We start from the raw sequence: 54499 nt of genomic DNA on the forward strand, positions 1-54499 counted from the left end.
CATGGCATTGAGGTCATGCGCGTGGTCAAGCAGCCGGATCGCGCCCTGGCCGTCCCAGTGCTTCAATGCGTCTGCTTCAAAACGGCATTCCCGATCTGGAAATTGCAGTTTCAGGACCGCGTCGGCTCCTTGGTGTTTAACGGGCAGAACGTAAGACACATTGCCACCTGAAAACGGATCCCCAACCTGCTCCAGCTGAAACCTGTCGCGACACTGCGCAAGCAGATCCGGCAGGCATCTCAGCCAATCGCGGCCGTCTTCCCGCTTTTCCAGCCATGACAGGGACGCCGGGTACACAAAGGAATTCATTTCACCGGGCTGTGTCATGCCTGAAGATCTTTTCGATGCTCAGAGCATGGATGGCAGGACGCGGTCCGGCGGACGGTGTCCGTCCATGAAGGTCTTGATGTTGATGATGACTTTCTCGCCCATCTCGATACGGCCCTCGATGGTGGCAGAGCCCATATGCGGCAGCAGCACCACGTTCTCCAGCTTGACCAGCTTTGGGTTGACCGCAGGCTCGTGTTCGAACACGTCGAGACCGGCTCCCGCCAGCTCCCCGCCTTCGATCATCCGGATGAGTGCGTTTTCGTCCATGACCTCGCCGCGGGCCGTGTTGACCACATAGGCATCCTGTTTCAGGAGCTTCAGGCGGCGGGCGGACAGGAGATGGAACGTGCCCGGCGTGTGCGGGCAGTGGATTGATACCACGTCCATGCGCGCCAGCATCTGGTCGAGGCTCTCCCAATAGGTCGCTTCCAGGTCTTCCTCGACACCTTCCGGCAGGCGGCGGCGGTTGTGATAATGGATCGACATGCCGAAAGCCTTGGCGCGGCGGGCAACGGCCTGTCCGATGCGGCCCATGCCGATGATGCCGAGGCGTTTGCCCCAGATCCGGTGGCCCAGCATCCAGGTTGGCGACCAGCCGGCCCAATCGCCGGATTCAAGTGCCTTGATGCCTGTGGCAAGACGCCGCGGCACGGCCAGGATCAGCGCCATGGTCATGTCGGCGGTGTCCTCGGTCAGGACACCCGGCGTGTTGGTGACATTGATGCCGCGGTTGTTGGCGCTGACAACGTCGATATTGTCGACACCATTGCCGAAATTGGCGATCAGCTTGAGATTCTCGCCGGCCTGGGACAGGACAGACGAATCGATCCGGTCGGTCACCGTTGGCACCAGCACATCGGCCGTTCGCACGGCTTCGACCAGTTCGGCCTGGCTGAAGGGCCTGTCATTTTCATTGAGTCGCGTTTCGAAAAGTTCGCGCATCCGCGTTTCGACCACTTCCGGAAGTTTCCGGGTGACAACAACGACAGGCTTCTTTTTCGCCATACCAAACTGCCTTTCGCGCTTCGTTAAGGTTCTGTTAACCTCAGCGGGACCACTTTGACGCCGCGCGTGACGCGAGCGGAAGAGACCATACCCTTTTCCTTACCAGATGGTCCGGCAGAAACAAGGGATCGGTTTCATTCGCCGCGCTTTCCCAGCCGAAGGAATTGCCAACGCTGGTTTTCACGCAAATTATTCGCTACAGCTTTGCCTCAGAACAGCGATCAATAACAATTGGACAACCGGACATAATGGCTTCTACGTACGCAGCGACCCGGCTCTTTCTGTGTCTCTTGGCATTTGTGGTCGGGCTTGCCGCCGTGCCGGCTTCCGCGTGGGCGCAGGGAAACGGAACCCGGGCCACCGATTTGCCGTTGCCGCGCTTTGTCAGCCTCAAATCCGACCGGGTGAACGTGCGTATCGGCCCGTCCCGGGAACACAAGATTGCCTGGACATTCGTCCAGTCCGGTTTGCCGGTCGAAATCATCCAGGAATTCGAAAACTGGCGCCAGATCCGTGACTGGGAAGGCAAGACAGGCTGGGTCTTTCACTCGCTCCTGTCGGGCCGGCGGACCGCTTTGATCACGCCCTGGGAAAAGTCCAATCTGACACCCCTGCGTGCCCGGTCCCGGTCCGATGCCAATATTGTCGCCGAACTGGAACCCTTTGTCCTGACATCCATCACCGAATGCGCCGGTGGCTGGTGTCGGGTGAATGGCGACAATTACGACGGCTGGCTCGACCAGACGCGTCTCTTCGGCGTTTATCCCGACGAGACCCTGGAGGACTGATCGGGAAAGCAGTGGCTTTCTCGAGCCTGTGAATTGGCTGTTTGAGCATCTTCCTTTCCTTGACATCCCGGTTCGGCGTTAGCCGGGACCGGGACCCGGTATTTTTCTGAGAGATTATCGTCCTCAAGCAGGCAACACGGGATACTGGATCCCGGTCTTGCCGCACGCGCACCAAACCGGGAGGACAAACCAGGAGCGCGACAAACAAAAAGGCGGCCACTCGGCCGCCTTGTTCATGTCAGGAGAAGTTGGCAGTTTCAGTCCGCCTTGACTTCCTGAGCCTTCAGCTCTTCAAGGCGCGGCATCGACATGATGTTGTAGCCGCTGTCGACAAAATGCACTTCGCCGGTGACACCGCCGGACAGGTCCGACAGCAGGTAAAGCCCGGTTCCACCGATTTCGTCGAGGGAAACCGTCCGGCACAGCGGTGAATTGCGCTTCTGGAAATTGAACATCAGCCGGGCGTCAGAGACGCCGGAACCTGCGAGCGTCCGGACCGGGCCTGCGGAAATCGCATTCACGCGAATGTTCTGCTCGCCATAGTCCACGGCCAGGTAGCGAACGGAGGATTCCAGAGCCGCTTTGGCAACACCCATGACGTTGTAGTTCGGCATGACCTTGGTCGAGCCGCCATAGGTCAGCGTGACCAGTGACCCGCCATTCGGCATGATGGCTGCTGCGCGCTTGGCGATCTCGGTGAAGGAGAAGCAGGAGATCATCATGGTGCGGGTGAAGTTTTCCCGCGTGGTGTCGGCATATTTGCCGCGCAGCTCCGACTTGTCGGAAAAGGCGACGGCGTGCACCAGGAAGTCGATGCTGCCCCAGTCTTCCTTCAACCGGTCGAAGACGGCATCGACCGAGGCAACGTCTTCCACATCGCACGGGACGAGGATGTTCGAGCCGACGGAGTCGGCGAGCGGCTTGGCGCGTTTGCCGAAGGCTTCACCCTGATAGGTGAAGGCAAGTTCGGCGCCATGATCGGCAAGGGTCTTGGCGATCCCCCAGGCAATGGAGTGATCGTTGGCAACGCCCATGATCAGGCCGCGTTTGCCCTTCATCAGTTCAGACATTCAAAGCTCCTCAACCGTGATAGCGCGACAGCGCAAGCGAGGCGTTGGTGCCGCCGAAGCCGAAGCTGTTGGAAAGGACCGTGTCGAGGCCGGCATTGTCGACCCGCTCAGTGACGATTTCCTCCGGCTTCAGGGCCGGATCGAGTTCGTTCACATTGGCCGAGGCCGTGATGAAATCGTTCTGCAGCATCAGGAGGCAATAGATCGCTTCCTGGACACCGGTCGCGCCCAGGCTGTGGCCGGTGAGCGATTTGGTGGAGGACGCCGGCGGCTGGTTTTCGCCGAAGACCCGGCGGATCGCCTCGATCTCGCCGACATCGCCGACCGGGGTCGAGGTGCCGTGCGTGTTGATGTAGTCGACCTTGCGATCGTCAAGGGTTTCGATGGCAAGACGCATGCAGCGCTCGCCGCCTTCCCCGGACGGGGCCACCATGTCGTAGCCGTCGGAATTGGCGGCATAGCCGGTGACTTCGGCATAGATTTTCGCGCCGCGGGCCTTGGCGTGTTCCAGTTCCTCCAGAACGACAACACCACCACCACCGGCAATGACAAAACCGTCGCGGGTTGCGTCATAGGCACGGGCAGCTGTTTCCGGGGTGTCGTTATATTTGGAAGACATGGCGCCCATGGCGTCGAACAGGCAGGACAGGGTCCAGTCGAGTTCCTCGCCGCCACCAGCAAACATCACGTCCTGCTTGCCGAACTGGATCTGTTCGGTGGCTGCCCCAATGCAGTGCGCGGAGGTCGAGCAGGCCGAGGTGATGGAATAGTTGATGCCCTTGATCTTGAACGGTGTTGCCAGGCAGGCAGAGTTGGTCGAGCTCATGCCGCGGGTCACCATGAACGGGCCCATGCGCTTGGGTGCGCCCTTTTCCAGAACGATCTGGTGCGCCTGGAACAGGTTCTTGGTGGACGGCCCACCGGAGCCCATGATCAGGCCGGTGCGGGTGTTGGAGATATCGCTCTCCTCAAGCCCGGAATCGGCGATCGCCTGCTCCATGGAGATGTAGTTATAGGCGGCACCATCGCCCATGAACCGCAGCTGACGCTTGTCGATCAGCGAGGGAATATCGACATTCGGCATGCCGTGCACCTGGCTGCGGAAGCCGTGTTCGGCGTAATCCGGGGCAAAGCTGATGCCCGATTTGCCTTCCCTGAGGCTGGCCAGCACTTCCTGTGCGTTTGATCCGATGGAAGATACGATTCCCAGACCGGTGACGACAACGCGTCTCATTGCGGACTCCTATGGTCTTTTCCGGCACGGCATGGCTTCAAGGAGTTCAGCAGCCTGCCGGCCTGTATGTAATATGCAAACCGGCGCTTCCAATCAGAAAGAAGCGCCGGCGAAACTGTCGATCTTGCGTACGGGTGTCAGACTTTTGACAGGCCCACGCGCAGGTCGGTTGCCTTGTAGATCTGTTCACCGTCGGCTTTCAGCCAGCCATCGGCAATGCCCAGCACCAGACGGCCCTTCATGACCCGCTTGAAGTCGATGCCGTATTCAACCAGCTTGACGTCCGGCGTGACCATGCCCTTGAACTTGATTTCGCCGGTCGAGAGCGCCATGCCCTTGCCTTCCAGACCCTGCCAGCCAAGGTGAAAGCCGGTCAGCTGCCAAAGCGCGTCCAGTCCGAGACAGCCCGGCATGATCGGATTGCCCTGGAAGTGACACGGGAAGAACCACAGGTCCGGCTTGATGTCGAACTCGGCGCGGGCATATCCCTTGTCATACTCACCGCCGGTTTCCGAGATATCGGTGATCCGGTCGAACATCAGCATCGGCGGCAGCGGCAATTGTGCGTTGCCCGGGCCAAACAGCTCGCCGCGGCCGCAGGCGAGCAGGTCTTCATAATCGTAGCTGGAGCGGCGCTCGGTCATTCAGGATCCGTTTTTTGTGTCCCGCCCGCGTTCAGACAAGGGCCGGATTGGTTTGTTTTCGGTTCGATTGCGGCGCCTTCCTACCACAGGGGAACCATGACCGAAAGATGTCACTTGCGCGAAGTTGCTGGGTTTTTCCGGTCTTTTACTCGATTTCAGCATTATCCGTGACGTTGTCCGGCCTCCCTTGCCGGATCGGACCTGTCGTTTAAAACTTGCATCTTGGGTGCAAGAAATGGCAGATATAGGCCCATGATCGTGGAAACGCGGCCGGAAAACAAGCTTGCCGCGCGCTGATTGCGCCCACAAACCCGTGTTTGAAGACCTGGATCGGAACGGAATGACAACACACATGGCATCAGAAATTGCCGGCAAGGATGTGACCGGCATGCTGCGGACAGCGGGTCTGCGGCCGACACGCCAACGTGTATCCCTGGCGGAACTGCTCTACTCGAAGGGCGACCGTCATATCTCCGCCGAGCTGTTGCATGAGGAAGCCGTGGCCGCCAACGTGCCGGTCTCGCTGGCAACCGTCTACAACACGCTGCACCAGTTCACCGAAGTCGGGCTTCTGCGTGAAGTCGCGATCGACGGCAACAAGACCTATTTCGACACCAACACCTCTGATCACCACCACTTCTTCATTGAAGGCGAAAACCGGGTGATCGACATTCCGGGCGAAGGTGTTGGCATCGGCAGCCTGCCGGAAGCACCGGAAGGCATGGAAGTCGTGCGTGTCGATGTGGTTGTCCGGGTGCGCGAAAAGCGCTGACCGTCAGCCGAGACCGGCTTCGACGTAGCGCAGTTTCCAGACATAGTAGTTCGCGGTAGAGCCGATCTCCTCCAAATGGCGCTGTCCGCTTGGCTCAAACCCCAGTTTGAGCAGCAGGTTGGCGGAGCGGTCATTGTCCGGATGGGTAATCGCGCAAAGAGTGCGCAAGTTCAGTTCACCAGCGGAAAAATCCAGAACAGCCTGGCCGGCTTCCCGTCCATATCCCTTGCCGCGGTGACCGGACAGAAAGGCAAACCCGAGATCCGGGTATTTCAGCTCCTTGCGCACCACCAGGCCGCAGACGCCGATCGGTTCACCCGTCTCCTTCAATTCCACCAGCCACAGTCCGACGCCCTGGGCGGCAAACCGGACCAGAGACTTTGACTTGATGTAGGTGGCCGCGTCTTCCGGGCTGTCAATTCCGTAGTCATGGATGAACCGCTTGTAGTCGGGTTCACTCATCAGCGTCTGGTAAAAAACAGCATCATTTGGAGACGGCAGGCGGAAACGCAGGCGTTCGCTGGTCGGAAAAGGTCCAAGCGGAAAGGTCACGCAGCGCTCTCCTTGTCGATCTGGGCTTTGGTGCGAAGGGCGATCTCCGGAACGGCGTCGAAAGGCTCCTTTTCCGGGCTGCGGCAGAGATCGTAGATGACGCAGCGCCGGCATTCCGGTTTGCGCGCCTTGCAGATGTAGCGCCCATGCAGGATCAGCCAGTGGTGGGCGTGCAGGGAAAACTCCTTGGGCACCGCCTTTTCCATCGCTTTTTCGACATCCAGTGGCGTCTTGCCCGGCGCGATGCCGATACGGTTACCGAGGCGGAATAGGTGGGTGTCGACGGCAATGGTCGGATGCCCGAAAAAGATGTTCAGCACCACATTGGCGGTCTTGCGGCCAACGCCGGGCAGTTTTTCCAGCGCTTCGCGGTCTTCGGGAACCTCGCCGCCATGATCTCTGATCAGCTGTTCGGACAGAAGAATGACGTTCTTGGCCTTGGTCTTGAAAAGACCGATGGTGCGGATTTCCTCGCGGACCTTGTCCTCGCCCAGCGCGACCATCTTCTGCGGTGTATCGGCAATCTCGAACAGATGCTTGGTTGCCCGGTTGACACCGACATCGGTTGCCTGTGCCGACAGGACCACGGCGACCAGCAGCGTGTAGGCATTGACATAGTCAAGTTCGCCTTCCGGTTCCGGATTGTCGGCATGAAAGCGCTGGAAAATGGCATAGGTCTCGGCCTTGGAATAGCGAGACCGTTTCAGGACCCTGCCCGGATTGTCCACGGAAGGCGCTTTCCGTTTTGGCTTGGCTTTCGGGGCGGGGCGTTTGGATGCCTTGGCGGCGGCGGGGCTCTTTGCTTGCGTCATCTTCTCTCTATAATCAGACCTCATGAGCGAGAACAATCCGAAACCCGAGCCAGAGGACGATTTTGAGCGGCGCAACCGGCCGTTTTTTACCGCCGTGTTGACGCCACACCGGTCTCTTGGCCCGAATGGTTTCCTGATCCTGATGATCTGCTTCGGCCTGATCTGTTTTGTCTCCGGGATCGTTTTCCTGAGCATTGGCGCCTGGCCGGTCTTCGGCTTCTTCGGGCTCGATATCGCTCTTCTGTGGTTTGCCTTCCGACTGAACTACCGGTCCGCACAGGCGTTTGAGGAAGTCTCCGTGTCCCGCACGGAGATTGTCATCCGCAAGGTGGGACCCGGAAAACGCTTCCAGGAATATTCCTTCAATCCCGTCTGGGTCCGGCTGAAAATCGACCGGTTGGAGGATGAAGGCGTGGTTGCCGTGTCGCTGACCAGCCGCGGGGAAAGCATTGATTTGGGCAATTTCTTGAATCCGGACGATCGCACCAGTTTTGCCGGCGCCATTGCCAACGCGCTTGCGGTTGCCAAGGCAGGCGGCGTCTAGGGTCCTGACCCTAAGGTTCCTGTTTCGCTGATTGCGGCTGAACGCGCAGCGTCGCAAGCAGAACGACAAGAGCTGTCACGGAACTTGCGGCGGCGACCAGCAGAACCGTTCTGAAATCCGCGGCCGTGGCGATGAAGCCCATCGAAACACTGCCGATGAGCCCGCCCAGGAACAGGCTGTTCATGTAGACGGCCGTTGCGCGGCCGGGACGGTCTGGTGCGAAGCTCTGGACGAAGCTGATGGCAACGCCGGCAAAAAGCCCATAATAAGTTCCCTCCAGCATGGAAACGGCGATGACCTGCCACATCTGGGTGACCTCAGAGAAGAGAAGCATGCTGGTGGCGGCCAGGACGGCGGCCAGCATCAGCACCTGACGGATGCCGATGCGCTCCGCCAGCCGGACAGAACCAAAAATGACGAACACTTCGAGAAGGCACTTCACGGACAGGGACAGGCCAGGTGTTTGCCCGGGCAGGCCGACTTCCTGCACGAAATAAAGGGGCATCGCGGAGACAAACAGCGAATTGGTGATCACGAATCCAAGGCAAATCAGCCCCGCCACCATCAGGCCCCAGTTGATCGGATCTTTGCCGCGATCCGATTTCGGGCGCGGCTCGGCTTTGAATTGAGCCGGCACCACGATTTGCCAGAGGGCGGCATAGGCCAGACCGATCCCGAAGGCCACGGCAAACGCCGAAGTGAAACCGAATGCAGCCACCAGCGAGAAGGAAAGGGCCGGACCGATCATCCAGGCAAGAGACACGGTCATGCGCAGCCAGGAATTGACCCGGGTGATATCCAGTCCCTCTCGTTCCGCAAATAGCCGGCCGAAGGTGAAGATGATGCCTGATCCGGTGTTGGAGATGCTGGTCAGAGGGGCCACCAGCAACAAGAGCATCCAGAGATTGCTAGCCTGTGTGAGCAGGGCCGAAACGGTGAGGAAGGCGACAACGGAGAAGCGCAGGAGGCGTCGGACCGCATAACCATGGTCGAGCCTCTCCCCGGCCCAGCGATTAGCAACAAGCGTCAGCGGCAGAACGATGCCGGTATAAAGACCGATCTGCCAGGGCGCAGCGCCAAGGCCTTCGACGATGAAGAAGCTCATCAACGGTATCAGGGCGGAGACGCCCAGCGACTGCGAAAACTGAAGAAAAAGGATTAGCACCACCTGCCGGGGGAGCTGAAACGACATGAACACGGAGAAACCTGGAGACCGGAGGAAATAGGGTCACAAGCCTAGGCCGGAACCGTTCTTCTGTCACCAGATCAGTTGTCTGAAACGCAATTGCCACCGCACACGCTTGCCGCAGTCGATTTGATCTTCCCCGCCCGGCGTTGAAAACCTGAACGTCTATTGAGCGCCTTGCTCATCTCCCGTTCAGATTCGGGTGGCTAAGAAGCATCATCTTTTTGATTCTCAATTCGAAAATCATGTGATCCCGGGCAGGGAACCGGATTTCGAACAATCGGATTTGCAGGTATGTGGAAGACACTTTTGGGAAGCGGCCTTCTGGCTGCAGGGCTTTTTGCGCTGGGCGGGTGTGCGGCTGTCACCAAGGAACAATGCGTGGCCGGAGACTGGGCGGATCTTGGCAAGGCCCATGCATCGGTTGGCAAGCCAACCAGTCATCTGGACGAAGTGGTCAAGAGCTGTGGCAAGCACGGGATCACGCCGGACACGAATGCCTATCTGTCCGGCTGGCATCGCGGCGTTCAGAATTACTGCACACCGCTCAATGGCTTCACGCTCGGAAAACAATACAAGACCAAGTCGCCGATCTGCCCACCTGCCCTCGCTTCCCGCTTCGAGCATGCCTATCAGCTGGGGTTTGTGATCTGGACCGCCGAAAACAGGGTTGATGACGCACGATCGGAAGTCAGGTCCCTGGAAGATCGGCTGGACCGCCTGGAAGACGACCTGACCGATCTGGACTGCAAATCGAAAACCAAGAAAGACGATCGCAAGGAGTGTCGCAAGAAGCGCAAGCGTCTGCGCGGCAAGGTCAGGGATACGGAATATGATCTGAGGGCTGCCCGCGACGAACTGGAAGACACCCGCATCGAGGCGGAAATTGTGACGGCCCGGATCAATGCGGAGGCCGGCCGGCAATTTGGCTGGTAGGTGCGAAACGCGCTTGTGGCCGATCCTTCTAGACGCCGCTTAAGCGGCTCCTGAGGATCTGGACCAAAAGTGATGGCCGCGGCGAATGCTTCAGTCACATTTGTCATTCCCGCGAAAGCGGGAAACCAGGACTCCGTGAGGTTAGATTTAATTTATAGCGCCGATTCATGAGGTTACTGGGTCCCCGCTTTCGCGGGGAAGACAACCGAGAGGGGGCGAGTTCGTGCCAGGAACGATGAAAGCTCCGTCCTAGATCACTTTCGGGCCAGACACTCAGGATGAGGCCTATATGGGGGTGAAAAAGACTTCACCCCATTTTCTGCGTCATCCTGAGGAGGGCCAAAGGCCCGTCTCGAAGGATCGGCCAAAGGCACCAGATCCACTCTTTTTCTCAGCCGTCCCGCTCAACCTGCAGCTTCTTCAGCTGGTAGAGCGCCTCCAGCGCCTCGCGCGGGGTCATGTCGTCCGGGTTGATTTCGTCCAGAGCGTCCGCAAACGGGTCAGGCTCCGCAAAACCGGTGGCGCTGGGCGGCGGTGGGGCGATGCTGGCGAAAAGCGGCAGCTCATCGATCAGGTTTTCGGCCGGAGAGCGCCGGTCCTGTTCCTCCAGCTGGCCAAGCACCTGTTTGGATCGCTCCACAACAGTCGCGGGAAGACCGGCCAGCTTGGCGACCTGAATGCCGTAGGAGCGGTCGGCGGCGCCCGGCACGATCTCGTGCAGGAAGATCACCTCGCCGTTCCACTCCTTCACCGACACGGTCGCGTTTGAAAGACGTTCGAGCTTGGCCGAAAGGGCGGTCAGCTCATGGTAATGGGTGGCAAAGAGGGCCCGTGAACGGTTGACCTCATGCAGATGTTCGATGGTTGCCCAGGCGATCGACAGACCGTCAAACGTCGCGGTGCCGCGACCGATTTCATCGAGGATCACCAGCGACCGGTCGCCCGCCTGATTGAGAATTGCGGCGGTCTCGACCATTTCCACCATGAAGGTGGAGCGCCCGCGGGCAAGATCATCCGCCGCACCCACACGGGAAAACAGCCGGTCGACCACACCGATATGGGCCGAGGCTGCCGGGACGAAGGCGCCCATCTGGGCCAGCACGGCAATGAGCGCATTCTGGCGCAGGAAGGTCGACTTACCGGCCATGTTCGGACCGGTGATCAGCCAGATGTGACCGATATCCTCATCGGCTTCAGGACCGAGATCGGCGTCATTGGCGACAAAACTGTCGCCACCGGCTTTCTTCAGGGCCCGTTCGACCACCGGATGGCGACCGCCCTTGATGTCGAAAGCGCGGCTGTCATCCACGGTCGGGCGAACATATCCCTCTTCCTGGGCCAGTTTTGCCAGGGCTGCGGACACATCGAGGATACCAAGGCCCTGGGCGGCGGATTTGATCGCTTCGCCCGCGTCGATGATCGCCTGGGCCAGCCGGTCGAAAATCTCCAGTTCAATCGCAAGGGACCGTTCGCCGGCGCTGGCAATCTTGGATTCCAGATCGGCCAGTTCGGTGGTGGTGAAGCGCATGGCGCCCGCCATGGTCTGACGGTGAATGAACCGGCTCGGATCGGCCGTCAGTTTCTCCGTCTGGGCCGTCGGCGCCTCGATGAACCAGCCCAGCACGTTGTTGTGCTTGATCTTCAGGGATCTGACACCGAGCTCTTCGGAATAGTCGGCCTGAAGCTTGGCGATCACCTTGCGGCTTTCATCGCGCAAGGCACGCAGTTTGTCGAGGTCTGCGTTGAAGTCGGAGGAAATGAAGCCGCCGTCCCGTTTCAGAAGCGGCGGTTCCTCCTTGATCGCGGCCACCAGCTCGGCGCCCAGTTCATGAGGCGCCTGCTCCAGGCTGGCGCGGGCCGCAGCGATTTCGGCCGGAATCTCGACAGGACTGGAGGCCGTCTGGTCCAGCACGCTTCGGGCGGCTTCCAGCCCCTGAGCAATCGACAGGATATCCCGGGGGCCGCCGCGATTGAGCGCAATGCGTGACAGGGCGCGGGCCATGTCCGGTGCGCCTTTCAGCGTCTGACGCAGGCTTTCGCGCATGATCTCGTTGTCGAGAAAGAAGGCAACGGAATCGTGCCGGTGCTGAATGGCGCCGACATTGATGAGCGGCCCGGCCAGGCGGCTGGCCAGAAGCCGGGATCCACCACCGGTCACGGTCCGGTCGATGGTCGCCAGCAGAGAGCCCTGCTTTTCGCCGGACAGTGTTCGGGAAAGCTCGAGATTGGCGCGTGTCGCCGGATCGATCAGCATGCGCCCGGCACCGGCCTCGCGCACGGGCGGGTCGAGCGGCGGCCGTTCGCCGAGCTGTGTCTTTTCGATATAGGACAGGATGCCGGCAGCGGCGGAGAGTTCCGCCCGGCTGAACGTGCCGAAGCCGTCGAGCGTTTTCACACCGAAGTAATGCGCAAGCCGGTCGGTCGCGGTGGAACTGTCGAAAAAGGCGCGTGGCACCGGCGACAGGGCCCCGCCGGCCTGTTCGGCCAGCAGCCGTACTTCGCTTTCCTGCAACAGGTTGTCCGCCAGAATCAGCTCCTGCGGGCTGACCTGGGCAAGATCCGCGGCAAGGCGCTGGTGATCGGTTTCGGCAACCTGGAACGTGCCGGTGGACATGTCGATCCAGGCAAGGCCATACACTGCATCGCCCTGCAGAGAACCACCCTTTAGCCGGGTGAGCGCCATCAGGTAGTTGTTGCTGGAGGCATCCAGCAACCGCTCTTCGGTCAGGGTACCCGGCGTGACAAGGCGGATCACTTCGCGGCGAACGACGGATTTCGAACCGCGTTTCTTGGCCTCGGCCGGATCTTCGGTCTGTTCGCAGACCGAGACCCTGTGACCTTTGGCGATCAGCTTCTGCAGATAGTCATCTGCGGCATGGACGGGCACTCCGCACATCGGAATGTCGTCGCCCTGGTGTTTGCCGCGTTTGGTCAGCGTGATGCCGAGCGCCGCGGAGGCTATCTCCGCATCCTCGAAGAACAACTCGTAAAAGTCGCCCATCCGGTAAAACAGCAGACTGTCCGGATTGGCGGCCTTGATCTCGAGGAATTGGGCCATCATCGGCGTGACTTTGGCATCCGCCGGGGCCAGTTTCTGTGCGCTCTGTCCACTCATAGGAGAGTACTAGCAAACTGCGCGCGCCATTCCACCAAGGGGCTAGGCCATCTTGGCTTGAGGCTTCATTTTGCAGGGGATAAGGTCAGTCTCCCGCCCAAGGGTCACCTTCGACCGGACCCTTAGAAAAGAGCGACCAAAAGGAAACGCCTGCGTCATGCCCTCCGATAAATCCGCCAAGTCAAATATCAGCTTCACAGATCAGGAAGCCCTGCAGTTTCACCAGGAAGGCCGTCCCGGCAAACTGGAAATTGCACCGACCAAGCCGATGGCGACCCAGCGTGACCTGTCGCTGGCCTATTCGCCGGGCGTGGCCGTGCCGGTGCTCGCGATCGCGGATGACGCCAGCCGCGCCTATGACTACACCACCAAGGGCAACATGGTCGCCGTGATTTCCAACGGCTCCGCCATTCTGGGGCTCGGCAATCTGGGAGCGCTTGCCTCCAAGCCGGTGATGGAGGGCAAGTCCGTGCTCTTCAAGCGGTTTGCCGATGTCGACAGTATCGACCTGGAAGTCGACACCCAGGATGTCGAGGAGTTCATCAACTCGGTGCGCTATCTCGGGCCATCCTTTGGCGGGATCAATCTGGAGGACATCAAGGCACCGGACTGTTTCATCATCGAGCAGCGCTTGCGGGAGCTGATGGACATTCCGGTGTTCCACGACGATCAGCACGGCACGGCAATCATCGCCGCGGCAGGTCTGATCAACGCGCTTCACATGACCGGGCGCGACATGAAAGACACGAAGGTGGTCTGCAATGGCGCGGGTGCGGCCGGCATCGCCTGTATCGAACTGGTCAAGGCGATGGGCATTCCGCACGAGAATGTCACGCTCTGCGACACAAAGGGTGTGATCTACAAGGGCCGTGCAGAAGGCATGAACCAGTGGAAATCCGCCCATGCGATCGAAACCAAGGCCCGCTCCCTTTATGACGCGCTGAAAGGCGCGGACGTCTTTTTCGGCGTGTCGGTCAAGGGGGCCCTGACGGCGGACATGCTGAAGGCCATGGCGCCGAACCCGATCATTTTCGCCATGGCCAACCCGGATCCGGAAATCACGCCGGAAGACGCCCACGCCGTGCGCGATGACGCCATCGTCGCCACCGGCCGGTCGGACTACCCGAACCAGGTCAACAACGTGCTCGGTTTTCCCTATATCTTCCGCGGCGCCCTAGATGTGCAGGCGACAACGATCAATGACGATATGAAAGTCGCCTGTGCGAGGGCTCTGGCTGAACTGGCGCGCGAGGAAGTGCCGGACGAGGTGGCCGCCGCCTACCGGGGCAACCGGCCGAAATTCGGACCGGAATACATCATCCCGGTGCCGTTTGATCCGCGGCTGATTTCTGCCATTCCGCCTGCGGTTGCGCAGGCCGCGATGGATTCCGGTGTCGCCAAACGCCCGATTGTCGACATGGAGGCCTACAAACATCAGCTGTCGGCCCGCCGTGATCCGGTGGCCGGCACATTGCAGCGGATCTTCTCCAAGGTGCGTCAGCAGCCCAAGCGGGTTGTCTTTGCAGAGGGGGAAGAGGAGCCGGTGATCCGCGCCGCGGCAAGCTTCGTGTCGCAAGGCTTGGGGGAAGCGATCCTGATCGGCCGCGAAGACGAGATCCGGAACATGGCCGAGCAGGCCGGTGTTGATATCAGCAAGGCCGGCCTCTCCATCCAGAACGCACGCCTGTCTGATCGCAACAACGATTATGCGCAATATCTATACGGCCGCATGCAGCGCCGGGGTTACCTGCTGCGCGATTGTCAGCGCATGGTCAACAATGACCGCAACTACTGGGGCGCGATCATGGTCGCCCGCGGCGATGCGGATGCCATGGTCACCGGTGTGACCCGGAACTACTCCGTCGCGCTCGACACGGTGAAGGCGACCATCGATCCGAAGCCGGGCCACCGTGTGATCGGCGTGTCGCTGGCGTTGGCAAGGGGCCGCACGGTCCTGATTGCGGATACGGCCGTGATCGACATGCCGACGTCGGAAGAACTGGCGGATATTGCGGAAGAGGCGGCGCATGTTGCCCGGAAACTCGGCTATGAGCCGCGCGTTGCCATGCTGGCCTATTCCACCTTCGGCCACCCGAAGGGCGAACGCTCCGAAAAAGTCATCGAAGCGGTCAAGATTCTCGACCGGCGCCGGGTCGATTTCGAATATGACGGCGAAATGGCTGCCGATGTCGCCCTAAATCCCGAACGGATGAGCTCTTATCCGTTCTGCCGCCTGTCCGGGCCCGCCAATGTTCTGGTCATGCCGGCGTTCCACTCTGCTTCCATCTCCACCAAGATGCTGCAGGAGCTGGGTGGTGCGACGGTGATCGGCCCGCTTCTGGTCGGCTTCGACAAACCGATCCAGATTGTGCCGCTCGGAGCAAAGGACAGCGACATCGTCAACATGGCGGCAATCGCGGCGTTCAATGTGACGTGAGTTGGGAAAATAGCTGACACCTCGGCTCCCCGATCCCGGATCTCCACTATGTTGCGTCCGGGATGACGACGGATAGGAAAGTGTAAAACTCCTCCATCTTCATCCCGGCCAAGCGTAGCGCTAGCCGGGACCGGGGAGCCACGGAGCTGTTTGATTTAAGCAGAACAAGAACTGGCCGCCTGGGTCTGCATCCTGGCATCCCGCCTCTATGAAACCCTCTACACGGGCGTCACCACGAACCTGTCCAGAAGAATTTACGAACACCGCGAAGGCCTGATCGAGGGCTTCTCCAATCGCTACGGAACGAAGTCCTTGGTTTGGTACGAAACCTGTGACGACATCGAGAACGCATTTCTTCGCGAAAAGCGGATCAAGCGCTGGCGAAGACAATGGAAATTCGATCTGATCGAGAAGATGAACCCGGACTGGGAAGACCTGTATCTCGTTCTCAATCAATAGCTTATCGCTACCATTTTTATCGTCATCCCGGGCAGGCGAAGCGCGACCCGGGAGCGGGGAGCCGAGGGCATGTCGGGTTCTTGCGTAGACAGGGCGGCGCCTCCCAGGTCCCGGATCTCCCGTTGGTCGTCCGGGATGACGATGGCAAGGCCTTCGCCTAAGTGGACGACTGCAATTTTTCTTTTTTGACAAACCACGCGCCACCGGCGATACCTCGAAACCATGTCGGATATCAAAGTCAAAATCTGCGGTCTGTCGACCGAGGACACCATGGAAGCCGCGCTGGAGGCCGGTGCGGATATGGTCGGGCTGATGTTTTTCCCGAAAAGCCCGCGCCACGTCACGCTTTCGCAAGCCTGCAAGCTGGCCGACATGGCCCGAGGCAAGGCCGAGATCGTCGCGGTGACAGTCAACATGGATCTGGACGGATTGTCGCGGATCAAGGAACTAGTCAACCCGGACATCATCCAGTTTCACGGCGAAGAAGCCCCGGAATCCCTGGCTGCGGCCAAGGTCATGCACGGCACCAGGGTCATGAAGGCCATGTCGATTTCCGAGAAGGCCGATCTGGAAGCCGCGCATTACTACGCTATGGTTGCTGACTGGCTGCTGTTTGACGCCAAGCCCCCCAAGGGCTCGGAGCTGCCGGGCGGCAACGGGGTATCTTATGACTGGCGGATCCTGAAGGATCTTGACCTGAAGAAACCCTTCATGCTGTCCGGCGGACTGGACCCGGACAATGTTGCAGAGGCCATCCGGCTGAGCGGCGTGACGGCGGTGGATGTGTCTTCCGGCGTCGAGCGGGAGAAGGGCGTCAAGGACAGTGATCTTATTCGCGCTTTTCTGGCCGCGGCCAAAGGCGTCAAGGTTCCCGGCTGAGTGACCGGATTTCAAGGAGTTTACGCGTGAACGATATGGCCAACAGTATCCGGACCGGACCGGACGATCGCGGACATTTCGGCATCTTCGGTGGCCGTTACGTGGCCGAGACCCTGATGCCGCTGATCCTCGATCTGGAGCAGCACTACAAGGACGCCAAGAACGATCCGGCTTTCCACGCCGAGGTCGAGACGCTGAACAAGCATTATACCGGCCGTCCGTCGCCGCTCTACTTCGCCGAACGCCTGACCAACGAGCTGGGCGGTGCAAAGATCTATTTCAAGCGCGACGAGCTCAACCACACGGGATCGCACAAGATCAACAACTGTCTTGGGCAGATCCTGCTGGCCAAGCGCATGGGCAAGACCCGCATCATCGCGGAAACAGGTGCTGGTCAGCATGGTGTGGCGACCGCCACGGTCTGCGCCCGCTTCGGTCTTCCCTGCGTTGTCTATATGGGCAAGACCGATGTGGAGCGGCAGAAGCCGAACGTCTTCCGCATGAAGCTGCTCGGGGCGGAGATCGTCCCGGTGACGGCGGGCGCCGGCACGCTGAAAGACGCCATGAACGAGGCGCTGCGTGACTGGGTGACCAATGTCGAAGACACCTATTACCTGATCGGCACGGCAGCCGGCCCGCATCCCTATCCGGAAATGGTGCGCGATTTCCAGTCGGTGATCGGCAAGGAACTGCGCGAACAGATGATGGAGGCTGAAGGCCGCCTGCCGGATGCGCTTGTTGCCGCCGTTGGCGGTGGCTCCAATGCCATCGGCCTGTTCCATCCGTTCCTCGACGACAAGGACGTCAAGATCTATGGCGTCGAAGCCGGCGGTCACGGCCTGGAAGGCGAAGAGCACTGCGCGTCTCTGACCGCGGGCAAGCCGGGCGTTCTGCATGGCAACCGCACCTATCTGCTTCAGGATGATGACGGTCAGATCCTGGAAGGCCATTCGATTTCCGCTGGCCTCGATTATCCGGGCATCGGACCGGAACATTCGTGGCTGAAGGAAATCGGCCGTGTTGACTACGTGCCGATCATGGACACCGAAGCGCTGGACGCTTTCCAGATGCTGACCCGTGTTGAAGGCATCATCCCCGCGCTTGAGCCGTCACATGCGCTCGCCCATGTGGTCAAGCTGGCCCCGCAGATGGACAAGGACCAGATCATTGTCATGAACCTGTGTGGCCGGGGCGACAAGGACGTCTTTGCCGTTGGCCAGATGCTCGGTTTCGATCTCTGAAGTCTGAGCCGCTGTGAGAACAGAAAGCCGCATACCGGTTGGTATGCGGCTTTTTCCTTGAAGTGCTGGTCATAGGCGCCGTCAAGTCCGCTCGCCTTGAAACGGCCCGGGGCGCCGGGTCATGCTTTACACCAGTTAACCAGCTCTGCAGTTGTGGCGCTGCTGCAATGCGGAATCATGCGTTGTGCACCGCTCTGGAAAGCCTAAATTGTGGGCATTGAATGAATTCGCCGGCGCCAGGGCGCCGGTACACGGACAAGGAACACGAAAATGGCTTTCGATCTTCTGACAGGTTTCGTCCGTGACATCCGTGCTTCGCGCAAGGTTGCCAACGAAATCGCACACCTGAACCACATGAGTGCCGCACAGCTGGCCGATCTCGGTCTTGAGCGCACCGAAATTGCCGGCCACGCCTTTAACAAGCATTTCAAGCGTCGTTAAGGCTGCGCCTGTTCAACAGCAGGCAATGCGTTTTGCAGAGTGAGGGCCGCGCGGCCAGACCGCGGGGCCCTTATCTTTTGATGGGCTTTGTGGCCAGCAACGTTTCCAGCAGTTCCTGTCGGCCGCGGGCGTCCAGGTGGTTGGCCTGACGCACCAGCGCCGGATCGCTGTAGCATGATGGAGTATCTGGCTGGGCAGACGGGGCAGGATTTCCGAGTGCCTTGACGCGGCGCCACAGTTTTTCGCCAAAGGGCTCCGGTGCAGGCTCGAACAGAGAATGGGCCAATTACAGCTCCTTTTTCTTAGTTGGCTTCACAGTGCATCCAATATAAGCGCACAGAGTGCATTTTTCCAACCCCTTACGCTGCGTATCGAACAGATCAGCCATGCAGAAAACGCGGATCTGACCTGCGTGAACCGCTATTGCTGCACTGCAAAAAAATCATAAGTTTCAGCCTTGTTGAGACTTCTGGCGGCGATACGCCGTGACTTGGTTATTGATATGAGCACTTTGCAGGCCCTTCAGTTGAGCGCGCCGTCGGCAGCGCCCCTCGCCACCGTCCTCCGCGGCACGGGTGGACCCCTTGCGCGCGCAGGCCGTTCCAAATCCATGGGCAGCGAACATATCTATCGTGCGGATTCTGCTTTGCGCGCGATCGGCCTGATCGACTATCCCAGCCGGTAACGCCAGGGTCCGGACATGGCTTCCGGCTTGCGAAACTGCACGAGATAGATTGACACGGCCCGCACTGCCCCCGTACATCGCTGACACGGGAAACGCTGCGGATCCTCCGCCAGGCGTGAAAAAGGGTAGCTGTGAATGACGGAAACGCGTATCGACCGCCGTTTTAAAGCCTGTGCGGACGCCGGACGGCCGGCTTTGGTCACCTTTATCACCGCGGGCGATCCGGATCTGGAAACGTCGCAGGCTGTTCTCAAAGCGCTTCCGGCCGCCGGTGCCGACGTGATCGAACTGGGCATGCCCTTTTCCGATCCGATGGCGGAAGGCATTCCGATCCAGCTGGGCAACCAGCGCGCGCTGGCAGCCGGCCACACCATGGACAAGACCCTGGACATGGTGCGCAATTTCCGCAAACAGGATCAGGACACGCCCATCATCCTGATGGGGTATTACAATCCCATCTATGTGCGCGAGCCGAAGAAATTCGTCCAGGTTGCCAAGGAAGCCGGCGTTGACGGCTTCATCATCGTCGACATTCCGGCCGAGGCCGATGACGAGTTGTGCATCCCGGCACTTGAAGCCGGTCTCAATTTCATCCGACTGGCGACCCCGACCACAGATGACAAGCGGCTGCCCGCCGTTCTGGCCAACACATCCGGTTTCGTCTATTACGTCTCGGTCACGGGCATCACCGGCGCGAATATCGCCGACACTGGCCGGGTCACGGCAGCGGTCAACCGCATCAAGGGTCATACCGACCTGCCGGTCGCAGTCGGCTTCGGCGTCAAGACGGCGGACCAGGCGGCCGTTATCGGCAAGGACGCAGACGGCGTCGTCGTCGGGTCGGTTCTGGTCAACGCCATCCGCGACAGCCTCGACGAGGCCGGCAAGGCAACCGACCGCACCGTCCAGGCAGTGGCCGATGTCGTTGCGGATCTTGCCTCCGGCTGCGCAAGAGCGCGCTCGGCCTGAATTGAACTCCTTCCGGCGGAACCCATATCTCCGCCAATGGTAACCTGAGCACCTTGAGTGTTCTTAAAAGACAACGGGACGCGTTTGACGTGAACTGGATCAACTCTATCGTACGCCCCAAGATCCGCGATCTCTGGAAAAAGCGCGAAGTTCCGGAGAATCTCTGGATCAAGTGCCCGGAAACCGGAGAAATGGTGTTTCACCGGGACCTGGAGGCCAATCTCTGGGTCATTCCGAATTCCGGCCACCACATGCGCATGCCGGCGCGCAAGCGTCTGGATGCCCTGTTTGACGGCGGCACCTACGAAAACGTCAAGACCCCGGACGTCCAGGCCGATCCGCACAAGTTCCGCGATTCAAAGCGCTACACGGACCGTCTGAAGGAAGCCCGAAGCAAATCCGGCGAGGAAGAAGCGGTTCTCGTCGCGCAGGGCAAGATCAACGGCATGGACTTCACTGCTGCCGTCCAGAATTTCGACTTCATTGCCGGGTCCCTCGGCATGGCGGCCGGTGAAGCGATCCTGGCAGGCATGCTGAAAGCAGTTGAAGACAAGACGCCCTTTGTCATGTTTGCAGCCTCCGGCGGTGCCCGCATGCAGGAAGGTATCCTGTCGCTGATGCAGATGCCGCGCACCACGGTTGGCGTTCAGATGCTGCGCGAGGCCGGCCTTCCCTATGTTGTGGTTCTGACCAACCCGACCACCGGTGGCGTCTCGGCCTCCTACGCGATGCTGGGCGATATCCACATTGCCGAGCCGGGAGCGCAGATCGGGTTTGCCGGACGGCGCGTCATCGAACAGACCGTGCGCGAAAAGCTCCCGGACGACTTCCAGACGGCCGAGTACCTGCTCGACCATGGCATGATCGACATGGTGGTGCCGCGTCAGCGGATGCGGGACACCCTGTCCCAGATCTGCGGCATTCTGCTGAAGCGGGAAGTCGAACTGCCGCGGCTTGAAGCACCGAAAGAGCCGGACGCTGAGGCCGACGCCGAGGCCAAACCGTCGGAACCGGCTGACGAACCTGCCAAGGCAGCGGAACCGGCCAGCTAGGGCGTTCAATTACCTAATTGCGTCGCGAAAGCGGCGTCAGACGACATTTCAGGGCCGCCCGCTTGTCTCGCAGGCGGCCTTCCCGTAAAGGCGTTAGACGCGTTAAACGGAACAAAGGGACCCTTCAGGAGGGCGCCTTGGATCAAGTCACGAAAATTCTGGATCGCCTGCTGGCCCTGCATCCGAAGGAAATCGACCTTTCCCTCGGGCGCATGCACCGGTTGCTGACCGCGCTGGGTAATCCCGAGACAAGGTTGCCGCCCGTCATTCACGTCGCCGGCACCAACGGCAAGGGCTCGGTAACGGCCACCATGCGGGCCATCCTGGAAGCGTCCGGCAAGCGATGCCACGTCTACACCTCGCCGCACCTTGTTTCCTTCAATGAACGCATCCGGCTGGGGACCGACGGGCGCTATGTGTCCGATCCTGTGCTCTACGACGCGCTTCACCGCTGCGAAGACGCCAATGACGGCGCGGAGATCACCTTCTTTGAAATCACCACGGCCGCAGCCCTGCTTCTGTTTGCCGAACATCCGGCCGACATCCTGCTGCTTGAGGTTGGACTTGGCGGACGGCTGGACGCGACCAATGTGATCGACGATCCGTTGGCAACCGTCATCACGCCGGTGTCCATGGACCATGAGAAGTTTCTTGGCGATGACATCGGCACGATAGCCGCGGAAAAAGCCGGGATCATCAAACCGGGTGTTCCCGTGATCTGTGCAACGCAGGAAAGCGATGCATTGGCCGTCATCACCCGCCAGGCCGCACGCGGCCGGGCACCGCTTCAGGTTTTCGGACAGGATTTTGTGGCCCAGTCCGACCAGGGCCGTCTGGCCTTTCAGGACGAAGACGAGCTGATCGATCTACCGCTGCCGGTGCTTGGCGGTCATCACCAGATCGCCAATGCGGGCCTTGCAATTGCCACCCTCAAGGCGGCTGGTCTTCTTCCCGAAGAAGCTGTTGTCTCGGAAGGCCTGAGAAAGGTTGACTGGCCCGGCCGGCTGCAGCCGATCACTCATGGAGACCTGGTCGGGATGTGCCCGGACGGGTCTGAAATCTGGCTCGACGGTGGCCACAATCCGGGGGCCGGCATTTCCGTGGCCCGTTTCATGGGCGAACAGGAAGAGCGTGCACCACGCCCGCTCTACCTGATTGCGGGCATGCTGACGACCAAGGACCCGGTCGGGTTCTTCCGCCCGTTTGATGGTCTGGCGCGTCATGTCGGCACGGTGCCGATTGTTTCGACGGCTACGGGACGGACACCGGAGGAACTCGCGGACCTCGCCCGCTGCGCCGGACTGGAGGCAACGCCGTTTCAATCGCTGGACGCGGCCCTTGCAGATGTGGCAGCTTGTGCCTCAGAGGATGGCGAACCCCCAAGGATCCTGATCTGCGGTTCGCTTTATCTTGCCGGTGAAGTCTTGGCGCGTAGCGGACAGGCGCCCGAGTAGCAACAAGCCGGCATCCGCTGTAAGGAGGCCTGCTTGATCTTGACGTCCCCCAGAACCCTCAATCGCCTGGCAGCTTTCGTGGTCGGCAGCGCGCTCCTGTGCGGCTCCGCGACGGCTTTGACAGAGCAATATGAAACGCCACCGGAACAGGACCCTGCCAAGGTTCTTGACGGCAAACAGCTCGGTCCGGGTTACGCGGTTCTGCCGCCGGTTCGAAGCGACGGGTTTCTGCGCATCTATCAGGTCCAGACCGACCTCGGCGTCGAACAGATCGAGGGTGACGGGCTGCTGAAGCAGCGTCTGACGGAATTGAAGGTCCTGGTTGCCCTGGAAGGCCTGAAAAACGACGCCAGTTTTGTCGACGGCCTGAAGCAGGCGGCCATGAAACCGGTCGAATTTGTGGAAAGCACGGTCACCGACCCGGTTGGCACGGCAAAGAGCACGGTCTCGGGCGTCGGCCGTATGTTCAGCCGGATCGGCAAGGGGGTCGAAGCGGCTGTCAGCGGCAAGGGCGGCTCACCGGCAGACCTTGCCAAGGCAATTACGGGCCAGGCCAAGGCCGAGCGGGAACTGGCCGTTCAGCTGGGCGTTGACCCTTACACTTTCTATAAACCGCTGTCGGACAAGCTCAACGAAACTGCCAGTGTGACAACTGCAGGCAGCTGGACGGTCAGTGCCATTACCAGCCTGCTGCCGGGCGGGATCGTCATCAATGCGGTGCGTCAGGCGGACAATTTCCGCAACCTGATTGTCGACAGCACACCGGCGGAACTGGAAGAGCGCACGGCGGCGGCGTTCCGCAATGCCGGCGTCTCGGAAGCAAGCATCTCGAAAATGGCAGCCAATCCTTTCTATACGATCTCCGAGAAGGCGGCGATCGCCTATCAGCTTCAGGCAATGCCCGGCGTGAAGGACCTCGACGTCATCGCCTCCAAGGCCGGGGATGCCGACAGCCGCGACATCGCCTATTTCCAGCTGCGCCGCGTGATCCTTCTGGAGACCTACAATCGCACTGTTTCCGGCCTGGGAGACATCAAGGACGTCTCTGGTTATCCGGTTGCGATCCGCCGGGATGGCATTGCGGCCGTGATCCTGCCGCTCGACATGGTGTCCTGGACCGAAACGGTCGCCCGGACCTTCTCCACCATGCATGAAGGCCTCGCCGGACTGCCCTTCCCGCCCACCGGCGTCGATTTCCTGATCACCGGCGACCTCACCCCCATGGCCGCCGAACGCCTCACCGCCTTCGGCTGGGAGATCACAGGAAATTACCCGATGCCCGAAGGGCCTGTGCACTAGGAGGGTCTGTTGTCTGAGGACGCAGGGCCGACTTCAGGACCCGGATGCAACTTTTGCATGTTGTCTCAGAGCGAACACATTTTTGGCTGAATTGACTGCTTGAAAGCGTAAGGGGTGTTCCGAAACAACGTTCATGTCCGGCGCTTCAGCACAGATGCTCTTTGGGCGGCTGTCGCGAGAGTTTCTGCCTGACATGACCTCTGCCTAAGGTCAAAGATGTCCAGAACAGCAAGAAGCGCGGCTTTGTTCGCGTATCTCTGGTGCGTCGGCGTGGTTGCCGTCAACATTCACATCGTGATGCTCAAGTCTGGGGTTCCCTACCCGGGTGACCATTTTTCGCCGCCCGTCTGGTATGAACCTTTGAGCGCATTTCTGCAGTTGACTGCCCTCTACTGGTTGCTGGGTCTCGTCAAGCAGCGATTTACGACTTTCGGCATGGTCAGGCAGACCCTGATCCTTTTTATATTGATGGCAGCTCTCATGGAGCTGTTTGTGCGCCTTCCGGCAACAGCCGGCTACGTGAATGGACAAAGTTACCTTTTCACGTGGGTCGCCAGCTATCTGCCGGAGATGATCACTCTCCTGATCGCATGTGGTGCTGTTGTGTGTCTGGGCAGGTGGAACCGGTGGGGCTGGCCGGTCGCATTGGCCTTGCTGGCGGTATTTGCTGCGATCAGCGTCCATTGGGTCACCCCAATCATTTTTGAACAGACGTCTTCGCTTCTCCAGTGGCTGACGCCGCCCGACCCGCAGAAAATAATCCCGTCACCCTATGACTGGCAGACAAGTGCCATTGCGTCGGCTCTTTTTGTCGAACCCGTTCTGTCCTGCTTTGCCATCGCGCTCCTGTCCTGGAACAGCTTCCCGCGACGCCAGCTTTTCGCCTGTCTCCAGTTCACGGCCGCAATACTCTTGCTGAACAAGGGCCTGGTGAAATTTGTGGTCTTTCTGCTTTACACGGACCTGCCCTGGCCAACTGCGGTGCTCAGCATCGGGCAGTTCACCTTCGAATGGGTATTTGTCTGCGGGATGATCGCGTTGGCGGTGTTTTTTCTGTTCCGCACCGAACAATTGTCCGAAAAACTGGCTGCTGGTCGTTAGACCGGCAGGATCAAACGCACTCCAGCACCGGTCCCGACAACCCGCTTTCCCAGCCCAGGATGGCCCGCTTGCGGGTGAGACCCCAGTGGTAGCCGCCGAGTTTGCCGCCCTTGGCAAGCACCCGGTGACAGGGCACGACGAAGGAGATCGGGTTGCGGCCGACCGCGGTTCCGACAGCCCGGGACGCCTTGGGTTTGCCGAGGCAGGCGGCAATGTCGGAATAGGTGGTTGCCGCCCCCATCGGGATCTTCAAGAGCGTCTGCCAGACCCGGATTTCGAAATCCGTGCCGATCATGACGACGTTCAGCGGCTGGTCTTCCTGCCATTTGCCCGGGTCGAACACGCGCTGGGCGTAATTTGCAGTCGCTTCCTGATCCTGCGTGAAACGTGCGGCGGGCCAGCGCTCACACATGTCCGCAAGGGCGCTCTCCTCTTCGCCCGGATCGGCAAAGCCGAGCCCGGCGAGGCCCTTGTCTGTCGCCATGACCAGCACCTGCCCGAAGGGAGAGGGATGAAAGCCATAGGCAATGGAGAGCCCGCCGCCGCGATTGCGATAATCGCCCGGTGTCATGGCTTCATGGGTGACAAAGAGATCGTGCAGGCGGCCGGAGCCGGAGAGACCGACCTCGTAAGTTGCATCCAGAACGCTGGCGGAGTCGCGCAGGAGCGCCTTGGCATGGTCCAGGGTGATCGCCTGCAGGAACTGTTTCGGCGTCAGGCCCGCCCAGCGCGAAAACACCCTTTGCAGCTGGATCGGCTGCAGGCCGACTTCCCTTGCAAGCTGTTCCAGGCTTGGTTGCTCGCGCCAGTCCTCTGTGATCCGCTTTAGCGTCTGGCGGACTACACCATAGTTTTCGGCCGCTTCCTCGCCGACGGCGATCGGCTTCGGGTCGGATGTCAGGCTGGCAAGGTCTAGGGCTTTGGTCATGGCAGTCTCGTCATGTCTTATGATGTGATCCGATCTTAGTCGGCGCAGCAGGCCGGCGCGACCCGATTTGCGATCTGTCCTTACGCAAACCCCTCGAGCTTCATCCCGGCCAAGCGAAGCGCGAGCCGGGACCGGGGAGCCAGAGAGCTATCGGGCGAATGATCGCAGACAAGACTCGGTTCTCCGATCCCGGATCTTCGCTGCGCTGCGTCCGGGATGACGAAAGAGATGCAATGTCTGAAACTACCCCAGGACGTCCTTGAACTCGCTGGCCGAGGCCGCCGGGCCCTTGCGGGTGTTCAGCAGGAGATTTGTCTCCGTGCCGGTGATGCCCTCGATCAGGCGGATCCGGTTGAGCGCATCGTCAAAGGCGGCGAGATCTCTTGTCGCGATATCCAGTACAAGATCCCACTTGCCATTGGTGGAGTGTATGGCGCGCACCTCGGTCATGGCACTCAGGCGGCGGATGACCGGCTCAGTATTGTGACCGTCCACCACCACGAGCGTGACGGCGCGGATCGGCAGATCGCGCCAGTCATCCCGCAAGACGGCGGTGAACCCGAGAATTTCACCGGTTTCGAGTAGTTTTTCCATACGGGAGCGCACAGTGGCCCGCGATACTTTCAGGTCACCTGCCAGTTCGGACACCGATCTGCGCCCGTCATGGCGCAGAAGCGAGACCAGTCTCAGATCCAGATCGTCCATTTTATCACTTTGCTCATTCAGGCCTATCAAAATGATAAATTTGACTGAACATTTGATCAAGTGTCCTGATTTACTCCGCCGCGACGTTTTAGCACAGTCCCGGAAAGCGAATTCGGGCGGAGAAACTCGTGAACGTCGTCAAGAAACAGATCGTCCTGGTCGGCGCGCCGGTGGATGAAGGTGCAGGCCAGCGCGGCTGCCTGATGGGGCCTGATGCCTACAGGACAGCGGGCCTTGCCGAAACACTGGAGGCGCTGGGCCATACCGTCGTCGACCACGGCAACCTGAAGCCTGCGGATGTCGGCAAGCTGTCGCCGCCGAACCCGGTTCTGAAGAACTATCCGGCCTATGTGGCCTGGACGCGGTCGCTTCACTACAAGGCAGCCGAACTCGGTGAAGCACCGGTTGTGCCGGTCTATCTGGGTGGTGATCATGCCATGGCGGCCGGCACCGTTTCCGGTCAGGCGCGGGCCGCTGCGGCGCAGAACCGGCCGCTATTCGTGCTGTGGCTCGACGCCCATTCGGACTTCCACACCTTCGACAGCACGGACAGCGGCAACCTGCACGGCACACCACTCGCCTTTCTCTGCGGCCTGCCGGGCTTTGACGACATGCTTGGCGCTCCGTTAGAGCACACTCTCAAGCCGGAAAATGTCGAAATCCTCGGTGTGCGCTCTATTGACGACGAAGAGCGCAAGCTGCTGCTCGACCATGGCGTCGGCGTCAGCGACATGCGCCGCATTGACGAGGAAGGCATCCACAACCTGTTGCGGCCGTTCCTGGAGCGGGTGCGCGCCGAGAACGGCCTGCTGCATGTCAGCCTCGATGTCGATTTCCTCGATCCTGGCATTGCGCCGGCCGTCGGCACGACCGTGCCGGGCGGGGCATCCTTCCGCGAGGCCCACCTGGTCATGGAAATGCTCCATGACAGCGGCCTTGTCACCTCGCTCGATCTCGTCGAGCTCAATCCTTTTCTGGACGAACGCGGAAAAACCGCTCGTCTCATGGTCGACCTGACCGGCAGCCTGTTCGGCCGCCGGGTCTTCGACCGCCCGACCAGAAGTTTTTAAAGGACCGGACCATGACAAAAAGCCCCATCAACCTCGCTCCGTCCGATCTGGCCTATGTGCCCTTTGTCAGCGTCGACAACATGATGCGCAATGTGCGTGCCGTGGGCGTAGAGACCGTCATGCGTGGCATTGCCGATTACATTGAAGAGGACTTCCTGCGCTGGGAAAGCTTCGACAAGATCCCGCGCATTCCGGCGCACGCGCCGCAGGGTGTGATCGAACTGATGCCGACCAGCGATGGCAAGACCTTCGGCTTCAAATATGTCAACGGCCATCCGGGCAACACTCGCGAAGGCATGCAGACCGTGACCGGATTTGGCGTTCTTTCCGATCTGACCACCGGTTATCCGCTGCTCCTGACCGAGATGACCATCCTGACGGCGCTGCGCACGGCCGCCAATTCCGCGCTGGCCGCGAAATACCTGGCGCCGAAAGGCTCGACCACCATGGCGGTGATCGGCAATGGCGCCCAGTCCGATTTCCAGTGCCTGGCCTTCAAGGACCAGCTCGGCATCACCGAAATCCGTGCCTATGACGTTGAGCCGGAAGCCAGCATTCGCCTGGCGCGCAACCTCGCTGGTTCCGGTATCAATGTGACAATCTGCAAGACGCCGGAAGATGCGATTGAAGGCGCACAGATCATCACGACCGCGACGGCCGACAAGAAGCTGGCCACGATCCTGACCGACAACATGGTCGGCTCGGGCGTGCACATCAACGCGGTCGGCGGCGATTGCCCGGGCAAGACCGAGCTGCACAAGGACATCCTGCTGCGTTCCGACATCTTCGTCGAATTCCCGGAGCAGACCCGCATAGAAGGTGAATGCCAGCAGCTCGCAGACGACCATCCGGTGATCGAGCTCTGGCAGGTCTATGCCGGCAAGGCGGCCGGCCGGACCTCCGAAAACCAGATCACGCTGTTCGACAGCGTCGGCTTTGCCATCGAGGACTTTGCCGCTCTGCGGTATGTGCACGACATGCTGCCGGGCACCGGCCATTTCGAGAAGCTCGACCTGCTGGCCGACCCGGACGACCCTCGCGATCTCTACGGCATGCTGCTGCGCTCCGGCGCGAACGGCGACAATCAGGCCGCGTGACCTTTCAGAAAAATCACGTGATTGTAGCAACCTTGACCACCGCTCCGGCGGTGGTTTTTTTGTCGGGCAGCCTTTCGGTCATGGGTGTCGTAGACTGAGCGGGAATTCTTCGGGTCAGACATACAGGGTTACACCTGCATGGATTTCAGGCCGCTGACTCCATGCTCCGCAATGCGTCTTCGATTTCCGCGACAACCGCTTCCGCCGCTGCGCCGGGATCCGCCGCCTGGCTGATCGGGCGGCCAACCACCAGATAGTCGCTGCCGGCTTCAATCGCATCTTTTGGCGTCATCACGCGGCGCTGATCGTTGGCGGAGCTGCCGGCGGGGCGGATACCCGGGGTAACGATCACCAGCTCGTCGCCGAGGATCTGCCGCATTTTTGGGGATTCCGTTGCCGCACAGACAATCCCGCCCATTCCCGCGGCGCGGGCGTCTTCTGCCCTCTGGGCAACCAGGTCAGCAACCGGGCCGCGATACCCGGCGTCGACCAGATCCTGCTCATCCATGGACGTCAGCACGGTCACACCCAGCAGGCAGAGATCCGGATTGCCCTCAGCCAGAAGCCCTTTCACAGCCGCTCGCATCGTCTTCGGATAGGCGTGCAGCGTCATGAAGGTCATGCCCATTTTCGCAACGTTCCGGACAGCCTTTTCGATCGTGTTGTCGATATCGTGCAGCTTGACGTCGAGAAAGATTTTTTTGCCGTCGCTGGCGAGGTCGCGCGCGAATTCCAGACCGCCGGCAAATTGCAGTTCCATGCCGATCTTGTAGACCCCGACCTTGCCTTCTGTCTGCTTAACAAGCTTTTCCGCGTCCGCAACCGTGGGCACATCCACAGGCAGCATCAGGCGGTCGAGGGCGGTCTTGGGGGCGAACGGGCTCGTCGGCATGGATTTCAGATCCTTCAATTTTTGGCTGGGCGCCCCGTCCATACCACCAAGACGCGACTCGCGCCAGATTTTGCAGCGTTGCTCAGTCTTTTCCCGATTTTTCGAAGTCCGCGAAGGCATCCTTATAGTCCGGATGCCAGCGGCTGAGCGGAGGCCGGTTCTTGATGATGTCGCCGATCGCCCATTCGGCCCGGCGCTTGTCGCGGGTGCTGTCGACGTCATTGTCGGGACACAGCACGTAGAAGTCTCCTGCCGACATCCGCTCGATGAAGTAGTCGACCGTCTGTTCGCTGGTCCAGGCGGAGGCTGGTTTTTCAGGAATGAACTTCTGGATCATGCCGGTATAGGTGAAGCCGGGCACGAAGAGGTGCACGGACATCGGTGCGCCGGCTTCGCGCAGCTCGTGGGCCAGCTGCTCGCTCAGCACTTTGACGGCTGTCTTGCTGGCATTGTAGCCGGGGTTGCCCGGCGGCGTGGTGATGCCCTGTTTGGAGCCGGTATTGATGATCACCGCCGGACGGTTTGCCTCTATCATCCGCGGCGTGAAGGCCTGAACACCCCTCAGGACTCCAAAGAAGTTGATGTCCATCAGCCGGGTCCAGTTGTCTATCTCGCTCCAGGCCTTGGTCGGCAGGCTGATCCCGGCATTGTTCATCAGAACGGCAACAGACCCCTCCGCAAAAGCCCTGTCGGCGAGCGCTGCGACCTGATCCATGTCGGAGACATCGGTCGGAATGGCCAGGACGGGTGCCTCTGCGTTTGCAGCCGCACGAACCGTCTCGGTCGCCGTCTCAAGGGCTTCGCCTGGCAGGTCGGCCAGGATCACGCCAAGGCCGGCTTCGGCAAACCGCGTTGCGGCAACAAGACCGACGCCGCTGGCAGCGCCGGTCACGACGGCAAGACCACCTTCTGCAACAGCTTTCTGGAACATGCTTGTCTCCTAAGGTTGGCGCATTTTCTGAAAACGACGCCTCACAACACCACCTCATCCTGAGGAAGCGCGCAAGCGCTGTCTCGAAGGATGGGCCACCTGCTCCAAGAATTTGCAACCCATCCTTCGAGACGGGCCAAAGGCCCTCCTCGGGATGAGGGGGAATATATGGACGCACCCTGGCAAAGGGCTGTAGCGCGGCCTTGAAGACGCGCTTCCTGGCCAAACCGTACCGCTGCGTTGCGAAGTCGCTATTTTCTTAGCCGTGTCAGGCTGCTACAACACCGCCGGTTCTTCCAATCTTAAGGACATCAGCTTATGCGCACTGCGAGTGTATCGCGCGACACCAAGGAAACCCGCATCGCGGTCGAGATCGACCTGGACGGCACGGGCGCCTATGACGTGCAGACCGGCGTCGGGTTTTTCGACCATATGCTGGAGCAGCTTGCGCGACATTCGCTGATCGACATCAAGGTACGCGCCGAAGGCGACACCCATATCGACTTTCACCATACCGTCGAGGACACGGGCATCGCACTGGGCCAGGCAATCTCCAGTGCCTTGGGCGACATGGCCGGCATCACGCGGTATGCCGATACCCATCTGGCGATGGATGAGGCGCTGACCCGCTGCGCGCTGGATGTTTCCGGCCGCCCGTTCCTAGTCTGGGACGTGACCTTTGACCGGGACAAGGTCGGCGACTTCGATACGGAGCTCTTCGAGGAGTTTTTCCGCGCCTTTGCGATGAATGCCGGGATCACCCTTCATATCGCCAATTTGTATGGCTCCAATTGCCACCATATTGCCGAGACCTGTTTCAAGGCGGTCGCGCGTACCCTGCGCAAGGCCGTGGAAATCGATCCGCGTCAGGCGGACCGGGTGCCCACCACCAAGGGCCAGCTCGGCGGATAGGTGAGTTTGAGACCATGAGCACGTATGTCGTCATGGCGCCGCCCGAATTTGATGATCTGGCGGGCGACCCGAACCAGACGGACCGGCTGAAATTTGTTCCCGACGGGTTTTCGCCGCTGGCTTTTCTGTTCTCCATCATCTGGCTGCTTGTGCACCGGATGTGGCTGGTTCTGCTTGGTTATCTCGCAGTGACGCTGGCGGTCGAACTGCTGGCGCTTGCCGTCAGCCAGGAGGCGATGGGCGTGATCGCGCTTACGATCGCGTTCCTGTTCGCCTTCGAGGCACAGGCGCTGCGCCGCTGGTCGCTGGAGCGCAAGGGCTGGCGTGTGGTCGGCATCATCGACGCCGTCAACAAGGCGGAAGCCGAACTTCGTTTTCTTCACAAGGCCGCGGACCAGATGTCCCCGGCAAGACTTCGCCAAGACCGCGAGGCACCCGCCCGCCCGCCGATCGTCCCGAGGGTCGGCAGTGAGCAGGTGGTCGGCCTGACGCTCGGTCCGGAGACCCGTCAATGACAATAGCCATTATCGACTACGGCTCGGGCAATCTGCGCTCGGCCGAAAAGGCGTTCGAGCGCGCGGCCCGCGCTCACGCGCATGTTCCGGATGTCATCGTCACGTCGGACCCGGAGCGGGTTCTGAAAGCGGACCGGATCGTACTGCCCGGCGTTGGCGCCTTTGCCGACTGCAAGCGGGGCCTCTGGGCCGTTGAAGGCATGCCGGAAGCGCTGGAGGAAACCGTCCGGAAACAGGGCAAGCCGTTCTTCGGCATTTGCGTCGGCATGCAGCTGATGGCTTCGCGCGGGCTGGAATTCGAGATCGTTGACGGCCTTGGCTGGATTGACGGTGACGTCTCGGAGATGAAACCGTCGGACCCGGCGCTCAAGATCCCGCATATGGGCTGGAACACCGTCGACGTACGCACTGAAAGCCATCCGGTTTTCGCAGGGATCGAAACCGGCCCGGACGGATTGCATGCCTATTTCGTGCATTCCTTCCACTTTGCCTGCGCCAACGACGCCGACCGGCTTGCAACGTTCGACTATGCCGGAACATTTACGGCGATGGTCGCGAAGGACAACATGATCGGCACCCAGTTTCACCCGGAAAAAAGCCAGCGGCTCGGTCTTGAGCTGATCGCGAATTTCCTAGACTGGACACCATAATCAAACGGGAGGATTTCATGAGCAAAGGCTATTGGATTGCCCGCGTCGATGTACGCGATCCGGACGGATATCCGGCCTATGTCGAAACGGCGAAACCGGCATTTGAACGCTTTGGCGCCAATTTCCTGGCACGTGGCGGCAAGACCAACGCCATCGAAGGGACCGGTCGGGCCCGCAATGTGGTGATCGAGTTTCCAAGCTACCAGCATGCGGTCGATTGCTACAATTCGCCCGAATATCAGGAGGCGGTCAAAATCCGCCAGAAAGTTGCCGATGGCGAGATCGTCATCGTGGAAGGAATGTAAGACGTCATGATCCTTTTTCCTGCCATCGATCTGAAGGATGGCCAGTGTGTGCGATTGAAACTGGGCGACATGGACCAGGCGACCGTCTTCAACGATGATCCCGGCGCCCAGGCGAAAGCCTTCGAGGACCAGGGCTTTGAATGGCTGCACGTGGTCGACCTCAACGGTGCCTTTGCCGGTGAAAGCGTCAATGGGGCAGCCGTTGATGCCATCCTGTCGGCCACCGGAAACCCGGTGCAGCTCGGCGGCGGCATCCGCACACTGGAGCATATCGAGACCTGGCTGGAAAAAGGCATATCGCGGGTGATCCTCGGTACGGTAGCCGTGCGCGATCCGGAGCTGGTCAAAGAGGCTTGCAAAAATTTCCCGGGCAAGGTGGCTGTCGGCATTGACGCCAAGGGCGGCTATGTTGCGGTGGAAGGCTGGGCGGAAACGTCTGAGCTCACCGCGATTGATCTTGCAAAACAGTTTGAGGATGCCGGGGTTTCGGCGATCATCTATACCGATATCGACCGTGACGGCGTGTTGAAGGGCCTGAACATTCCCTCCACACTTGAGCTCGCACGATCGGTCTCCATTCCGGTGATTGCCTCGGGCGGCCTGGCCTCGATCGATGACATCCACCGGCTTCTGGAGCCGGATTGCGCCATTCTGGAAGGCGCCATTTCCGGCCGGGCACTCTATGATGGACGCCTCGATCCGACAGAAGCCATGGATCTGATCCAGGCTGCACGAAGGAAAGCCTCATGACCCTCAAGGCCCGTGTCATTCCCTGCCTCGACGTCAAGGACGGCCGTGTCGTCAAGGGTGTCAACTTTGTTGATCTCGTCGATGCCGGTGACCCGGTGGAAGCGGCCAAGGCCTATGACGCGGCCGGGGCCGATGAGCTCTGCTTTCTCGACATCACCGCCAGCCATGAAGGCCGGGACACGATCTATGATGTTGTCCGCCGGACTGCCGAAGCCTGTTTCATGCCGGTCACCGTCGGCGGTGGCGTGCGCACCGTGGAAGACATCAGAAAACTGCTGATTGCAGGTGCCGACAAGGTCTCGATCAACACCGCGGCCGTCAAGAACCCGGATTTCGTGCGCGAGGCAGCCGAAAAATTCGGCGCCCAGTGCATTGTCGTCTCGATCGATGCCAAGCAGGTCAACCAGCCGGGCGAGCCGGAAAAATTCGAGATCTTCACCCATGGCGGCCGCAATCCGACCGGCATCGATGCCATTGAATTTGCGAAAAAGGTGGTGGAGCTCGGCGCGGGCGAGCTGCTGGTGACCTCCATGGACCGGGACGGCACCAAGTCCGGTTACAACATTGCGCTGACCCGGGCGATTGCCGATGCGGTGCCGGTGCCGGTGATTGCATCTGGTGGCGTCGGCACTCTGGATCACATGGTCGAAGGCGTGCGCGACGGCCACGCGACGGCCGTTCTGGCGGCCTCCATCTTCCACTTTGGCGAATACACCATCCACGAAGCCAAACAGCACATGAGCGACGCCGGCGTGCCGATGCGTCTTGACGCCTGACCAATACTTTCGGGTGACGTAAGGGACTAGCCGAATGACCGACTTCACATTGGAGCAACTCGACGCCATTGTGACCGCGCGCGCAACGAGCGACGATGAAAAGTCCTATACGCGCAAGCTGGTGAACAAGGGCGTTGCCAAATGCGCCCAGAAGCTGGGGGAAGAAGCGGTCGAGGCGGCCATTGCCGCCGTTCAAGAGGATCGGGAAGAGTTGACGGCCGAGGCCGCCGATGTGCTTTATCATTTGTTGGTGGTTCTGAACGTATCAAATGTTCCGCTGCAGGATGTTATGAAGGAACTCGGTCGCCGCACGGGACAGACCGGACTGGAAGAAAAGGCGTCCCGGCCGCAAGACTGAGTAGCGTTCCGCTGAACGGGGACTGCGCGAGTGATGGATCAGAAAGTCGCAACCGCCCTGGACATGGATCTGTCCCCCTACCAGGTGTTCACAGAGCGCCAGTGGTCCCGGTTGCGTGCCGATACGCCGATGACGCTGGACGCCCATGAAGTGGCGCAGCTCCAGGGTCTGAATGCCCCGGTGTCGATGGAGCAGGTCGAGACCATCTACCTGCCCCTTTCCCGCCTTCTGGCCTTTTATGCCGAGGCCACGATCAGCATCTACCAGGCTACCCAGAATTTTCTCGGCACCAGAGACAACAAGACCCCCTTCATCATCGGTGTTGCGGGCTCTGTCTCCGTTGGCAAGTCAACCACCTCGCGCGTGCTGCGCGAGCTCCTGGCCCGCTGGCCGGCCAGCCCCAAGGTGGACCTGATCACAACGGACGGCTTTCTCTATCCGAATGCGGTGCTGGAAGCCGAAGGCCTGATGTCCAAGAAGGGCTTTCCGGAAAGTTTCGACCGGCCGCGCCTCCTGAAGTTCCTGTCGGACATCAAGGCCGGCAAGCGTTTCGTTCGGGCACCGGTCTACTCGCACTTCTATTACGATGTCATGCCCGGGCACACGGTCACTGTTGACCGGCCGGATATCCTTATCGTCGAAGGCCTCAACGTGCTGCAGACGCGGGAATTGCCGAAGGACGGTCTGGCCGTCCCGTTCGTGTCGGATTTCTTCGATTTCTCGGTCTATATGGACGCGGATGAAGATCTGTTGCGCAAGTGGTATGTCGACCGCTTCATGCGCCTGCGCGAGACCGCCTTCCGCGATCCCGGCTCCTATTTTCACAAGTATTCCCGCATCACGGATGAGGAAGCCGTCGAGACCTCGACGCGCATCTGGAACGAGATCAACCTCGTCAACCTGCGTGAAAACATCCTGCCGACCCGCCCACGCGCGGATCTGATCCTCTCCAAGAACGCCAGCCACCGCATCTCCAAGGTCGCCCTGCGCAAGATCTGACCGCAAAGTGCGCTTGGGTCAGAAGTCGGGCTCAGGAGAAGCGAAGCTCTGCCAACGGTTCAACCAAGAAAAACCTCATCCTGAGGAGCCGTGAAACGGCGTCTCGAAGGATAGGCCACTTGTTCCCTTAAATGCGGCGCATCCTTCGAGACGGGCCTGATGGCCCTCCTCAGGATGAGGTCGAATTGTGTGGCGGGCGCTTTCCAAAGCGCCCGCAGAGTTTCGGCTAAGCCACCGAGCGCTTGCGGACTTCCTGCAGGAAGGTGCCGACCTGGTCGCGCAGCATGCCTGCATTTTCCTTCAGCTGCTGGGCGGAACTGTCGACCTTTTCCGCCGTGTCGCGGGTGTTTTCGGCTGCCGAGGCGACCGTTTCGATATTGGTCGTGACCTCTACCGTGCTGCGCGAGGCTTCGGTCGCGTTGCTGGCGATTTCCTGTGTGGCCACGCCCTGTTCCTCGACAGAAGAGGCAATGGAAGAGGCGATCTCGTTCATGTTGTTGATGATCTCGGTCACCGAGGAAATCGCGCTTGCGGCGTGACCGGTCTCTTCCTGGATCGCGGTGATCTGGCTGGAAATCTCTTCGGTTGCCTTGGACGTCTGGTTGGCCAGTTCCTTCACCTCTGCAGCAACAACCGCAAAACCCTTGCCGGCTTCCCCGGCGCGGGCCGCCTCGATGGTGGCATTGAGTGCCAGGAGGTTGGTCTGTTCGGCAATCGCCTGGATGAGCGTCACGACCTCGCCAATGCGGCTGGCGCTTTCCGACAGGCCATGCATGCGCTGGTTGGTGGACTGGGCCTCGTTGGCGGCACGCGATGCAATCTCGCTGGAAGACTGCACCTGGCGACGGATTTCGTTGACGGAGGCGGACAGCTCTTCGGCAGCGGCCGCCACAGTTTCCACATTGTGGGCGGCTTGCGACGAGGCGTTGGACACCAGACCGCTTTGCTCGGTGGTCTGGGCGGCAACGCCGGTCATGTCGGCAGAGGCTGCCTGCAGGTTCTGAACGGAGCTGTCGATGATGTTGAGCATCTCCATGATCTGCTGGTCGAAATCGCCGCTGAGCTGCTGGATCTCGGCGCCCTTGCGGGCCGTGTCTTCCTGGGCCGCATTCTGCTGGTCTTCCAGGGACCGGCGTTCGCGTTCATTGCGCACGAAGACTTCCATGGCGGAGGCCATCTGGCCGATTTCATCGCCGCGGTCAGCGCCTTCAATGGCGATATCGGTGTTGCCGTCGGCGAGGGTGTTCATGTTGTTGGTCAGGGCGCGCAGCGGGCCAACCGTGTTGCGGACCGCCACAATCGCGATCGCGATGGCAATCAGCGCTCCGATGGCGGCAAGAGCCAGAATGGTCGTCGCGGCGCTCCAATAGGCGGCATCCATATCGTCCACATAGACACCGGTCCCGACCATCCAGTTCCAGGGTTTGAAGCCGGCGCCCCAGCCATATTTGGCGATTGCGACCTCGCTGTTGGCGCGCGGCCAGTAGTAGAGCAGAGATCCGCCGTCACCCTGGGCAAGACGAATGAGCTCGGCGACGATCCGGACCCCGGTCTTGTCCTTGAAGTCCATCATGTTGGAGCCGATCAACGAGGTTTTCGGGTGCACCAGGTTGTCGCCGTTGACATCATAGACAAAGAGATAATTGTCGCCTTCAAAGCGGATTGCACCAATCGCGGTCTTGGCGGCCGCCTGTGCCTCTTCGCGGCTCATCTTGCCGTCTTTTTCAAGAGCGTGGTAATGGGCGGCAATGGCGACCGCGCCATTCGACATGTCTTCGATCTTGGCCATGCGCTCGGCGAACATGGCGCTGTAAAGGCTGTTCAGGCTGACGACGCAGATGGCGGCAGTGAAGACGAGAATGGTTGCGATCGGAAGACTGATTTTCCAGGTAATGGGCCAACGTGCGAACGACATGGTCTTGCAATTCCTCTTGGGTAGTGTCCGTCGAGGATCGCGTGAAATTATTGACCAATTGCTTAATCTTCGGCCAATTTGAGTAAAATTGGATCGATCACTGAATCAGTTGGACAGAATGACGCAGAAGAGCGCAACTTTAACGTGTTTTACTTGATTGATTCAGCTTTTAATCATTATCGTCTGGCGCAAAATACATCTCTGAGGCCCGGCCGGGACCAGGTGGCGTTCTGAAGTTGACCCTTCAGGACATGGCCTTGTGATTCGAAATAGAACGTGTTCGCGCCGCCCTGCCGCTGCAGGGTGACGGCGCCATATCCCATTTCAGCAACCGTTGCACTCGACATATCAGGCGTGAACACCACGTTCAGGTCGATCCCGGCGGTGCACAAGTAATCCGCGACATTTGTCCTGGCTGTTTGCTGTGGCTGGAAGACAGGCTGGTTATTGCCTTCGATCGATCCCGGCGGAAGCGGGCCGGCCGGAAAGCCGTTGCCGGGTTGTCCGTCAAAGCCGCCATTCGGATTGCCCCAGGTGTCGCCGGCGCCGAAGCCGTTGTTGCCCGGCGCGTTGAAACTGGGCGGGCCCTGGATCACGACCTCGCGGTAAGGCGTGCGCGTGACATAGATCCCGCGGCATTCTCCGCCGGAACCACGTACCGTCCAGGCATGCGAGACATAAGTCTGCTGCTCCAGGATCTGCCCCGGCTCGAGCCGGGCATAAGGCCTTTCGCCGCCGCGGTAATCCACCCAGTGGACTTCGATCGGCTGCTGGCTGGCATTGCGGAAGACAATCTGGCCGGGCCGGACGGCCTCCTGGGAGCGCACACGGCCCAATTCGGAACAGGAAAGATCTGAACTCGGCTCCTCGGCACTGGCGCCGAAAGCGTCGTCAGAGACGATCTGCTGCGGCAGCGAACAGGTGGCTACAAACAGCCGCACCGGATTGGCGCTGCCCTTCAGCGAGACGCTGTGAGCCGGCAGGCCCTCAACGGCGATGGACAGCTCGGACTGACGGATCATCGCCTCCCAGAGCGGGTCGGTCATCTCGATATTGACCTCCGGCAGCGAGACGCCGGCTTCATTGGCGCTTGAGGATCCGAAGGCGTTGTACGTCCCGTTGAAGTCGCCTGCCGTGATGCGCACCGCCTGCGGCATGCCTTCCAGAAGGCCCTGGGGCGCCTGCTGGAACGTGATTTTTGCAAAGCCGGACTGTGTGCTGCAGTCGGCCCGGAAGTCCCGGTCATCCGTCTGTGGCACCGCGTGCTGCAGAATGGAAGGGGAGCCCGGTTGCGAACCGGGTTCGGCAAGCCACTGGCGCGCTTCATTGGCGGTCACCAGCACCGGTTGGCTGTTGGCCGGGCCACTGATGCTATCCCGGACCGTGGTTTCAAAATCGGCGGCCGGCAGCGAGGCTGTATCGGTTCCGTCCTGCCCGGTGGAGATCGGCGTGTTGACCTGCTCGAGCGGCTTGAGCACACCACCGTCTTCCGGCGGCTTGATCTCGGTAATCGAAGAGGTCTCGCCCTGTCCTTCGGGCGGCAAGACCGTGGCCTGCGGGCGCTCACTGGTCGGCTGGCTGACAGGACCGGCGACGGTGCCGCTGCCGGTACCGACCACGCGGGCAACCGCACCGGGCTTGCCGTCGCTTGACACGTCGACGACAAGCGTGTTGCCGGAGCAGATATTTGCGTCCCTGTGCAGCACACGGCTGTTTTCCAGCGTCACTTCCAGTTTGACGTCACAGCCCGGGCGCTTTGCGCCGCTGCCCTGCGTGTCGATGACAACGCCCTTGTCGTCACGGCTGATAATCGGACGGTATTTCTTGTCGACGGTGATCGAGCGAATGCCCGGTTCCGGCGGTTCCACGTTGATCCTGAGGGTTTCCGGTGCGGTCTGAGCAAATGCAGCCGGACCGGTGGCAATCAGCGTGGCGCTTGCGGCAGCCAGCAATCCGGCCTTCAGCCGGGGCAAGACATATGTTGGGGCAGCAGCAAGCCGCATAAGCGATCTCCGTGGGAGCGCGGGTTTAGGCTGTGAAGACCAACGCACCAAGATGGTCGTGCATTTGTCTTCACAGCCTGTGATCGAATGGCAATACTTAGGCAAAGTGGCGGCGAAAGGGCAAGTCTGCAATGAATGCAAAGCGTCTGTTCAGCGCGGAGCCCGCTTGGCCAGGATCCGTTGCAGGGTCCGCCGGTGCATGTTGAGACGCCGCGCCGTTTCCGAAACATTTCGGTCGCAGAGCTCGTAGACCCTCTGAATATGTTCCCAACGAACGCGGTCGGCAGACATCGGATTTTCGGGTGGCTGTGCCTTGTCTTCGGGTTTGCGTGCCAGAGCGGCAACTATATCGTCCGGGTCCGCCGGCTTGGCCAGATAGTCGATGGCACCGAGTTTCACGGCGGTGACGGCCGTTGCGATGTTTCCGTAGCCGGTAAGCACAATCGCTCTGGCATCCGGACGCTTTTGCCGGATTTGTTCGATCACGTCGAGACCATTGCCGTCTTCCAGGCGCATGTCGACAATGGCGAAGGCTGGCGCGTTATGGGCAATCTTGGCGGCGGCGTCCTGAACGCCATCGGCCGTATCGGTTGCAAAACCGCGTTTTTCCATGGCGCGCGCCAGACGTTGCTGGAACGGTTTGTCGTCATCGACGATCAGGAGGCTCATGTCCTCCGCTTGGCTCGGGGTGTGTATCTGGTCCGTCATGTGGTCTTACCGTTTTTATTCTTACGTCTCGACTTGCGTTTCGGATGAGGCGTTGGCCACCATGTGACTATTTTGTGTCTTGTTGCCGTTATGGGCTGAAAACGCCGTTTCGTCCACTCTGCTATCCTGCTCGAAAATCTGGCGCGGCCAGCTGACCCGTATATGGGCCCCGGTCCGGGGTGGGGCCAGGTTTTCCAGCGTCAGTTTGGCGCCGGTGCGTTCCAGCAGGGTCTTGGCAATGAAAATCCCGAGGCCGAGCCCGCCCCCCGTGTCGGGCTGCGTCGACTTGCCGCCACGAATGGATACATAGGGGTCACCGATCTTGCCGAGGATATCGACAGTGAACCCCGGTCCGTCGTCCTTTATGGAAATGGACAGGGCCGCAGCGTCCCAGCTTGCCGAGACGTCCACGCGCGACCTGGCAAAATCGACGGCATTTTCCACCAGATTGCCCAATCCGTACCGGATGGCGGCGTTGCGGGTTCCGACCGGTTCGGGTCCGGTCCCGGTCCAGTCGGAGTGAATGGCAACGCCGGTGCCGCGATGCGGGTCGATAACGTCTTCAAGCAGTTGCGAGACGGGCATGCGTTGATAGGTGCGGTCGGCTTCGCTGGACAGGCTGGTCAGTTGCCGCAGGATCCCGCGGCAGCGCTCGGCTTGCGAATGGATCAGCGCCAGGTCCTCGGCGCGGTGATCGCCGTCTTCGAATTCGTCGGCAAGCTCCTTGGCGGCAAGATAGATCGTGGCAAGGGGCGTGCCAAGCTCGTGCGCCGCCGCGGTCGCCAGCCCGTCCAGGGCGTTCAGGTGCTGTTCGCGCGCCAGCACCAGCTCGGTGGCGGCAAGTGCATCGGCCAGCTGACGGGCTTCCTCTGCAACCCGAAAGGCATAGATTGCCATGAAGCCGAGCGTGGAGACGAGTGCGATCCAGATGCCGGCCGAATAGACGACGGGCAACGAGAACTCGTCACCGACGGGCCAGGGCAGCGGCATGTGCACCACCGCCAGAACACTGGCGCAGACGGTTGCCAGAATGCCGAGAATGATGGTGTAGCGCGCCGACAGGCCGGCAGCGGAAACCATGACCGGGGCCATCAGCAGAAAGGCAAACGGATTGCCGAGACCGCCTGTCAGGTAGAGAAGCCCGCTCATTTGCAGGATGTCATAGGCCAGCTGGAATGTCGCCGCCCGTTCGGACAGGCGCATCGCCGAGGGCCAGCGGATCTTCAGAAAAATGTTCAGCCAGGCGGAGAGCGCAACCATGGCGAAGGCCGGCCCGGCGGGCATCGGATATCCAAGGCCGACATAAACCACGAGGAGGGCCGCCGACTGGCCGCCGACCGCCAGCCAGCGCAGTCTCACAAGCGTGTCGAGCTTCAGCCGTCTGTGTGGCAGCGTGATATTTGACGTGGGTTGATCGGGCATGGGGCCTTGCGCGCGGAAGTAAACCTTTCCCTTTTGAAGCGGAATCCGGGTTCTGGCAAGGCGTGGCCCTTGTATCCAATGGTTCTAGATGGTAGCCACCCGCTAAACGGTTGTCCGGATCACGCGGGCCGGCGGCCAACCGGAGGGATTTTTCGCCCCTGTTTCAGATCAGCACCGCGAAACGGAATTGAGACGATGACCGACACCAATGACGGCGGCGCAGCGCCGCAGGCAGAAGGCGCCGCTGCGCCGGGCATGCACATCCTCGGCCAGTACATCAAGGATCTGTCCTTCGAAAACCCGAACGCGCCGCGTTCGCTGACCCAGGGCGAGCAGCCCAAGCTCGACATCAACGTGAATGTCGGCGCTCAGCAGATGGGTGACGATCAGTTCGAGGTGATCCTGACGCTGAATGCCAAGGCTGAACGTCCGGACATGGTGATGTTCAATGTGGAGCTGGTCTATGCGGGCCTCTTCAAGATTACCGGTGTGCCGAAAGAGCACATGCACCCGTTCGTCATGATCGAGTGCCCGCGCATGATTTTCCCGTATGCCCGCAACATCCTGTCCGAAGCGACCCGCAACGGTGGCTTCCCGCCGCTGATGCTCGATCCGATCGACTTTGCCCAGCTGTACCGCCAGAACATGGCTCAGCAGGCTGCCACCCAGCAGGAAGGTGGCGAGCAGAAGCCGAACTGAAGCTTCTGACGTTTCCGGCGATTTTCAAACCCGCGCGGCATCGGCCTGCGCGGGTTTTTCAGTCTCTGGCCTCAAACGCATTCACAATCCGCTCCGGCAGCGCCCAGGGGCGGATGACAATGATGTCAAATCTCAGCGTGTAGAACCCGGCCTTGGCATGCCGGGAGACGAAGATCTTCGCGGCCTTGGTAATCCGTCTCTGACTGGCAGGTGTGACGGCTTCGAGCGCCGCCCGTCTGGTCCTGCGCGCCTTGACCTCGACAAAGGCGACGGTCTTCCGCCGCTTTGCAATCAGGTCGATCTCTCCGGCCTTGGTCTTGTAGCGGTGTTTCAGGATGCGCCAGCCGGTCAGGCGCAGATACCAGGCGGCAAGGTTCTCCGCCGACAGGCCGAGCGCGTGGGCACGGCGGCGTTTTTCCGTGTCGACATGACCGGCCCGCCGGGCCATCAGCCGCCATCCGCCTTCAGTTCAAGGGCACGTTTGTAGACATCGCTGCGGTCGAGGCCCGTGGCCTTGGCAACCTTCTTGGCAGCAGCGCTGACAGGCATGTCCCCAAGCGCTGCCAGCAGCAGGCTGTCGAGATCGGCCGAGGACGCTTCCGGCCTGTCTTCCGGCGGACCGATCAGGATGACGATTTCGCCCTTGACCTGTGCGCCGTCAAAACGGGGGGCGAGCTCGGCAAGGGTGCCGCGCTCGAAGGTTTCGAACCGTTTGGTAAGCTCGCGTGCGACCACGCCTTCGCGGTCCGCACCAAGCACGTCTGACATCAGCTGCAGCGTCGCACCGGTCCGGTGCGGGGACTCAAAGAACACCAGCGTGGCCGGGATTTTGGCCAGTTCCTCAAGTCGCCTGGTCTTCGGTCCGCCTTTCTGCGGCAGAAATCCGGCGAACAGCACCGTGTCGCTGGGCAGACCGGAGGCAACCAGGCCGGCAAGCGGCGCAGACGCGCCGGGGATCGGAACCACCTGAAACCCCTCGGCGAGCACGTCGCGAACGAGCCGGTAACCCGGGTCGGAGACAAGCGGTGTCCCGGCATCCGATACCAGCGCCACGGCCTCGCCGGCGGACAGCGTTTCCAGGATCTTCGGCCGCTGCTTGTCGGCATTGTGCTCGTGATAGGCCATCAACGGCGTCTTCAGCGAAAAGCGCTGGGTGAGCGTTGCCGTCACGCGTGTATCTTCGCAGGCAATGACACCTGCGGCCGCCAGGGTCTCGAGCGCTCTGACGGTGATGTCACCAAGATTGCCGATGGGCGTTGAAACAATGTAGAGCGCCGGCTCAAGTCGCGGCGCAGAAAAGGCGTGTTCGCCCAGGCTGAAACGGTTTCGGGCCTCCGAAGCGGCGATATCGGTGCTCATAGGGCCTCCAGTTGCACCCCCGGGTGGACCAGTGGAGCCTTCTTGCAGGGGGTGTCTTGTCCCTTGCGCTACAAGCCCAGGACAACCGATGCAAGGCAAATCCACTATTGATCCGGGCGATATGCCGTTGAAAGGCCGCTAAAACTGGACAGGGCCATGGTGAATACGTAAGTCTTTTCCAAAGGGTGGATCGTAAGAAATGGCAAGCGGAATGCAGGGCGACGGGCATAATCAGCGCAGACGCGTTTTCTTGAGAACGGCACTGGCCGGCGCCAGTACCATGCTGCTTGGCGGCTGCCTCGGCTCCAGCCTCGGTTCGCTTCCGGGCGATCAGGTGCAGCCAAGCGCGCAGCCTCAGGTGACGGGTGAAGTGATTGGCACAGGCGGGGTGCGGGTCGGCCTTCTCTTGCCGCTCGCAAGCGCGGGCGGCAATGCCTCCATTGGCACCGTGTTCAAGAACGCGGCGGCCCTTGCCCTCCAGAATTTCCCGAATGCCGGCTTGCAGCTTCTGGTGAAGGACACCGGCGGAACGGCAGAAGGCGGCCGGGCGGCGGCCCAGGCCGCAATTTCAGAGGGCGCCGAGCTGATCCTGGGCCCGGTGTTTTCGCCAGCTGTGGCCGGTGCCGCCCAGGCAGCGCGGGCGACCGGTGTGCCTGTGATTGCCTTCTCCACGGACACGGCTGTTGCCAGCCGCAATGTCTACCTGTTGAGTTTCCTGCCCGAAACCGACACCAAGCGCATCATCGGCTATGCAGCCAGCCAGCAGAAACGGTCCTACGCCGCGCTCATTCCGGAAGGCTCCTATGGGGCCGTCGTGGAAGCCGCGTTCCGGCAGGAAGTCGGGCGCACGGCCGGGCGCATCGCCACCATCCAGCGTTACAAGCTGAACGGGTCCGATACGTCGGATCTCGTGGCCAAGGCGTCTGCGCTGAAATCGGTGATGACCAGCATCGATTCCCTGTTTGTGCCCGCCGGTAGTGGTGTGCCATCCGTTGTTGTCCAGACCCTTGTCGGTCAGGGAGCCAATCTCGGCACAGTCAAGATGCTTGGCTCGGGTCAGTGGGACACGCCCCAGATCAAGAACAACCCGGCGCTCGCCGGTGCCTGGTTCGCCGGACCGGAAGACAAGGGATTCCTGGCGTTTGCGCAGCGGTATCAGAGCACCTATGGCGCGGCGCCGCCGCGCAATGCCAGCCTGGTCTATGACGGGGTCACCTTGGCCGCGGGCCTGATCCGTTCGGCCGGCCAGCAACGGTTCGAGCAGCGTATCCTGACCAACCGGGACGGCTTTATCGGTATTGACGGCCTGTTCCGGTTCAAGTCAAACGGTCTGAATGAACGCGGCCTTGCCGTTTATCAGGTGACCGGCAAGGGCTCCCAGGTCATTTCGCCCGCCCCGAGAGATTTCAGAACCGGGTTCTGACGGACCATCCACCGCGACCATCGGGAGTAACGAGTAGATGCTGAGCGGCAAAGAGATCGTTCTGATCATCAGTGGCGGCATCGCCGCCTACAAGTCCCTCGATCTGATCCGCCGGCTGAAGGAGCGCGGGGCTCGGGTGATCCCGGTGATGACCCGGGGCGCGCAGGAATTCATCACGCCGCTCTCTGTCGGGGCGCTTTCCGCCGAGAAAGTGTTCACCAACCTGTTCGACCGGGAGGCCGAGCACGATGTCGGCCATATCCGACTGGCCCGCGACCATGACCTGATCCTGATTGCGCCAGCGACTGCCGATCTGATGGCCAGGATGGCCCACGGTATTGCCGATGACCTGGCGACCGCGGTGCTGCTGGCGACCGACAAACCGGTGCTGCTGGCGCCTGCGATGAACCCCAAGATGTGGCAGAACCCGGCGACCCAGCGCAATCTGGCCACGCTGAAGGAGCGCGGTATGGCCATTTGTGGTCCGGCGCGCGGGGAAATGGCGGAAAAGGGTGAAGCAGGTATCGGCCGCATGAGCGAACCGCTGGAGATCGTTGCTGCGACCGAAGCCACGCTGCGGGAACGCGCGATGGCTGATGGAGTTTTGCCATTGGCCGGACGGCACGTGCTGATCACCTCCGGTCCGACCCACGAGCCGATCGATCCGGTGCGCTACATCGCCAACCGGTCATCCGGTAAACAGGGGCACGCGCTGGCCAGAGCCGCCTTTGAGGCCGGCGCGCGTGTCACCCTTGTCTCCGGACCTGTGACACTGCCCGATCCCGCCAATATCAATGTCGTCCATGTGGAGTCGGCATCAGCCATGCTGGCGGCTGTCGAAAGCAACCTGCCGGCGGATATCGCCATCATGGCGGCCGCCGTGGCCGACTGGCGTGTCGCCAGTGAGGGCTCGGAAAAGATCAAGAAGGACGGTAGCGGCAGGCCGCCTGCCCTGGATCTGACCGAAAACCCGGACATTCTGGCGACCATCGGCCGTCACGACAGTCTCAGGCCAATGCTCCTGATCGGCTTTGCCGCGGAGACGCAGAACCTGATCGACAATGCCCGCGGCAAACTGGAACGCAAGAAAGCCGACTGGATCGTCGCCAACGACGTCAGCCCGGAAACCGGCATCATGGGAGGGGACGCCAATACCGTCCGTCTCGTCAGCCAAAACGGTGTGGAGGACTGGCCGGAGCTGGACAAGGTCGAGGTGGCCCGCCGCATTATTGCGCGCGCTGCACAAGAACTGGCTTCCAGATAGAGCCTTTCGATCAGGCCGCGAAACGGAAATAGCTCATGCTGATCGAGCCGTATTCGTAACTGCGATGGAGCAATTGAGCTCTGGCATCCGGCCCGCCTGCCCCAAACGCGAAGAACAGCGGCAGCAGGTGTTCATCTGTCGGGTGACTTCTGCGGAAGGACGGCGCACGTTCCAGATCGTCGAAATAGCCGATTGATCCGGATTGCAGGCCGTCATCCAGCCAACGGTCGAAATCGGCCGCCCAATCGGGGGTCTGTGATCCTTGAGGCCCGAACTCCCGCAAGTTGTGGGTGGTGCTTCCGGAACCGGCCAGAAGAACACCCTTGTCCTTGAGCGGTGACAGGGCCTTGCCAAGTGCATGGACCGAGGATGGGGTACTGTCATGGGGCAATGACAGGGCAACCACCGGTATGCTGGCAGTCGGATAGGCCAGTGACAATGGCACCCAGGCGCCGTGGTCGAGACCCCAGTCGCTGTCCAGTTCCAGGTCGTGACCGGCTGCCTCCAGGAGGCGGGCGGCCTCGTCGACATGAGCCTCGTCGGCAACGGCCGGATAGGTGATGTCGAAAAGGGGGGCCGGAAACCCGCGGAAATCGTGATAGGTGCGCAAGGGACCGGGCGCGGACATCTTCAGTCCTTCGGTCTCCCAATGCGCGGACAGGATGACAATTGCCCTTGGTGTTGGCTGCGAGGCGGCGAAGCCTTTCAGAAACCGGCTCGCGGCAGTGTCTTCAAGGGCAAGCGTCGGTGCGCCATGGGCAAAGAAAACGGGCGAAATTGATTGCTGCGTCGAACCCACCGGACAACTCCATCACTTTTCGGTCTGTGCTGGAGAATAAGTCCTCGAGGGCGTTTCCTTTAGACCAGAAATTGCGAAATCGCTGTTCAGGAATGATGAACAATTAAGAGTATTAATGTATATTGTAAAAAGAACCGCCCGCCAGAATCTGGCGGCCGGTTGGTTTTCGCGCGTTCTTCAGATCACCGGTATCCGACGTTGATCAGCTGGACGCGGCGGTTGACGGCGGCGTCCGGATTGGCAGGATCGCGCAGCTGTTCTTCACCCATACCGACCGCAAACAGGTACTTGCCGGGCACCTGGAAGGTTGTGACCAGGGCTTCGCGTATGGCCTTGGCGCGACGGATGGACAGTTCCAGATTGTATTCGCGCGCGCCTTTGGCATCGGTGTGACCGACAATGTAGAATGTCTGACCTTGCAGATAGGGCGTGTGCAGGGCGTCCGCGATCAGGCCGACGGCTTCATAAGACGACGGTTTGATACGTGCGCTGTCGAAATCGAAGGTGATTTCGATGTTGAACTGGCGCAGGGAGGCAAGCTTGTCCCAAAGCGGCAGGTTACCGGGTGCGTTGGCGCCCGGATATTTCTGGATATTCTCAAACGCCGCTTTTTGCAGATCGTCCGCGCTGACATCAACTTTCTGCTGTGCGCCCTGAAGCGAATTGATGATCTGGTTGCGGCTGAGTTCGGTCTGGGCCGAGCCGGCAACGGTGGAGGCGGCAAGAATGGCGGCCGAAAAACCGGCCAGAAGGATCTTTTTCATAGGAAGCTCCCGAGTCCGGAATTAGCGATAACCAGCCAGGTCGATGGCGGTGTTGCATTTGGCGCTGACGGTGCGCTGGGCTTTCAGCAGGCAGCGCAGAACATGGCCGGCGCCCGGCTTGACACCCTGGCAGCGCTGGGCGGCATCACGCGCGCAGATTTTCGGCGCGGCGGCCTGGGCCGCGAGGCGTTCTTCGATCAGGGACCGCACAACGACACGGTCGGCGTTGCATTTCTGGGAAACCTTGGCCTGATTCTTGTCGAGGCACTGGCCGATGCCGTTATTGGCAAGGGTTGCGGACTTGCAGAATTTTTCAATGTCACTGCCGCAGCTGGCCGCCAGGATCTTGATGGCTTCGGCAAATCCGACGGTCTGAGCGAGGGCTGCGGGGGTGGTTGCCAGCATAAGGCCGGCGGTCAATGCGAAAATCATACGTCTCATGTTGCAAATCTCCCAAACACGGCAACATTACGATGGGTCAGAGTGTTTCAGGACTGTGTAACGACCGCAAGTAGTTGTCTGATTTTAATGCGGAATAATCTGATCCCCCTGCCAAACTTGACAGGGCCTCGCGAATGTCGTCACTCGCCTTGAAACCGCACAGCTGGAAATCCGATGACCGTTACCCTGGAATTGAAACGTCTCGAGCATGGACGTGACCTGCCTCTGCCGGCTTATCAGTCGGACCTTGCCGCCGGCCTGGACCTTTATGCCGCCGTTGACGCGCCCGTGCAGCTCGCTCCCGGCGCGCGCGCCCTGGTCCCGACGGGCCTGGCCATGGCCCTGCCTGCCGGGTTCGAAGCGCAGGTTCGGCCCCGGTCCGGACTTGCCGCCAAACACGGGGTCACTGTCCTGAACACGCCCGGCACGATCGATGCCGACTATCGTGGTGAGGTGAAGGTGATCCTGATCAATCTCGGCGATGACGCGTTTGAGGTCACCCGTGGTGAGCGTATCGCCCAGATGGTGATTGCGCCCTGCCTGCAGGCCTCTATTTGCGAGGTTGATGTTCTGTCCGAAACAGAGCGCGGCACTGGCGGTTTCGGCTCAACCGGCCGCAGCTGATCGTGATCAGGGATATTGTGCCAATGTCACCAAATCTTGTGATCTTCGACTGCGACGGCGTCCTCGTTGATACCGAACGCATGGCCAATCAGAACCTCGCCGAAATGGTCACTGAACTGGGTCATCCGATGACCGGACCGGATTGTCAGAAGCTGTTCATGGGCCGGACACTGGAAGACGTGCAACGGAAGATCGAAGCGCTGACAGGAAGAACCCTGCCGGCCGATTGGCCCGAAGACGTCCGTCAGCGGGATCTGGAACGCTTCAAGGCAGGTGTGCCGGCCATCAGGGGGATCGTCGAGGTCCTGGACAGGCTTGACGCGGCGGGTATTCCCTATTGTGTCGGGTCGTCGGGCAAATACCGGAAAATGCGAACCACCCTTGGCAGCTCCGGTCTGTTGCCGCGGCTGGAAGGACGGCTCTATTCCGCAGAAGACTGCGCGCGCGGCAAACCGGCGCCGGATGTCTTTCTGCTCGCGGCGCAAAAGATGGGCCACGCGCCGGAGACCTGTGTCGTGGTGGAGGACAGTGTCCCCGGGGTCAAAGCCGCAACGGCGGCCGGCATGCGGGTTTATGCCTTTGTCGAGGATCCGGCCTGTGACCGGGAAGCGATGACGGAAGCCGGTGGAATTCTGTTCGAGAGCATGTCGGACCTGCCCGGCCTGTTGCTTTCCACGCCTTGAAGGTTTTCTGGAAAAAGGTTTTACGGGACCGCCTGCAAAGGCATTTTGCGCCTCTTAAATCTTGCCGGACCCCGTATTATCTTACCGTTTCAAGTGAATAAGGATGCCGGCGGATCCCTCCCCGGCCGATCAGGGAGACCCGTCATGACCATGAAGACCAGCGGCCGCGGCAAGATCTATGGCTCGATCACCGAGACCATTGGCGATACGCCGATCGTTCGGCTGGATCGCCTTGCCAAGGCCCACGGCGTGAAAGCCAATCTTCTGGCCAAGCTGGAATTCTTCAATCCGATTGCCAGCGTCAAGGACCGGATCGGCGTGGCGATGATCGAGGCCATGGAAGCGGACGGCAAGATCGAACCTGGCAAGACCACGCTCGTGGAACCGACATCCGGCAACACCGGAATTGCGCTTGCCTTCGTGGCAGCTGCGAAAGGCTACCGGCTGATCCTGGTCATGCCGGAGACGATGTCGGTCGAGCGGCGCAAGATGTTCAAGATCCTTGGCGCGGAACTGGAGCTGACCGAAGGCCCGAAAGGCATGAAGGGCGCGATTGCCCGCGCCGAGGAACTGATTGCCGACATCGACGGCGCGATCATGCCGCAGCAGTTCGAGAACCCGGCCAATCCGGAGATTCACCGCAACACGACCGCCGAGGAGATCTGGAACGACACGGACGGCAAGGTCGACGTGTTTGTCTCCGGCATCGGCACCGGTGGCACCATCACCGGCGTTTCCCAGGTTCTGAAATCGCGCAAGCAGGACCTTCATGTGGTCGCGGTGGAGCCGGCCGACAGTCCGATCCTGTCCGGTGGCGAACCGGGTCCGCACAAGATCCAGGGCATTGGCGCCGGTTTCGTGCCGGCCATTCTCGACACGAGCGTGTTCGATGAAGTCCAGACCGTTGCCAATGAGGACGCCTTCACCATGGCGCGCGAAGTCGCCAGGACCGAGGGCCTACCGGTCGGCATTTCCTCCGGCGCTGCACTGACGGCAGCTATCCGGGTCGGTCAGCGGGACGAGATGGCGGGCAAGAACATTGTCATCGTCATCCCGTCCTTCGCCGAGCGGTACCTGTCGACGGCGCTGTTCGAAGGTCTTTGAAAAACAGCCCCGCAAGCCGACTGGTTTGCGGGGTGTATGACCTACCGGTGATGCAGCACCCGGCCGATCGTGTTCATCAGGATCTGCGCAGCCAGAATGCCGGTGGACCCGGTCGGATCGTAATCAGGTGCCACTTCCACCAGGTCGATGCCGACAATGTCGCCGCGCCTTGCCAGGCCGTCGATCAGTTCCAGCACCTCGTAATAGAGAAAACCACCATGGCTGGGCGTGCCCGTTCCTGGCGCGATCGACGGATCGAACGCGTCGATGTCGATGGTCAGATAATATCGTTTTCCCTCCGGAATGCGCGCCAGCATGCCCTCGGTGCCGAGTTTGCGCACGTGGCGGACCGACTGGATGTCCGATCCCATGCGGCGGGCATCCTCGTAGCCGTCCCGTGCGGTTGAGGAAACGTTGCGGATGCCGATCTGGGTCAGGCCGGTCACATAGGGCTTTTCGGCGGCCCGCCGCATCGGATTGCCGTGGCCATAGCGCACCCCGTGCCGCTCGTCGACAAAGTCGAGATGGGCATCGATCTGCACCACGTGGATCGGGTCTTCGCCGTCAAAGGCGTTGATACAGGGAATGTTGATCGAATGGTCGCCGCCCAGAACTACGGGCAGGGCGCCGGCGGCGAGGATCTTGCGCACCCCGAACTCGATCCGCTTGTGGCTTTCGATCGTGTCGGTGTGGACAATGTCCGCGTCGCCCAGATCGACGATCCGGGTTGTTTCCGGCGTCAGATAGGTGATGTCGTCCTCAAAGTCATAGGCGCCGGCATGACCGAAGGAAAACAGGGTCGAGGCCTCACGGATCGCCCGCGGCCCCATGCGTGCACCGGAGCGCCACTGGGTGCCGAAATCAAACGGGGCTCCGAGAACGGCCACGTCTGCGTCGATATTGTCCCAGTCCGGCTGGTGGGGATACTTGCCGAAGGTGCAGATGCCGACAAAGGGCAGATTGAGCCGCCCGCCTTCATAGCCGTGTGAGGACATTCCTGAAGCTCCTGGTCCCGTGTTTTCGGCACTAGAGCATCAATCATGAAAACGGGAAAGACCGGAAAAACCATCGGACCGGAATGCGTTGCGCCTGCCCGGAGACACAAGATGCCGGAAGCCGGTGACAGGCTTCAAATCGCCCGTTCCATCCGTGTCGACGACGCAAAGCCGAACAGAAACTCGAAAATCTCTGTTTTCTCCTCGCTGATCGCTGCAAAGCCTGCCCGTTCATAGAGGGCCCTTGCCCTGGGGTTGCTGTCGATCACATCGAGACGCACCCGGGAAAGACCACGTTGACGGGCTTCGTTGCAGATGGCCTCAAGCAAGGCGCCGCCGACACCCTGGCCGCGCGCCTCCTCGGCCACGAAGATGCCGTCCATCAGCAGGCAGTCCGGCTCCGTGTCCCGTTCCAGAACGTCAAGCAGCAATCCGCGCCAGGTTCCTCCGATAGGGCCGTAAACCGAAGTCATGTCTTTCAGACCACCCCCGACCAGCGCCCCTTCCGCGGTCTTGAAGCCGGCCAGACCGATCAGTTGTCCCTCCCGGTTGAGTGCACCAAGCGCAAAGCCGGGATCCATCACGCGTTCCAGGAACTCAAGAGCCTTTGCTTCCGGCGCCATGACGGTGCCCAGTTTTCCCGAAAAAGCCTGCCAGAACAGCCGAACGGCAGTGAGCCGTTCGGTTTCAGGAAACCCTGGTGCGATACGGAAGGAAGGGGCCACGCTTGGACTTAGCGGACAATCACGGCGGTTCCGGTGGCACTGACCATCAGCATGGAGCCGTTCTGGCCAACGGTTTCATAGTCGAGATCGACGCCGATCACCGCATTGGCCCCCATGGCCTGGGCCTGCTGGCACATTTCATTGACGGCAATCTCGCGCGCCTTGGCGAGTTCTTCTTCATAGGCACCGGAGCGGCCGCCGACAATGTCGCGAATACCGGCAAAAAGGTCCTTGAAGAGATTCGCCCCGAGGATCGCCTCACCGGTCACCAGGCCCTTGTAGTCCAGATCCCGGCCCTGGATGGTGTTTGTGGTGGTGACCAGCATGTGGCGTCTCCTTTTGAGCGTTGGGGGTGATAACCTGCGAAATCACATGGTGAGCGGCGGTTGCCATTGCAAGGAAGCTGAGGTGGCACAAGGGTTTGACCGGCTGCTGCGGCCTCATTCAGGAGATCAGGTCAGGTGAGCCACAATGGCTGCCAGCGTCACAAGGGTGGCGGTGGCAACGGCCAGGGAATAGAGGGTCCATTCGGTTTGGCTGACCGATGATTTTTTCGGCTTCACTCCGTCCGCCATCGCTTTTTCCGGTTCGGGCTGGTCTTCAGTCTGAGGGGGCATACTGGCAGCCAGATCCTAACAAGTCGCTTAAGAAGCACACGGATCAGCCCGCCTGTCAGCGGAAGACAGCCTCCGGAATGGGAAGCCTGTTGGACGATTTCAGTTCCCTCAGGGAGAGATTGGAGCGGATACTGGTCACGCCCGGCAGCCTGCGGATGACCTTTTCGACAAAACGGCTGTAATCGTCGAGGTCGCTGGCCACGACCTGCAGCAGAAAATCGGCGTCCCCCGTTGTGTTGTGGCAGGACAGGACCTGTGGGCTGGCCTCGATGGCGTTCTGGAATTCAGCCGTTGTCTCCTCGTCATGTTCGGAGCAGGTCAGCTGCACAAAGGCCATCACGCCAAGTCCGAGCGCACGCCGGTTGACGACCGCCTGATAGCCCTCGATCACCCCGGTTTCCTCAAGACGTTTCAAGCGCCGCCAGCAAGGTGTTTCACTCAAGGAAACCTGTTCGGCAAGTCTGGCATTGGACAGCCTGCCGTCGCTTTGCAGACGGGACAGGATGTCGGCGTCAATTCGGTCTATCTTCGGCATGGAGAAGAACCTGCTATCAGTTGCTTCGATTATGGCAGAATGGCCTTAAAAACCTCGAAATTGAAGAGAATTCGGCAAAGCTCTTTCAGCCGGATCAGCTAGGATACTGATCGTTCATTCCGCTCATCAGACGAGAGAAACCGCCCATGAAAGCCGTGCTTTATGAAACCTTCGCGCAGGCCCCGGCCGTTGCCACCGTGCCTGATCCGGTGCCCGAACCGCATGGTGTGGTGCTGAAGGTTGAAGCCACCGGCGTCTGTCGCAGCGACTGGCACGGCTGGATGGGCCACGATCCGGATATCACGCTGCCGCATGTGCCCGGCCACGAACTGGCAGGCACCGTTCAGGCCATCGGCAAGAATGTCAAGAACTGGAAGGTTGGTGACCGGGTCACGGTGCCTTTTGTCGGTGGCTGCGGCTCCTGTCCGGAATGTCACGCCGGTCATCAACAGGTCTGCGAGAGCCAGTTCCAGCCCGGCTTCACCCATTGGGGCTCGTTCGCCGAATATGTCGGTATTCATTACGC

The 54499-nt window shown here is 60.6% G+C and carries 60 protein-coding genes (2 of these 60 cut by a window edge); 32 read left to right on the forward strand and 28 right to left on the reverse strand.

Features of this window, described 5'->3' with window-relative positions; genetic code table 11:
- On the reverse strand, positions 1 to 327 hold the 5' portion of the coding sequence (locus ACO6TG_RS14970; RefSeq protein ID WP_422373934.1) for an aminoglycoside phosphotransferase family protein. The gene continues 585 nt to the left of window position 1, outside the view; the window shows 327 of its 912 coding nt (coding positions 1-327); it begins with the start codon at positions 325 to 327; its stop codon lies off the left edge, out of view.
- A gap of 21 nt (positions 328 to 348) precedes the next feature.
- A complete protein-coding gene (locus ACO6TG_RS14975) occupies positions 349 to 1335 on the reverse strand; it encodes a 2-hydroxyacid dehydrogenase (protein WP_422373935.1) in 987 nt (328 codons plus the stop codon).
- A gap of 248 nt (positions 1336 to 1583) precedes the next feature.
- Here ACO6TG_RS14975 and ACO6TG_RS14980 point away from each other — a divergent pair, with 248 nt between their 5' ends.
- Positions 1584 to 2123 (forward strand): SH3 domain-containing protein, encoded by a 540-nt coding sequence (locus ACO6TG_RS14980; RefSeq protein WP_422373936.1) that lies wholly within the window; start codon positions 1584 to 1586, stop codon positions 2121 to 2123.
- A 257-nt stretch (positions 2124 to 2380) separates the two neighbouring features.
- Here the strand turns inward: ACO6TG_RS14980 and fabI are convergent, their stop codons facing one another.
- The 3 genes from fabI to fabA form a co-directional block, all read right to left on the reverse strand.
- A complete protein-coding gene (gene fabI, locus ACO6TG_RS14985) occupies positions 2381 to 3193 on the reverse strand; it encodes an enoyl-ACP reductase FabI (RefSeq protein ID WP_094073084.1) in 813 nt (270 codons plus the stop codon).
- Positions 3194 to 3203: 10 nt separating this feature from the next.
- A complete protein-coding gene (gene fabB / locus ACO6TG_RS14990) occupies positions 3204 to 4427 on the reverse strand; it encodes a beta-ketoacyl-ACP synthase I (RefSeq protein WP_422373937.1) in 1224 nt (407 codons plus the stop codon).
- A gap of 137 nt (positions 4428 to 4564) precedes the next feature.
- Positions 4565 to 5071, reverse strand: coding sequence for a 3-hydroxyacyl-[acyl-carrier-protein] dehydratase FabA (fabA, locus tag ACO6TG_RS14995; protein ID WP_094073086.1), 507 nt, complete (start codon positions 5069 to 5071; stop codon positions 4565 to 4567).
- A 352-nt stretch (positions 5072 to 5423) separates the two neighbouring features.
- Here fabA and irrA point away from each other — a divergent pair, with 352 nt between their 5' ends.
- Positions 5424 to 5843, forward strand: a complete 420-nt coding sequence (irrA, locus tag ACO6TG_RS15000; protein ID WP_208988295.1) for an iron response transcriptional regulator IrrA — start codon at positions 5424 to 5426, stop codon at positions 5841 to 5843.
- A 3-nt stretch (positions 5844 to 5846) separates the two neighbouring features.
- On the opposite strand, the gene ACO6TG_RS15005 is transcribed toward irrA, so the two are convergent.
- Together ACO6TG_RS15005 and nth are read right to left on the reverse strand one after the other, a co-directional pair.
- Positions 5847 to 6395, reverse strand: a complete 549-nt coding sequence (locus ACO6TG_RS15005) for a GNAT family N-acetyltransferase (protein ID WP_422373938.1) — start codon at positions 6393 to 6395, stop codon at positions 5847 to 5849.
- A complete protein-coding gene (gene nth / locus ACO6TG_RS15010) occupies positions 6392 to 7207 on the reverse strand; it encodes an endonuclease III (RefSeq protein WP_422373939.1) in 816 nt (271 codons plus the stop codon). The genes ACO6TG_RS15005 and nth overlap by 4 nt, the downstream gene beginning before the upstream one ends.
- Before the next feature lie 22 nt (positions 7208 to 7229).
- On the opposite strand from nth, the gene ACO6TG_RS15015 reads away from it, so the two are divergent.
- Entirely contained in the window at positions 7230 to 7751 is a 522-nt protein-coding gene (locus ACO6TG_RS15015; protein ID WP_094073089.1) for a DUF2244 domain-containing protein, read from the forward strand.
- A gap of 10 nt (positions 7752 to 7761) precedes the next feature.
- Here the strand turns inward: ACO6TG_RS15015 and ACO6TG_RS15020 are convergent, their stop codons facing one another.
- Complete coding sequence (locus ACO6TG_RS15020) at positions 7762 to 8943, reverse strand: MFS transporter (RefSeq protein ID WP_422373940.1); 1182 nt, start codon at positions 8941 to 8943, stop codon at positions 7762 to 7764.
- Between the two features lie 288 nt (positions 8944 to 9231).
- On the opposite strand from ACO6TG_RS15020, the gene ACO6TG_RS15025 reads away from it, so the two are divergent.
- Positions 9232 to 9873: a DUF2799 domain-containing protein gene (locus tag ACO6TG_RS15025; protein ID WP_422373941.1), complete on the forward strand. Its 642-nt coding sequence runs from the start codon at positions 9232 to 9234 to the stop codon at positions 9871 to 9873.
- 391 nt (positions 9874 to 10264) lie between these two features.
- On the opposite strand, the gene mutS is transcribed toward ACO6TG_RS15025, so the two are convergent.
- Positions 10265 to 12988, reverse strand: coding sequence for a DNA mismatch repair protein MutS (gene mutS / locus ACO6TG_RS15030; RefSeq protein ID WP_422373942.1), 2724 nt, complete (start codon positions 12986 to 12988; stop codon positions 10265 to 10267).
- A gap of 157 nt (positions 12989 to 13145) precedes the next feature.
- Here mutS and ACO6TG_RS15035 point away from each other — a divergent pair, with 157 nt between their 5' ends.
- The 5 genes from ACO6TG_RS15035 (at position 13146) to ACO6TG_RS15055 (ending at position 18445) form a co-directional block, all read left to right on the forward strand.
- On the forward strand, positions 13146 to 15425 hold the full coding sequence (locus ACO6TG_RS15035; protein ID WP_422373943.1) for an NADP-dependent malic enzyme: 2280 nt from the start codon (positions 13146 to 13148) through the stop codon (positions 15423 to 15425).
- 171 nt (positions 15426 to 15596) lie between these two features.
- A complete protein-coding gene (locus tag ACO6TG_RS15040) occupies positions 15597 to 15884 on the forward strand; it encodes a GIY-YIG nuclease family protein (protein WP_422378886.1) in 288 nt (95 codons plus the stop codon).
- Between the two features lie 222 nt (positions 15885 to 16106).
- Positions 16107 to 16763 carry a phosphoribosylanthranilate isomerase gene (locus ACO6TG_RS15045; protein WP_422373944.1) on the forward strand — a complete coding sequence of 219 codons (657 nt, stop codon included), beginning with the start codon at positions 16107 to 16109 and terminating at the stop codon, positions 16761 to 16763.
- A gap of 35 nt (positions 16764 to 16798) precedes the next feature.
- The gene (gene trpB, locus ACO6TG_RS15050; RefSeq protein ID WP_422378887.1) at positions 16799 to 18004 is read left to right on the forward strand and encodes a tryptophan synthase subunit beta; all 1206 of its coding nucleotides are present in this window, start codon (positions 16799 to 16801) and stop codon (positions 18002 to 18004) included.
- Positions 18005 to 18274: 270 nt separating this feature from the next.
- A complete protein-coding gene (locus ACO6TG_RS15055; protein ID WP_094073096.1) occupies positions 18275 to 18445 on the forward strand; it encodes a DUF1127 domain-containing protein in 171 nt (56 codons plus the stop codon).
- A gap of 70 nt (positions 18446 to 18515) precedes the next feature.
- Here the strand turns inward: ACO6TG_RS15055 and ACO6TG_RS15060 are convergent, their stop codons facing one another.
- Positions 18516 to 18731 (reverse strand): hypothetical protein, encoded by a 216-nt coding sequence (locus ACO6TG_RS15060; protein ID WP_422373945.1) that lies wholly within the window; start codon positions 18729 to 18731, stop codon positions 18516 to 18518.
- Positions 18732 to 18947: 216 nt separating this feature from the next.
- On the opposite strand from ACO6TG_RS15060, the gene ACO6TG_RS15065 reads away from it, so the two are divergent.
- The 6 genes from ACO6TG_RS15065 (at position 18948) to ACO6TG_RS15090 (ending at position 25005) form a co-directional block, all read left to right on the forward strand.
- Positions 18948 to 19130 (forward strand): hypothetical protein, encoded by a 183-nt coding sequence (locus tag ACO6TG_RS15065; RefSeq protein WP_094073098.1) that lies wholly within the window; start codon positions 18948 to 18950, stop codon positions 19128 to 19130.
- Between the two features lie 135 nt (positions 19131 to 19265).
- The gene (trpA, locus tag ACO6TG_RS15070; RefSeq protein ID WP_422373946.1) at positions 19266 to 20099 is read left to right on the forward strand and encodes a tryptophan synthase subunit alpha; all 834 of its coding nucleotides are present in this window, start codon (positions 19266 to 19268) and stop codon (positions 20097 to 20099) included.
- 89 nt (positions 20100 to 20188) lie between these two features.
- Positions 20189 to 21151, forward strand: coding sequence for an acetyl-CoA carboxylase, carboxyltransferase subunit beta (gene accD, locus ACO6TG_RS15075; protein ID WP_422373947.1), 963 nt, complete (start codon positions 20189 to 20191; stop codon positions 21149 to 21151).
- Positions 21152 to 21288: 137 nt separating this feature from the next.
- Entirely contained in the window at positions 21289 to 22605 is a 1317-nt protein-coding gene (locus ACO6TG_RS15080) for a bifunctional folylpolyglutamate synthase/dihydrofolate synthase (protein ID WP_422373948.1), read from the forward strand.
- A gap of 33 nt (positions 22606 to 22638) precedes the next feature.
- Complete coding sequence (locus ACO6TG_RS15085) at positions 22639 to 23904, forward strand: hypothetical protein (RefSeq protein ID WP_422373949.1); 1266 nt, start codon at positions 22639 to 22641, stop codon at positions 23902 to 23904.
- Between the two features lie 216 nt (positions 23905 to 24120).
- The gene (locus tag ACO6TG_RS15090) at positions 24121 to 25005 is read left to right on the forward strand and encodes a hypothetical protein (RefSeq protein ID WP_422373950.1); all 885 of its coding nucleotides are present in this window, start codon (positions 24121 to 24123) and stop codon (positions 25003 to 25005) included.
- A 10-nt stretch (positions 25006 to 25015) separates the two neighbouring features.
- Here ACO6TG_RS15090 and ACO6TG_RS15095 read toward each other — a convergent pair whose 3' ends face one another.
- Together ACO6TG_RS15095 and ACO6TG_RS15100 are read right to left on the reverse strand one after the other, a co-directional pair.
- Positions 25016 to 25933 (reverse strand): methylated-DNA--[protein]-cysteine S-methyltransferase, encoded by a 918-nt coding sequence (locus tag ACO6TG_RS15095; RefSeq protein ID WP_422373951.1) that lies wholly within the window; start codon positions 25931 to 25933, stop codon positions 25016 to 25018.
- Between the two features lie 243 nt (positions 25934 to 26176).
- Positions 26177 to 26638, reverse strand: coding sequence for an Lrp/AsnC family transcriptional regulator (locus ACO6TG_RS15100; protein WP_422373952.1), 462 nt, complete (start codon positions 26636 to 26638; stop codon positions 26177 to 26179).
- A gap of 203 nt (positions 26639 to 26841) precedes the next feature.
- Between ACO6TG_RS15100 and rocF the strand changes: the two genes are divergently transcribed.
- Positions 26842 to 27708, forward strand: a complete 867-nt coding sequence (gene rocF / locus ACO6TG_RS15105) for an arginase (protein ID WP_422378888.1) — start codon at positions 26842 to 26844, stop codon at positions 27706 to 27708.
- Between the two features lie 11 nt (positions 27709 to 27719).
- Complete coding sequence (locus ACO6TG_RS15110; RefSeq protein ID WP_094073106.1) at positions 27720 to 28805, forward strand: ornithine cyclodeaminase; 1086 nt, start codon at positions 27720 to 27722, stop codon at positions 28803 to 28805.
- A 145-nt stretch (positions 28806 to 28950) separates the two neighbouring features.
- On the opposite strand, the gene pyrF is transcribed toward ACO6TG_RS15110, so the two are convergent.
- Together pyrF and ACO6TG_RS15120 are read right to left on the reverse strand one after the other, a co-directional pair.
- The gene (gene pyrF / locus ACO6TG_RS15115; protein ID WP_422373953.1) at positions 28951 to 29697 is read right to left on the reverse strand and encodes an orotidine-5'-phosphate decarboxylase; all 747 of its coding nucleotides are present in this window, start codon (positions 29695 to 29697) and stop codon (positions 28951 to 28953) included.
- Positions 29698 to 29779: 82 nt separating this feature from the next.
- The gene (locus ACO6TG_RS15120) at positions 29780 to 30628 is read right to left on the reverse strand and encodes an SDR family NAD(P)-dependent oxidoreductase (RefSeq protein WP_422373954.1); all 849 of its coding nucleotides are present in this window, start codon (positions 30626 to 30628) and stop codon (positions 29780 to 29782) included.
- A gap of 318 nt (positions 30629 to 30946) precedes the next feature.
- On the opposite strand from ACO6TG_RS15120, the gene hisB reads away from it, so the two are divergent.
- Genes hisB through coaA form a run of 8 tightly spaced genes read left to right on the forward strand, consistent with a single transcriptional unit; the run spans position 30947 to position 35893 of the window.
- The gene (gene hisB, locus ACO6TG_RS15125; protein WP_422373955.1) at positions 30947 to 31540 is read left to right on the forward strand and encodes an imidazoleglycerol-phosphate dehydratase HisB; all 594 of its coding nucleotides are present in this window, start codon (positions 30947 to 30949) and stop codon (positions 31538 to 31540) included.
- A gap of 14 nt (positions 31541 to 31554) precedes the next feature.
- Positions 31555 to 32055, forward strand: a complete 501-nt coding sequence (locus ACO6TG_RS15130) for a DUF2628 domain-containing protein (RefSeq protein ID WP_422373956.1) — start codon at positions 31555 to 31557, stop codon at positions 32053 to 32055.
- Complete coding sequence (gene hisH, locus ACO6TG_RS15135) at positions 32052 to 32705, forward strand: imidazole glycerol phosphate synthase subunit HisH (protein ID WP_422373957.1); 654 nt, start codon at positions 32052 to 32054, stop codon at positions 32703 to 32705. Before ACO6TG_RS15130 ends, hisH begins: the two co-directional genes overlap by 4 nt.
- A gap of 17 nt (positions 32706 to 32722) precedes the next feature.
- Positions 32723 to 33010 carry a DUF1330 domain-containing protein gene (locus ACO6TG_RS15140; protein WP_422373958.1) on the forward strand — a complete coding sequence of 96 codons (288 nt, stop codon included), beginning with the start codon at positions 32723 to 32725 and terminating at the stop codon, positions 33008 to 33010.
- Between the two features lie 6 nt (positions 33011 to 33016).
- The gene (hisA, locus tag ACO6TG_RS15145; protein ID WP_422373959.1) at positions 33017 to 33760 is read left to right on the forward strand and encodes a 1-(5-phosphoribosyl)-5-[(5-phosphoribosylamino)methylideneamino]imidazole-4-carboxamide isomerase; all 744 of its coding nucleotides are present in this window, start codon (positions 33017 to 33019) and stop codon (positions 33758 to 33760) included.
- Positions 33757 to 34536, forward strand: a complete 780-nt coding sequence (gene hisF / locus ACO6TG_RS15150) for an imidazole glycerol phosphate synthase subunit HisF (protein ID WP_422373960.1) — start codon at positions 33757 to 33759, stop codon at positions 34534 to 34536. Before hisA ends, hisF begins: the two co-directional genes overlap by 4 nt.
- A gap of 34 nt (positions 34537 to 34570) precedes the next feature.
- The gene (locus ACO6TG_RS15155) at positions 34571 to 34894 is read left to right on the forward strand and encodes a phosphoribosyl-ATP diphosphatase (RefSeq protein ID WP_094073115.1); all 324 of its coding nucleotides are present in this window, start codon (positions 34571 to 34573) and stop codon (positions 34892 to 34894) included.
- A gap of 33 nt (positions 34895 to 34927) precedes the next feature.
- Positions 34928 to 35893 carry a type I pantothenate kinase gene (coaA, locus tag ACO6TG_RS15160; RefSeq protein WP_094073116.1) on the forward strand — a complete coding sequence of 322 codons (966 nt, stop codon included), beginning with the start codon at positions 34928 to 34930 and terminating at the stop codon, positions 35891 to 35893.
- 226 nt (positions 35894 to 36119) lie between these two features.
- Here the strand turns inward: coaA and ACO6TG_RS15165 are convergent, their stop codons facing one another.
- The 4 genes from ACO6TG_RS15165 to ACO6TG_RS15180 all read right to left on the reverse strand — a co-directional run bounded on the left by ACO6TG_RS15165 (position 36120) and on the right by ACO6TG_RS15180 (position 41941).
- Positions 36120 to 37808: a methyl-accepting chemotaxis protein gene (locus ACO6TG_RS15165; RefSeq protein WP_422373961.1), complete on the reverse strand. Its 1689-nt coding sequence runs from the start codon at positions 37806 to 37808 to the stop codon at positions 36120 to 36122.
- 176 nt (positions 37809 to 37984) lie between these two features.
- Positions 37985 to 39811, reverse strand: a complete 1827-nt coding sequence (locus ACO6TG_RS15170) for a hypothetical protein (RefSeq protein ID WP_422373962.1) — start codon at positions 39809 to 39811, stop codon at positions 37985 to 37987.
- A 150-nt stretch (positions 39812 to 39961) separates the two neighbouring features.
- Complete coding sequence (locus ACO6TG_RS15175) at positions 39962 to 40519, reverse strand: ActR/PrrA/RegA family redox response regulator transcription factor (protein ID WP_422373963.1); 558 nt, start codon at positions 40517 to 40519, stop codon at positions 39962 to 39964.
- Positions 40520 to 40540: 21 nt separating this feature from the next.
- On the reverse strand, positions 40541 to 41941 hold the full coding sequence (locus ACO6TG_RS15180; RefSeq protein ID WP_422373964.1) for an ActS/PrrB/RegB family redox-sensitive histidine kinase: 1401 nt from the start codon (positions 41939 to 41941) through the stop codon (positions 40541 to 40543).
- Positions 41942 to 42136: 195 nt separating this feature from the next.
- Between ACO6TG_RS15180 and secB the strand changes: the two genes are divergently transcribed.
- Positions 42137 to 42640, forward strand: a complete 504-nt coding sequence (secB, locus tag ACO6TG_RS15185; protein WP_422373965.1) for a protein-export chaperone SecB — start codon at positions 42137 to 42139, stop codon at positions 42638 to 42640.
- 58 nt (positions 42641 to 42698) lie between these two features.
- On the opposite strand, the gene ACO6TG_RS15190 is transcribed toward secB, so the two are convergent.
- Both ACO6TG_RS15190 and rsmI read right to left on the reverse strand, forming a co-directional pair.
- A complete protein-coding gene (locus ACO6TG_RS15190) occupies positions 42699 to 43088 on the reverse strand; it encodes a YraN family protein (RefSeq protein ID WP_422373966.1) in 390 nt (129 codons plus the stop codon).
- The gene (gene rsmI, locus ACO6TG_RS15195) at positions 43088 to 43999 is read right to left on the reverse strand and encodes a 16S rRNA (cytidine(1402)-2'-O)-methyltransferase (protein WP_422373967.1); all 912 of its coding nucleotides are present in this window, start codon (positions 43997 to 43999) and stop codon (positions 43088 to 43090) included. The genes ACO6TG_RS15190 and rsmI overlap by 1 nt, the downstream gene beginning before the upstream one ends.
- Before the next feature lie 199 nt (positions 44000 to 44198).
- Here rsmI and ACO6TG_RS15200 point away from each other — a divergent pair, with 199 nt between their 5' ends.
- Together ACO6TG_RS15200 and coaBC are read left to right on the forward strand one after the other, a co-directional pair.
- A complete protein-coding gene (locus ACO6TG_RS15200) occupies positions 44199 to 45422 on the forward strand; it encodes a penicillin-binding protein activator (protein WP_422373968.1) in 1224 nt (407 codons plus the stop codon).
- Positions 45423 to 45459: 37 nt separating this feature from the next.
- Positions 45460 to 46686: a bifunctional phosphopantothenoylcysteine decarboxylase/phosphopantothenate--cysteine ligase CoaBC gene (coaBC, locus tag ACO6TG_RS15205; RefSeq protein ID WP_422373969.1), complete on the forward strand. Its 1227-nt coding sequence runs from the start codon at positions 45460 to 45462 to the stop codon at positions 46684 to 46686.
- Between the two features lie 10 nt (positions 46687 to 46696).
- On the opposite strand, the gene ACO6TG_RS15210 is transcribed toward coaBC, so the two are convergent.
- From ACO6TG_RS15210 to ACO6TG_RS15220, 3 genes are all read right to left on the reverse strand, one after another.
- Entirely contained in the window at positions 46697 to 47485 is a 789-nt protein-coding gene (locus ACO6TG_RS15210) for a DODA-type extradiol aromatic ring-opening family dioxygenase (RefSeq protein ID WP_422373970.1), read from the reverse strand.
- Between the two features lie 182 nt (positions 47486 to 47667).
- A complete protein-coding gene (locus tag ACO6TG_RS15215) occupies positions 47668 to 48249 on the reverse strand; it encodes an OmpA family protein (RefSeq protein WP_422373971.1) in 582 nt (193 codons plus the stop codon).
- 21 nt (positions 48250 to 48270) lie between these two features.
- Positions 48271 to 48690 carry a hypothetical protein gene (locus ACO6TG_RS15220; RefSeq protein WP_422373972.1) on the reverse strand — a complete coding sequence of 140 codons (420 nt, stop codon included), beginning with the start codon at positions 48688 to 48690 and terminating at the stop codon, positions 48271 to 48273.
- 174 nt (positions 48691 to 48864) lie between these two features.
- Between ACO6TG_RS15220 and dut the strand changes: the two genes are divergently transcribed.
- The 3 genes from dut (at position 48865) to cysK (ending at position 51101) form a co-directional block, all read left to right on the forward strand.
- Positions 48865 to 49314, forward strand: coding sequence for a dUTP diphosphatase (gene dut, locus ACO6TG_RS15225; RefSeq protein ID WP_422373973.1), 450 nt, complete (start codon positions 48865 to 48867; stop codon positions 49312 to 49314).
- 23 nt (positions 49315 to 49337) lie between these two features.
- A complete protein-coding gene (locus ACO6TG_RS15230; RefSeq protein WP_422373974.1) occupies positions 49338 to 49997 on the forward strand; it encodes an HAD family hydrolase in 660 nt (219 codons plus the stop codon).
- A 144-nt stretch (positions 49998 to 50141) separates the two neighbouring features.
- A complete protein-coding gene (gene cysK / locus ACO6TG_RS15235) occupies positions 50142 to 51101 on the forward strand; it encodes a cysteine synthase A (protein ID WP_422373975.1) in 960 nt (319 codons plus the stop codon).
- 41 nt (positions 51102 to 51142) lie between these two features.
- On the opposite strand, the gene ACO6TG_RS15240 is transcribed toward cysK, so the two are convergent.
- The 5 genes from ACO6TG_RS15240 to ACO6TG_RS15260 all read right to left on the reverse strand — a co-directional run bounded on the left by ACO6TG_RS15240 (position 51143) and on the right by ACO6TG_RS15260 (position 53973).
- Positions 51143 to 52096, reverse strand: coding sequence for an agmatinase (locus tag ACO6TG_RS15240; RefSeq protein WP_422373976.1), 954 nt, complete (start codon positions 52094 to 52096; stop codon positions 51143 to 51145).
- Between the two features lie 134 nt (positions 52097 to 52230).
- Complete coding sequence (locus ACO6TG_RS15245) at positions 52231 to 52821, reverse strand: GNAT family N-acetyltransferase (protein WP_422373977.1); 591 nt, start codon at positions 52819 to 52821, stop codon at positions 52231 to 52233.
- 8 nt (positions 52822 to 52829) lie between these two features.
- Positions 52830 to 53147, reverse strand: a complete 318-nt coding sequence (locus ACO6TG_RS15250; protein ID WP_094073132.1) for a heavy metal-binding domain-containing protein — start codon at positions 53145 to 53147, stop codon at positions 52830 to 52832.
- A gap of 126 nt (positions 53148 to 53273) precedes the next feature.
- Positions 53274 to 53438, reverse strand: a complete 165-nt coding sequence (locus ACO6TG_RS15255; RefSeq protein WP_422373978.1) for a hypothetical protein — start codon at positions 53436 to 53438, stop codon at positions 53274 to 53276.
- Between the two features lie 55 nt (positions 53439 to 53493).
- Positions 53494 to 53973 carry an Lrp/AsnC family transcriptional regulator gene (locus tag ACO6TG_RS15260; RefSeq protein WP_422373979.1) on the reverse strand — a complete coding sequence of 160 codons (480 nt, stop codon included), beginning with the start codon at positions 53971 to 53973 and terminating at the stop codon, positions 53494 to 53496.
- Positions 53974 to 54119: 146 nt separating this feature from the next.
- Here ACO6TG_RS15260 and ACO6TG_RS15265 point away from each other — a divergent pair, with 146 nt between their 5' ends.
- Positions 54120 to 54499, forward strand: the beginning of a protein-coding gene (locus ACO6TG_RS15265) for a zinc-dependent alcohol dehydrogenase family protein (RefSeq protein ID WP_422373980.1). The gene runs 661 nt beyond the window's last position; 380 of the gene's 1041 nt are visible here — the first part of the coding sequence; the start codon lies at positions 54120 to 54122; its stop codon lies off the right edge, out of view.

Source organism: Roseibium sp., assembly GCF_965233565.1.
Lineage (GTDB): Bacteria > Pseudomonadota > Alphaproteobacteria > Rhizobiales > Stappiaceae > Roseibium.

Excerpts from the sequence above, each read along its gene's own strand:
- ACO6TG_RS15140 (WP_422373958.1), top strand. The coding sequence starts at position 32,723 with ATGAGCAAAGGCTATTGGATTGCCCGCGTCGATGTACGCGATCCGGAC.
- ACO6TG_RS15130 (WP_422373956.1), top strand. The coding sequence starts at position 31,555 with ATGAGCACGTATGTCGTCATGGCGCCGCCCGAATTTGATGATCTGGCG.
- trpA (WP_422373946.1), top strand. The coding sequence starts at position 19,266 with ATGACGGAAACGCGTATCGACCGCCGTTTTAAAGCCTGTGCGGACGCC.
- cysK (WP_422373975.1), top strand. The coding sequence starts at position 50,142 with ATGACCATGAAGACCAGCGGCCGCGGCAAGATCTATGGCTCGATCACC.
- ACO6TG_RS15190 (WP_422373966.1), bottom strand. The coding sequence starts at position 43,088 with ATGGCCCGGCGGGCCGGTCATGTCGACACGGAAAAACGCCGCCGTGCC.
- pyrF (WP_422373953.1), bottom strand. The coding sequence starts at position 29,697 with ATGCCGACGAGCCCGTTCGCCCCCAAGACCGCCCTCGACCGCCTGATG.
- ACO6TG_RS15015 (WP_094073089.1), top strand. The coding sequence starts at position 7,230 with ATGAGCGAGAACAATCCGAAACCCGAGCCAGAGGACGATTTTGAGCGG.
- hisH (WP_422373957.1), top strand. The coding sequence starts at position 32,052 with ATGACAATAGCCATTATCGACTACGGCTCGGGCAATCTGCGCTCGGCC.
- dut (WP_422373973.1), top strand. The coding sequence starts at position 48,865 with ATGACCGTTACCCTGGAATTGAAACGTCTCGAGCATGGACGTGACCTG.
- ACO6TG_RS15220 (WP_422373972.1), bottom strand. The coding sequence starts at position 48,690 with ATGAGACGTATGATTTTCGCATTGACCGCCGGCCTTATGCTGGCAACC.
- ACO6TG_RS14975 (WP_422373935.1), bottom strand. The coding sequence starts at position 1,335 with ATGGCGAAAAAGAAGCCTGTCGTTGTTGTCACCCGGAAACTTCCGGAA.
- ACO6TG_RS15180 (WP_422373964.1), bottom strand. The coding sequence starts at position 41,941 with ATGCCCGATCAACCCACGTCAAATATCACGCTGCCACACAGACGGCTG.
- hisF (WP_422373960.1), top strand. The coding sequence starts at position 33,757 with ATGACCCTCAAGGCCCGTGTCATTCCCTGCCTCGACGTCAAGGACGGC.
- coaBC (WP_422373969.1), top strand. The coding sequence starts at position 45,460 with ATGCTGAGCGGCAAAGAGATCGTTCTGATCATCAGTGGCGGCATCGCC.
- ACO6TG_RS15020 (WP_422373940.1), bottom strand. The coding sequence starts at position 8,943 with ATGTCGTTTCAGCTCCCCCGGCAGGTGGTGCTAATCCTTTTTCTTCAG.
- ACO6TG_RS15200 (WP_422373968.1), top strand. The coding sequence starts at position 44,199 with ATGGCAAGCGGAATGCAGGGCGACGGGCATAATCAGCGCAGACGCGTT.
- ACO6TG_RS15090 (WP_422373950.1), top strand. The coding sequence starts at position 24,121 with ATGTCCAGAACAGCAAGAAGCGCGGCTTTGTTCGCGTATCTCTGGTGC.
- trpB (WP_422378887.1), top strand. The coding sequence starts at position 16,799 with ATGGCCAACAGTATCCGGACCGGACCGGACGATCGCGGACATTTCGGC.
- ACO6TG_RS15095 (WP_422373951.1), bottom strand. The coding sequence starts at position 25,933 with ATGACCAAAGCCCTAGACCTTGCCAGCCTGACATCCGACCCGAAGCCG.
- ACO6TG_RS15120 (WP_422373954.1), bottom strand. The coding sequence starts at position 30,628 with ATGTTCCAGAAAGCTGTTGCAGAAGGTGGTCTTGCCGTCGTGACCGGC.
- rocF (WP_422378888.1), top strand. The coding sequence starts at position 26,842 with ATGGGGCCTGATGCCTACAGGACAGCGGGCCTTGCCGAAACACTGGAG.
- ACO6TG_RS15025 (WP_422373941.1), top strand. The coding sequence starts at position 9,232 with ATGTGGAAGACACTTTTGGGAAGCGGCCTTCTGGCTGCAGGGCTTTTT.
- ACO6TG_RS15110 (WP_094073106.1), top strand. The coding sequence starts at position 27,720 with ATGACAAAAAGCCCCATCAACCTCGCTCCGTCCGATCTGGCCTATGTG.
- ACO6TG_RS15055 (WP_094073096.1), top strand. The coding sequence starts at position 18,275 with ATGGCTTTCGATCTTCTGACAGGTTTCGTCCGTGACATCCGTGCTTCG.
- ACO6TG_RS15250 (WP_094073132.1), bottom strand. The coding sequence starts at position 53,147 with ATGCTGGTCACCACCACAAACACCATCCAGGGCCGGGATCTGGACTAC.
- rsmI (WP_422373967.1), bottom strand. The coding sequence starts at position 43,999 with ATGAGCACCGATATCGCCGCTTCGGAGGCCCGAAACCGTTTCAGCCTG.
- ACO6TG_RS15215 (WP_422373971.1), bottom strand. The coding sequence starts at position 48,249 with ATGAAAAAGATCCTTCTGGCCGGTTTTTCGGCCGCCATTCTTGCCGCC.
- ACO6TG_RS14980 (WP_422373936.1), top strand. The coding sequence starts at position 1,584 with ATGGCTTCTACGTACGCAGCGACCCGGCTCTTTCTGTGTCTCTTGGCA.
- ACO6TG_RS15100 (WP_422373952.1), bottom strand. The coding sequence starts at position 26,638 with ATGGACGATCTGGATCTGAGACTGGTCTCGCTTCTGCGCCATGACGGG.
- fabI (WP_094073084.1), bottom strand. The coding sequence starts at position 3,193 with ATGTCTGAACTGATGAAGGGCAAACGCGGCCTGATCATGGGCGTTGCC.
- secB (WP_422373965.1), top strand. The coding sequence starts at position 42,137 with ATGACCGACACCAATGACGGCGGCGCAGCGCCGCAGGCAGAAGGCGCC.
- ACO6TG_RS15170 (WP_422373962.1), bottom strand. The coding sequence starts at position 39,811 with ATGCGGCTTGCTGCTGCCCCAACATATGTCTTGCCCCGGCTGAAGGCC.
- mutS (WP_422373942.1), bottom strand. The coding sequence starts at position 12,988 with ATGAGTGGACAGAGCGCACAGAAACTGGCCCCGGCGGATGCCAAAGTC.
- ACO6TG_RS15255 (WP_422373978.1), bottom strand. The coding sequence starts at position 53,438 with ATGCCCCCTCAGACTGAAGACCAGCCCGAACCGGAAAAAGCGATGGCG.
- ACO6TG_RS15065 (WP_094073098.1), top strand. The coding sequence starts at position 18,948 with ATGAGCACTTTGCAGGCCCTTCAGTTGAGCGCGCCGTCGGCAGCGCCC.
- ACO6TG_RS15155 (WP_094073115.1), top strand. The coding sequence starts at position 34,571 with ATGACCGACTTCACATTGGAGCAACTCGACGCCATTGTGACCGCGCGC.
- fabB (WP_422373937.1), bottom strand. The coding sequence starts at position 4,427 with ATGAGACGCGTTGTCGTCACCGGTCTGGGAATCGTATCTTCCATCGGA.
- nth (WP_422373939.1), bottom strand. The coding sequence starts at position 7,207 with ATGACGCAAGCAAAGAGCCCCGCCGCCGCCAAGGCATCCAAACGCCCC.
- ACO6TG_RS15045 (WP_422373944.1), top strand. The coding sequence starts at position 16,107 with ATGTCGGATATCAAAGTCAAAATCTGCGGTCTGTCGACCGAGGACACC.
- ACO6TG_RS15165 (WP_422373961.1), bottom strand. The coding sequence starts at position 37,808 with ATGTCGTTCGCACGTTGGCCCATTACCTGGAAAATCAGTCTTCCGATC.
- ACO6TG_RS15240 (WP_422373976.1), bottom strand. The coding sequence starts at position 52,096 with ATGTCCTCACACGGCTATGAAGGCGGGCGGCTCAATCTGCCCTTTGTC.
- ACO6TG_RS15230 (WP_422373974.1), top strand. The coding sequence starts at position 49,338 with ATGTCACCAAATCTTGTGATCTTCGACTGCGACGGCGTCCTCGTTGAT.
- hisB (WP_422373955.1), top strand. The coding sequence starts at position 30,947 with ATGCGCACTGCGAGTGTATCGCGCGACACCAAGGAAACCCGCATCGCG.
- irrA (WP_208988295.1), top strand. The coding sequence starts at position 5,424 with ATGGCATCAGAAATTGCCGGCAAGGATGTGACCGGCATGCTGCGGACA.
- fabA (WP_094073086.1), bottom strand. The coding sequence starts at position 5,071 with ATGACCGAGCGCCGCTCCAGCTACGATTATGAAGACCTGCTCGCCTGC.
- ACO6TG_RS15035 (WP_422373943.1), top strand. The coding sequence starts at position 13,146 with ATGCCCTCCGATAAATCCGCCAAGTCAAATATCAGCTTCACAGATCAG.
- ACO6TG_RS15175 (WP_422373963.1), bottom strand. The coding sequence starts at position 40,519 with ATGACGGACCAGATACACACCCCGAGCCAAGCGGAGGACATGAGCCTC.
- hisA (WP_422373959.1), top strand. The coding sequence starts at position 33,017 with ATGATCCTTTTTCCTGCCATCGATCTGAAGGATGGCCAGTGTGTGCGA.
- coaA (WP_094073116.1), top strand. The coding sequence starts at position 34,928 with ATGGATCAGAAAGTCGCAACCGCCCTGGACATGGATCTGTCCCCCTAC.
- ACO6TG_RS15260 (WP_422373979.1), bottom strand. The coding sequence starts at position 53,973 with ATGCCGAAGATAGACCGAATTGACGCCGACATCCTGTCCCGTCTGCAA.